The organism is Terriglobales bacterium, from assembly GCA_035937135.1.
Classification (GTDB): domain Bacteria; phylum Acidobacteriota; class Terriglobia; order Terriglobales; family Acidobacteriaceae; genus DASYVL01.
In genome coordinates this window covers 1-55,157 of the sequence record DASYVL010000040.1, presented here as the reverse complement: position 1 = coordinate 55,157, position 55,157 = coordinate 1, and the positions used below count along the sequence as shown (strand labels likewise).

Here is a 55,157-nt window from a genome sequence, read left to right as displayed (position 1 = left end):
CCAGCTGCGCGGGAGTCCCGGCACGGAAAATTTTTCCGTCGTGGATGATGTACGCCCGGTCGGTGACCGTGAGCGTCTCCCGCACGTTGTGGTCGGTCACCAGCACCCCGATGCCGCTGGCCTTCAGGTCGAAGATGATCTTCTGCAGGTCGAGCACGACGATGGGATCGATGCCGGAAAAGGGCTCGTCCAGCAGGATGAAGGTGGGAGTGATGCACAGACAGCGCGCGATCTCCACCTTGCGCCGCTCGCCGCCGGAAAGCGTGTAGCCACGGTTGCGCCGCACCTGCCCCAGTCCCAGCTGGTCGATCAGCGCTTCCACCCTCTCCCGCCGCTCATGCCAGGAGATGGGTTGCGCTTCCAGCACCGCCAGGATGTTCTCCTCCACCGTCAGCTTGCGGAAGATCGAAGGCTCCTGCGGCAGGTAACTGATTCCGAAATTCCGCGCCCGCAGGTACATGGGCACGCGCGTGATGTCTTGTCCGTCCACCACCACGCGCCCGCTGTCCGGGGCCGTGAGGCCCACGATCATGTAGAAGCTGGTGGTCTTGCCCGCCCCGTTGGGGCCCAGCAGACCTACCACTTCCGCCTGGTGGATCTCGAGGCTGACCCCGTTCACCACCTTGCGCCCGCGGTAGGATTTGCTGATCTCTTCGGTCGCCAGCGTCTGCATCTATTTTTGGACTTGCGTCTGGGTGACGGTGCGGGAGGCGGTGCTGCTTCCCACCACCACCCGGTCCCCTTGATTATAGAACGTCACCGAGTCCCCGGTGGCGGTGCCGTGCCTGGCATCGGTCAGGTTGGGAGGATTGGCGGCATCGCCCGTCAGCTCGAACTTCCCCTCGGCTGCGGTGTACACGAGCCGCGTACCCGTCGCCTTCCGGCCCGGCGCCTCGATCGCCACGTGTCCCGTGGCCACCACGCGCTCCACCTGGCTGGCGGCGCCCGAAGCTGGTGCGGCCTTCCCGGCTCCCGCGAGTAGATAGATCTCCATGGTCTCCGCCGTCACCGTCTGCTCGGAGCTCTTCAGCGTCACTCCACCCTCGAAGCGCGCCTTGCGCTCCAGGTCGGAATATGCCAGTCGCGCTCCCGTGACGTTCACCGCCGCCAGCTTCCCCTGCTTGTCCGGCTGCACGAAGACGGTGGAGACCGGCTGCGCCGCGCTTCCCTGGGCCACCACCGCGCGGCGCTCGCGGTCGAAGTCGATGCTGGGCGCCTGCACGATGTTCGACCCCTGCCACAACCGCGCGCCTCCCGAATAGTGGGCGGTGGGCGGGTGCGCGCTCATGCTGGCGGCGGTGACGTGGATGGGATCGCCAGAAGCCAGCAACGCTCCAGTCGCCGACCGTCCGGCCACGCGGTAGGTAGTCTTCACCGCGCCCTGAGCCTCCGCTTCGCCGCTGCGGCGGTACAGCCGCAGCAGCGTGGCCGTGATGGTCAGCGCGCCGTCGGTCGCCTGCGGCGACCCGCTCAGTTCCACCGTCTCCGTAGCCGGAAGGTAGCGCCCGCGCTCTCCCGACGCATGCCGGTCTCCGTCGGTGTAGCGCACGTCGCCTTGCTGCGTCACCCCGGCGATAGCGCCGCTGCCGTCGAACAGCACATCCAGCTCGCGGCTGGTGCTCACCTTATCCGCCTGCCCCGGAGTCGAAGAAACAATCCTCGCCTGCGGCGCCCCGTGCAACGCGCGCGGCCGGTTGCTGCTGTCGAACGTGGCCTGGAATTGCGTGGCGCTGACCGCGGTCGTGGTGGGCGGCGATGCGCCCCGGAGGGGTAGCAGGCGGATCTGGGGCGATCCGGAGATCAGCGCCCGCTCCACCCTGCGGCCTTCGGCAACGGTCAGTTCGACTGTCCCAGCGCTCAGCTCCGCAGGCCGGCTCTGAGAACTCTTGCCCTTCGCTCTCGCCGGCGCCGGCGTTTGCTTCAGCTGCACCTGGTCGAGCGCGCGCACCTTGCTCAGCCGGTTTTCCCGGCCGAACTCCATGGCCACGCGGGCGGCACTGCCGGAAAACGACGAGGGTCCGCTCGCCTCCACCGTCACTCCCCCCAAGAGGTCCCCCGAGTGCAGTTCGTCCTTCTCGTTCATGCGGAACTCGCCCCGCGGAGCGCGAACCATAAAGCTGTGCTCCCCGCCCTCGCTCACCTTCACGCCGCCTTCGGCGGCGATCCTTTCCACGGTGTTGTTCTCGCGCAGGAAGGCGATCACCTTCGCCGCCTCCACCGTCCGTCCCTGCTGCTCGATCTTGACCCCTTCGAACACCGCCTGCCGCGGCTCCCGGCTCACGACGGCCCGCGCCGCGCGGATCTCCGCGCCCTCGTGCCCCGTGGTCTTCACCCACACCTCGGAGCTGAAGGTCAGAAGGTTGGCCTTGGAGTCGTAACGGGCTCCCAGGGCCGTCCCCGACCCTTGAGGGATTCGGAACTCGATGCGCTCCCGCGTCTCCGCGATCCCCGTCTTCTGATTGAAGACCAGGCCGCTGGTCTTCAAGTGGATGGGATTCTTCAGCTCCGTGGGCGGCGCCTGGTCGGGACGCGCCTCACCCCCCGCCGCCTCCAGGTCGATGTGCACCTCGCCGCGCGCCGCCACCTCGCCCGTCGCGGGGTCGTACTCGAACTGCGAGCCGTAGATCTGGTCGTAGCGCTCGGCCTTCCGCCCGTACACCAGGATGCTCACGTCTTCCAGCGTGGCCCGTCTGCCCGCCTTGTATTGCACCGCCTTGCCCGCCCGGATGGTGAACAGCGTCCGCCCGCCCTCGGACTTGGAGAGCAAGAAGCCCTGCGTGGTCTGCTGGATGTCCACGCCCAGCTTCTGGGACACCGCCGCTACCACGCGCCGCTCCAACCGCCGCATGTACAGGTAGCTCCCCAGGACCACCACCACCAGCGCGATGGCCGCCACGACGAACCACTTTCGCAAGCGAGCGACGTTCAGGGGCATCGTTCCAATCTTACGCGAACCACCAGCAGGCTGTGACCGGCAAGGACGGTGTGGCGTGGGCGCCCTCGCCCGCGAAAGCTTGCTCCACGGACCGTGTGGCACAGGCGTCCTCGCCTGTGCAGCCGGGCGAAGCTACGCTGGCAACGCTGTCATCCTGAGCGAGCGTGGAGCACCGCGACGAGCGAGTCGAAGGGAGGGCTCAGCGCGCCTTCTTTACCGCGGGAAGAGTCGACGGACCTGGGGGTTTCCTTTTTCCCTTTTCCTTTTTACTTTTCTTCCGCCCGCACCACATCGCTCAGCGTCAACTGCAGCCCGGGAAACTCCGGATTGGGGTTCTGCTCCACCGTGAAGGCGAGGTCGAGCGAATCCCCGGCCTGGAAGCTCCCGAGCCGCTCCCCCATGCGCCAGCCCAGCGCGTCGAAGGCACGCCCTCCCTGCATCACCCGCAGCTTGAGGTGCTTCTCCTTGAGCAAGAATGGCGGCTGCGCCAGACGCACCCCGCGCGCGGCAAACACCGGCTGGGGATTGCTCATGCCGAAGGGCGCCAGCCGCTGCGTCTCGCGCAGGAAGTCCGGAGTCACCTGGTCGAGCGTGATTTCGCCATCGATGGTCAGCATCGGCTCAAAATCCGCCGGAGTGAGCCGGGCGCGAGCAAAGCCGTCGAGCGCCGCGCGCAGCTCCGGCACCCGCTCTGCCGGAAGGGCGAAGCCCACGGCGAACGCGTGCCCGCCAAAGCGGGTGAACAGCGAGGCGCAGGATTCGAGCGCCTCCAGCAGGTGGAAGGTGCGCAGGGAGCGCCCTGAGCCGTGCGCCTCCCCGCCTTCGATGGAAACCACCAGCGCCGGCCGGTGGTAGCGCTCCACCACGCGCGTGGCCACGATGCCGATCACTCCGCGGTGCCAGCCCTCGCCCTCCACCACGATGCAGTAGGACTCGCGCAGCGCTTGGTCCCCGTCCAGCCGTTTGAAGGCCGCCTCCACGATGCGCGCCTCCTCCTGTTGCCGGTCGGCGTTCAACTGGTTCAGGCGCTGGGCGATCTCGCGGCAGCGCTCCAGGTCGCGCCCGCTGAACATCTCGATGACCTCCTGGGCCACGTCCATGCGCCCGGCGGCGTTGATGCGCGGCGCTATGCGGAAGCCCACGTCGCCGGCCGTGATCGGCCCGCGGTCCAGCCCCGCCACCTCCAGCAGCGCCTTCAGCCCGGGGTTGGCAGGCGTGCGCAGGCCGGCCAGCCCCAGGCTGGCGAAGACGCGGTTCTCCCCCGTCAGCGGCACGGCGTCCGCGATGGTGGCCACGGCAACCATCTTTAGGAATGACGGCAACAGGCTTTCGCGACCGTGTTTTTCCAGCAGCGCCTGCGCCACTTTGAAGGCCACGCCTGCGCCGCACAGCGCCTTGCACGGATACTCGCAGCCCGGCTGGTTAGGATTCAGCACTACCAGCGCCCGCGGCAGCGCCTGGCCCTCCGGCAGGTGATGGTCGGTAACGATCAGGTCCACGCCCGCGCGCTGGGCGGCTTCGGCGGCGGCAAACGCGCGGATGCCGGTATCCACGCTGATGATCAGCCGCACGCCTTCGCCCGCGGCCTGCGCGATGACTTCGTCCTTCATGCCGTAGCCGTCGCGGATGCGGTGCGGCACGTGGTAGTCGGCCGTGCCGCCTAGCAGCTCGATGGCCGTCTTCAGCAGCACGATGGCCACCGTGCCGTCCACGTCATAGTCGCCGTAGATGAGGATCTTCTCTTTGCGCTCGAGCGCCGCCTCCAGCCGCTCCACCGCCGCGCCCATCCCGGACATCAGGTAGGGCGAATGAAGGTGGGAAAGCTGGGGAGAGAGGTAGGCGCGGGCTTCGTCGGCGGTGCGCACTCCACGCGCCACCAGCATCCGCGCAATCAGCGGGGAGAGTCCCGCTTCCGAAATCAGATGGGAAACGGCCGCGTCCTCGGCCTGGCGCAGCTTCCAGCGCACAGCTCAGCGCTCTTCGTCGGGATCGGGGCCGGTGGCCTCGTCGGGCACCGTCCCGTCGAACTCCTCGGTCATTTCCAGCAGGCCCTGGTAGCGGTCGTACCAGGAGGTCGAGATCTCGTAGAGGAACATCACGCCCTGCTGCGGCCAGCCCAGTTGCAGGAAGCCGGTCTTGCCGATGTAGGTGCGCAACCAGCGCGCCTCTTCGATGTCCTCGTCCGAGGGAAAGCGCGAGTTGCGCAGCCGCTCTACCAGAAAATCCACGTCCGACTGCTCCAGCAGCGCGTCGTTCATGGTGAGAAAGCTGGCGCCGCCGGCCTTGGCCAGCTCCACAAAATCCTTCCAGGCGTCGAGATTGCCGCGCGCGTCCCAGGAGACGCTCGCCACCTCCTCCGCCACATATCCCTGGAAGCGCCGCAGGCCGTGGCCCTCGATGAAGGCGGTCATGTCGTCCTTCAGGCTGGTGAGGTCGTGCTGCGTGCTGGAGTGGCGCATCGGCCCCATCTTACTCCGCTTTTCGGCTTGGATGCTCGCCACCCGCCTGCTGTCATCCTGAGCGAGCGCGGAGTGCAGCGACGCGCGAGTCGAAGGACCCTATCCCAACCACCAACTCTCAGGACCTGTCTTGCGTTTGCATTTTGCATTTCGAATTTTGTCTTGTTTAAGGAAACGCCCCCTGGTGTCAGGAAACCCAGTCGTGGGTTGCCCCAAACCTGCCACTACTGAGGACCGAAGGGATGGCGACCCATGGGCACGGGCATGGCTGAGGCAGCGCAGGAACCAGGCATCTAATCTCATAATGCCCCGTAAGTCGGTATGGATTGAAAAACCGGACCTCATGCCCCGTAAGTTGGTATGGATTGAAAAACCGGACCTCGTTGGTTGGGGCTGCTCCGAATGCGCCTGGCTCTTCCAGACCCCCAGCGTTCCAGCTGGCAAGTCCCTGGAGGAGATTCTGCGAAACTTTGAATTGCAGAGGGACAGCGACTTCGCATTCCACGTTTGCGCCAAATACCCGAAAAGCGACCAAGAATCCTGATTCTCAAACCGACCCCCTACCGAACACCCAGGCCCGAAGGACCCGCCCCTATCCTGTGTTAGACTTTTCAATTCGCACAGGCATTTCGTTCGCTTCCGATGATGCTCTCCAGGGAATACGTGGGCTATCTGGCCCGCGAAGTCGCCAAAAAACTGATCGCTGGCGAGTTCATTGAGACCTCCGACCCCGCCAGCGTCACCGCGCGCGTGCACGCGGCTATGGTGGAGGAGCTCGCCCTCGAGGACCGCATCAACGACGAGGTGCGCGCCATCCTGGAGCAGTACTCCGACGAGATGCGCAAGAGTGGCGCCAGCTATCAGGAGATGTTCAAGAAGGTGAAGAACGAACTGGTGCGCAAGTACAAGGCGGTGCTGTGAGGCTCTCCCGCGACAAAGTGAACAAGCTAGCCCACAGCGTCGCCGACGCCCTGGCCGAGGTGGACGCGGTGGACTTTCTCGAAGACCGCAACACCATCCGCGTGGAGGTCCGCCGCCTGCTGGAGGAGCTGCTCAAGGAAGAGGAGAAGATCGACCTCGCCGCCCGCCACAAGATCGAGAACCAGAAGCGCACCATCCTCGAAGGCACCCAGGAGTGGGACATCCTCTACCGCAAGTACTACAACGAGGAAGTCAAGAAGCTCGGCATCTAGCCTTCAGCTCTTAGCACTTAGGAACGTGTGGCACAGCCGTCCTCGGCTGTGCGTTTGTCATCCTGAGCGAAGGCCGCCGTGGCGGCTGAGTCGAAGGACCCTTACGTAACCAGGACCGCGCCCCTCCGCCCCATCCTGCTGAGCTTTTCATGCATGGCCACGGCCGCCTTGCGCGCCGCAGCGATCGCTGTCACCACCAAATCCGCGCCGCGGACCGCGTCCCCGGCAGCGTAGATATCCTCGCGGTCGGTCTCGCCCGTCTCTTCGCTCTTGACGATGATCGTTCCCCACTTGGTGGCTTTCAGGTCGGGCGTGCTCTCCGGGATCTCGGTCTCGGCGTTATAGCCGATGGCCAGCGCCACCGTGTCGCACTCCAGCATGAAGTTCGAACCCTCGATGGGGACAGGCGAGCGGCGGCCCTTGGCGTCCGGCGAGCCCAGTTGCATGCGCACGCACTCCGCCGCCTTCACCTCGCCGTTCCCGTTACCCACCAGGCGGATGGGCAGCGTCAGGTACTCGAAGATGACGCCCTCCTCCCGCGCGTGCACGCGCTCTTCCGTCCGCCCCAGCATCTCGGCCTCCGTCCGCCGATAGAGGCAGTACACCTTGCTCTCGGGATTCAGCCGCCGCGCGGTGCGCACGCAGTCCATTCCTGTATCGCCGCCGCCGATTACGACCGTCACTTTCCCGACATGCGGCTTGGGGTCCGGCAGATTGCGCCACTGCTCCGGCAAAAGCTCCGGCGGAAGGTTGCCGCGCACCAGGTACTCTGTGGCCTGGTAGACGTTGGTCAGTTCCTCGCCCTCGATCTTCATCTCCCCGCCCTTGACCGCCCCATAGCCCAGGAACATGAGGTCGTAGCCCAGCTTCAGCAGGTCTTCCACCGGATGGTTCTTGCCCACGCGGTAGTTGCAGACGAAGGCGACGCCCAGCTGCTCCAGGTAATTCAGCTTCTCCAGCACTACTTCCTTGTTGAGCTTGAAGTTGGGGATGCCGTAGAGCAGCAGGCCTCCGGGCGCGGGCCAGGCCTCAAAAACGGTGACGTTGTGCCCGCGTATCGCCAGCTCCTCGGCCACCGCCAGTCCGGCGGGGCCGGATCCCACCACCGCCACTCGCCGCCCGGTCCGCGGCGCCTGCGACCGTCGCGGATGCCCATAGTTCCTGCGCACGTAGTCGGAGACGAACGACTCCAGCTTTCCGATGGTCACCGGAGGCTTGTGTGCCCCCACCACGCACGAGCCCTCGCACAGCTTTTCCTGGGGACAGATGCGCCCGCACACGTCCGGCATGTTCGAGGTCTCGAGGAATATCTCCGCCGCGCCCAGGAAGTCACCATCGCCCAGCAGGTAGAAGGCGCCGGGGATGTCGTTGTGCACGGGACAGGCCTGCATGCAGGGCGCGTGCTCGCACAGCAGGCAGCGCTGCGCCTCCAGCACCGCCAGCTCCGGCGTGTAGCCCTGATAGACCTCGTTCCAGTTATGGACGCGCTCTTCGGAGTCCTGCTTGGCGACCTTGATCTGGTCGATGTCGTAGCGCTCGCGGCGGCTCAGCATGTCGTTTGGCGCGTCCCCACGACGGCTTAGATGCGCGGGCACAAAGGCCCCGGCTTCATCCCCACTCTTTCAGGGTAGCGCCGGCGTCCCGCCGGCAACTCCACCGTCCCCACAACGGTGCTCACGTGGACATAGGCTATCCTCGGAGCGCCGCGCAGCGCAAGCCCGCCGCATCCGCGCAAGCACGTAGCTCCAGAGGGTAGTGCCAGCGTCCTGCCGGGTGTCGTTAGGGCATCCTGCCCTCGCTTGGCCGCGCCTGCGCCCGCCACAAAGGGGAAGCAATCCGAGTCCCGCCAGGGACGACCAGCCGGACAAAGGGGAAGCGGCTCGAGTCCCGCCAGGGACGACCAGATAGTAGCCCGGCACGTAAGTGCCGGGTTAGCAACCGACCGGGAGCCCGCGCGACCGACCCCGGAGCGCAGCGATGGGCGAGGGAGCGCGAGCGGCTCCTGGTGCTAGCATTGTCTTCTTCACCGCCATGGGTCGCGCTCCATACCGCCGACTGATTCTCGCCCTCCTGGTCTCCGGGTTGGCTCCGTGTTTTGCCGCCGGCCAATGGGTGGAGGTGCGCTCCCCCCACCTCTCCGTGGTCACCGACGCCGGCGACCGCCGCGGCCGCGAGCTGGCGCTCCAGTTCGAGCAGATGCGCGGCGTCTTCGCCACCCTCCTGCTGCGCAACCGCGTGAACCTCCCCGTGCCGCTGCAGATCGTGGCCTTCGAGAACTCCTACGGCTTCCGTCGCGTCGTCCCCTTCTGGCGGGGAAAGCCGGTCGAAGCCTCCAGCCTCTTCCAGCCCGGCGAGGACCGCGACTTCCTCGTCCTCGATCTTTCCTCGAACGAGAGCCTGCCCACCACGCTTCACCAATACGCGCAGCTGCTGCTCGACGCCAACTACCCGCGCACCCAGCCCTGGTTCGACGAAGGCTTCGCCGAGTACTTCTCCACCATCCGCATCTCGGCCAAGGAAGTGGAGGTCGGGCGTTCCCCGGCTTCGGCGTCGCTGCTCCAGGGCGCCGCGCTCCTGCCGGTCACTGAGCTCTTCGCCGTGGGCCGCGACTCGAAGCTCTACCACGACGGCGGACGGCACACCCTCTTCCATGCCGAGTCCTGGCTCCTGGTGCGCTACGTCTTCGAGAATGGGAAGCTGCCGCAGGCCGCCGACTACTTCGACCTGCTCCACAACCAGCGCCTGCCGGCGACCGAGGCCATCCGCCGCGCCTTCAACGTGCAGCCGGCGCAACTCGACCGCATCCTGCGCGATGCCGCCAATCCCGTGCGCTCCTCCACCCGCACCTTCGAGGCTCCGGCCGGCATCGACGACTCGGCCTACAGCACCACCAAGCTGGACGAGCCTGACTTGAAAGCCGTGCTCGCCGATCTCCATCTGCATTCGCCCGGCTACCTGGACCAGGCCATCCGCGAGTTCCAGGAGGCGCTCGCGCTCTCGCCCAACCACGCCGCCGCCCACCGCGGGATGGGTTCCGCCTACCTCAGCAAGCAGCAGTTCGGCCCGGCCGGCGAGCACTTCCGCCAGGCCGCTACCGTGGACTCGAGCGACGCCAGCGTCCACTACTACTTCGCCCTGCTGATGAACCGCGAGGGCCTGGCCGCCGGCGGCCACATCGAAAACCCCTGGACGATGAAGAAGGAGGCGGAGACCGCCATCTCCCTCGCTCCTGACCTTGCCGTCGCCTACAGTCTGCTGGCCGTCGCCGAGAGTTCGATCGGCAACCAGGAAGCCGCCATCGCCGCCATGAAGAAAGCGCTGCGCCTCAGCCCCCGCAATGATCTTTACGCCGCCAGCCTGGCCCAGTATGACCTGCTGGCGCAGAAATGGGACGACGCTGCCGCGCTCTTCGAATATCTGCAGGACAGCGACGACCCGCAGATCGCCGCCTCCGCCGCCGACGACCTCAAGCTGCTGCCTGCGCTGCGCAGGATCCCACCGCCCGTCGTCGCCCGCCGCGAGCAGCCCCAGGATTGGTCCGAGTACGACGACCCGAAGTGGCGCCGCCGCACCCCCGCACCGGCCCAGCCTGTGGCCCGTGAAGAGGGGCCCGCGCCGCCCGACAACCGCCCCATCAAGTTCCTCAAGGGCAAGCTGCTTCAGGTGGAGTGCTCCCAGCCGCCGGCGGCGGTCCTGACCGTCTTCGCCGGCAAGAGAACCTGGAAGCTGCGGGTGGCGGATGCGCGCGCGCTGGTGCTGGTGGGCGCCCCAGCCTTCTCCTGCGGCTGGCGCGACCGAGATGTGGCCGTCAACTACCGCGAAGGCGGCCAGGCGAACCGCGACCTGGTCTCCCTCGAACTCGACTAGCGCAAAGAAATAGCCCCTCTCCGCGAAATCACGGAGAGGGGCCGAAAGCTGTGGGGACAGCTAGCCCCGGACGACGTTTCCCGCCTGGAAGCCCTTGGGACCCTTGAGCAGGTCGAATTCCACGGTCTCGCCCTCGTTCAATGTCCGGAATCCGTTCTCCTGGATCGCCGAAAAATGCACGAACACGTCTTCGCCCGTGGAGCGTTGGATGAAGCCGTATCCTTTGGCCCCGTTGAACCACTTCACTGTTCCCTTTTCTCTCACTGAAGAAACTCCTTTCGCCTCTGCTGGGTTGATGGTTGACCTTACAAAAAACAAAGGCTGCCGGGCCCTCGCCCGCCCATGGCGGACTTCAGCCCTGCAACCTCACTGCTCTTGCCTGCGGATACACTGCCCAAAACATGAAGCCGGGTCCGATTCCTGTGTTTGCTGGACTTTCCTCCCTGAAATTCTCTCCAGGGGGGAAGGGGGATAATATTCATCGACTTCCGCTTTGGCAAGCGGAAATTCAGAAGCTGTCATCCTGAGCGAACTGCGAGCCCTCGCGAGCAATGAGTCGAAGTTGAGCCGGCTTGCCGGCGTCCGAGCCGGCAGGCGAAGTCCTGAGCGAGGCCGGAGCGCATGCGTCGGCCGAGTCGAAGGATCCCTACGCCGACCGCAGCATAGAAAGGCCAATCAGGGCATCTTCCCGTGCCGCAGCCCTGTCATCCTGAGCCCGCTGGGCGGGCGAAGGACCTTGCGTTTGACTTTGCCGCCCTCCCGCCGCCCCAGCCCCGCAATTCCACAGTTCGGAAATGAAAAAGGCGCGCCGTTCGGCGCGCCCATTCTGCAATCAGCAATCTTCAATCTGCCTTTTTCAGATACCCATCCACCCACTCATTGACCGTCTTGTACCAGAGCCGCGAGTTCTGCGGCTTCAGCACCCAGTGGCCCTCGTCGGGAAAGTAGAGCATCTTCGACGGCACGCCCCGCCGCTGCAGCGTGGTGAAAAGTTGCAGGCCCTCGGAGAGGTCCACGCGGAGGTCCTTCTGCCCGTGGACCACCAGCATGGGCGTCTTGAAGTTCCGCGCATAAACGTGCGGCGACCACTTGCGGTACGCCAGCGGATTCGTCCACGGAGTCCCGCGGAACTCCCATTCGGGGAACCACAGCTCCTCGGTCGTGCCCCAGAACGACTCCAGGTTGTAGGTCCCGTCGTGCGACACCAGGCACTGGAAGCGCGTGGTGTGCCCCTCGATCCAATCGATCATGTAGCCGCCGTAACTCGCGCCCAGCGCACACTCCCGCGTCTTGTCCAGGAAGGGATACTTGCGCTCGGCGTAGTCCAGGCCGAGCATCAGGTCTTGATAGACGCGCCCGCCCCAGTCGCCGTTAATGTCGTCAATGAACTTCTGACCGTAGCCGGTCGAGCCCCGCGGATTGATCATGACGACCACATAACCGCTGGCGGCGAACAACTGCGGGTTCCAGCGGAAGCTCCACGAATCTCCCCAGGCCCCCTGCGGCCCGCCGTGAATGATGAACTTCACCGGATACTTCTTCGCCGCATCGAAATCCGGCGGCTTGACCAGAAAGCCCTGGACTTTCTTGTTCTCCGCGCCCGTGAACCAGAAAGATTCAAGCGGCGAGGTGTGCACCTGCGCGAAGACGGCGTCGTTCATGTGCGTGAGCGCGACCGCGCCGCATTTGCCGTGCCCGCACGCGATCACATAGATCTCGTTCGGATACTCCACCGACATTCCGGTGGCCAGGGTCTCGGAATGCTGCGTGATGGCAAGGTCGTCATAGTGGCCGCGAATCACCAGCTCGATCTTCCCATCCTTCAGTCCGACCGAATAAATCGGCTGCTCGCCCTTGTCCTCGGCCACAAATGCCAACCCGGCTGACTCCGGCCCCCAGGCGAACGTCCCCACCCACCCGTCGAAGCTCTCCGTCAGGTTCGTGATCTTGCTGGTCGCGCGCTCGTAGAGCATCAGCCGGAAGCGATCACTCTCGTAGCCCGGCCGCACCTGCGCCAGGTAGGCGATCCACTTCCCGTCGGGCGAATACTGCGGCGAGGAATCGCTGGCTTTGTTGCTGGTGATCTGCTTCGGCGTCCCTCCGCTCACGGGAATAATGAACAGGTCGTTGTTGGTGCTGGTGGCCCCGACCGGCTCGTGATTTGAGCTGAAGCAGATCTCCTGTCCGTCGGGTGAGAAGGCATAGCCATCCGGCCCGCCGAGGGAGAACGGAGGCGCGTCGTAGTCGCCCGGCGTCAAGTCGCGCGGGACGCCGCCCTCGGCCGACGCCACGAACAGATGGCTGCGCTTGCCCTCCGAGTACCCGGTCCAATGCCGGTAGAGCAGCCGCGTGAACATCAGCGCCTTTACCTTGGATTTCGACTTCTCCTCATCGCGCGCCTTGTTGCAGGCATCGTCCGCGCAGTCGGGATAGACCTCTGAGACGAACAGGATGTTCTTCCCATCCGGCGACCACAGCGCGCCATCGGCTCCAGTGGAGAGGCTGGTGATCTGCCGCCCGCCGGGCAGCGCGTTGCCCGTGGCGGCGTCGAAGTCGAGGACGTGCACCTGCTCGTCCATGATGTAGAGGAAGTGCTTGCCGTCCGGCGACCAGCGCGGCCGCTGTTCTCCCTTGCCCTTGGTGATCTGCCGCGCCCCGCCGCCCTGGAGCGCCACCATCCAAAGGTGCGGCGTGCGTGTGTTCTCCTCCAGGTTGACGTCCACGGCGGTGAACGCCACCCACTTGCCATCGGGCGAAGGCACAGGCTCGCCCACGCGTTTCAGCGCCATCATGTCCTCGAAGGTGAACGGACGCTTCGCTTGCGCGTGGAGACCGGCAGCAGCGATAAGAAGAGCAACAACGATGACCGAAGTGCGGCGGAACATAGGCGCCTCCAGAAAGAACGCCAGTCTACCCGATTCGCGCAGCCGCGGCGACAGTCGCCCCCCTGTTGAGACTGTCATCCTGAGCGAGGCCCGAGCGCATGCGATGGGCCGAGTCGAAGGACCCCTACCCCTACAACGGACCATCGGGGACCGTCATCCTGTCTTGCCGAGCGAAGCGAGCCCTGAGCGAAGTCGAAGGGGAGGGAGGGCTCCCGCGCGCTTTCTTCAGCGCGGGAAACCCGAGTCGAAGGACCTTGGGGTTGCATTTTGCATTCTGCTGGCTGCAACCTGTTCTGGCCATTAGCATCTAAAATGGTTGCCATGCCCACAGCCCGAAGTCTCCTGACCCTCGCCGCACTGTTCCTCTGCACCCTGGCCGCCGCCCAGGAAGGCCGGTTGGACCCTTCGCCGCCCAAGGGCATCACCTCCGACGAGATCATCCAGAAGTTTGCCGCCCGGGAAAAGGACTTCAAGATCGCCCGCGACGCCTACACCTACCGCCAGGACTTCACCGTGCAGACTCTGGACGGCGGCAGGGTGGATGGCGAGCTGCGCCAGGTCGTGGACATCCTCTTTGACGACAAGGGGAAGCGCATGGAGAACGTGGTCTTCGCCCCTCAGCCCTCGCTCACCCGCTTGGGCATGACCCGGGAGGATTTCGACGACCTGGAGCATCGCCTGCCCTTCGTCCTCACCTCCGACGAGATCGGCGACTACAACATCCTCTACGTCGGCCAGCAGCAGGAGGACGACCTCCACACCTACGTCTTCGACATCTCGCCCAGGACCATCGAGAAGAATCGGCGCTACTTCGAGGGCCGCATCTGGGTGGATGACCGCGACTTTCAGATCGTCAAGACCGAAGGCAAGAACGTCCCCGACTACCACAAGGGCCAGGAGAACCTCTTTCCCAAGTTCGTCACCTATCGCGAGCAGGTGGACGGCCGCTACTGGTTCCCCACCTACACCCGCACCGACGACACGCTCCACTTCAAGAACGGCGACATCCGCATCCGCATCATCGTGAAGTACTCCGCCTACAAGCGCTTCGGCGCCAAGACCCGCATCACCTACGAAGGCAAGGAGCTCCCCAAGGGCGAGCAGGAAAATAAGGACCAGCAGCCAGAACCGCCCAAGTAGATTGAGTCATTGGGCCATTGAGTCATCGCGTCATTTCTTCGCCTACGCCGGAGCGCACCACTACCGGGTCTTCAATGGCTCAATGACCCAATGACCCGATGACTCAGTAGAAGAGATACTTCCGCCACTTCGCGTCCGAGCGCCCGATCATGCGCATGATGTGGCGGCTGGTATGGAGGGTGAAGGCGCGGGGCTCGCGCAGCAACCGCATCCCCGCCTCGTGCGCCAGCTGGTTGCCCTTCTGCCGGTTGCAGGGATGGCAGCAGGCCACCAGGTTCTCCCAGGTGGAGAGCCCGCCCCGCGACCGCGGCACTACGTGGTCGAGCGTCAACTCGCCCGAAGGCATCACGTTACCGCAGTACTGGCAGGCGTTGCGGTCGCGCAGCAGGATGTTCTTGCGCGAGAGCGCGCGCGTCTGGTGCGGGATGCGCCGGTACTCCAGCAACCGGATCACCGAGGGCAGGCGCATGGTGAAGCGGGCCGCGTGCAGGTGGTGCCCGTTCTCCTCTTCGGTCATGGCTACGCCCTTCAGCACCAGCACCACCGCTCGCCGCGCCGCGCAGATGTTGATGGGCTCGTACGACGCGTTCAGCACCAGCACAGGCGTGTGCATGGGATTGAAGCCGTTGCCCCCGCCGTTCGAATGAACGCCCGGCTTCCCCGCAGGCTTCGGATTGTGTGCCTGGCTCCTCATGCCTCTGCTCTGACCCTGATCGCCGCAGCGGACTCTTCGGACGCTGCTCCTGGCGTCTCGCGCTTCAGTACGCGCGCTGCCGTCGCCACGTAGATCTCGGCCGCGCCCGCCCGGCGCAGCACCCGCGCGCACTCGGAAACGGTCGTGCCGGTGGTGTAAACGTCATCCACCAGAACAATCTCGCGCCCGGCAATCTGCTCCGGCCGGGCTGCGACGAACGCTCCCCGCAGGTTCGCGCGCCGCTGATGCCTCGTCAGCCCAGTCTGCGACCGGGTCTCGCGAGTGCGCCGGAGCGCGCTCGTGTTAAGCTCCATCGCGCGCCCGCCGCGGCGGGTCCAGTGTTTCAGCGCCGCCCGCACAATCTCTTCCGCCTGATTGAATCCGCGCTGCCGCTCCCGCCCCACGGAGAGCGGCACAGGAACCATCAGCGGCGCCTTCTCGGTTGAGGTGAACTTCAGCCCCGCCATCGCCTCCGCCAGCATTCGTCCCAGGACGCCGCCGGCAGGCCGCACGCGCTCGTACTTCAGCAGATGGATCAGCCCGCGCAGCGCCCCGTCATAGCTTCCATAGGAGACGGCCTTGACGAACGGCATGCGCGCGCGCTGGCACAGTCCACAGCGCAACTCATCGCCGGCCGCTGGCGCAGCCGCCACCAGCTCACCACACACCGCGCACGTCGGGGCTTCGATCCGTTGGATGCTTCGAACACACGCGGAGCACACCGGCAGCCGCGAGACTTCGGTCAGCGCAGCGCCGCACAATCGGCAGTCGGAGGGGAAGAGGGTGGCGAACAGGCTTTGCGCTGCCACCTCGAAGAGCGAAACCAGTGGACTACGTCGTCGAACGTCGTGAATCCCGGCCCGAGTTACGCTGCTACTGCTGAAGACGGTCCTCCCGCCTGCCCCGGATCCTGCGTCCCCGGCGGGAACGCAAGCGGGACATTGCTTTTTGAGTATACCGGGCTGCCAGCAGACGGTGCAATCCGCCGGCTATCCAGGCCTGCGTGGCGGCGGGCGCCCTCGCCCGCGTCAACCCAGCCCCGCAGGGGCGACTGAAAGTAGCCCGGTACGTCAGTGCCGGGAACGCCAGCGCGATTAAGGAATTGTCATCCCGAGCGGAGCGCGACGGAGGCCGTCCCGCGGGACGGCCGGACGAAGCGCGCAGTCGAGGGATCTCGGGTTCGCATTTTGCCTTTTGCATTTTGCATTTCCGCGTGCTACTTTCGCCGCTGAGTACCCTTCCCCAGGAGGCCTCGTGGCCGAAAGCGAAGAGTCCGCGGAAACCTCGTTCCAGCCCTACGTTCCCGCCGGGGACACCCGCGCGGAGTTCACCTTCCGCGCCGTCTTCCTGGGCGCCCTCTTCGGACTGCTCTTCGGCGCGGTCACCGTGTACGTCGGCCTGCGCGCCGGCCTCACCGTCGCCGCCTCCATCCCCATCGCTGTGCTTTCCATCAGCATCCTGCGCGCCTTCGGCAAGTCCACCATCCTGGAGAACAACATCGTCCAGACCACCGGCTCGGCCGGGGAATCCATCGCCGGCGGCGTCATCTTCACCCTGCCCGCGCTCATCTTCCTGGGATTCCCGCTGGAGTACTCGCGCATCTTCCTGCTCACGCTCATCGGGGGATGGCTGGGCGTCTTCTTCATGATCCCGCTGCGCCGCCAGCTCATCGTCAAGGAGCACGCCAACCTCCTCTACCCTGAGGGCACCGCCTGCGCCGACGTGCTCATCGCCGGCGACCGTGGCGGCAGCTTCGCCAGCCGCGTCTTCTGGGGACTCGGCCTGGGCTCTCTCTACACCTTCTTTCAGAACGAGAACATGTTTGCCGCCTGGCCCTCCACCCCCACCTACAACTTCGGCTTCCTCGCCGACGCCAAGACGGGCAAGGCCGTCACCCAGGGCTGGTTCTCGGGCGCCTCCATCCGCGCCAACACCACCGCCGAGTATCTGGGTGTGGGCTACATCATCGGACCGCGCATCGCCGGCGTGATCTTCGCCGGCGGGGTCTTCGCCTGGCTGGTGGTCATGCCCGCCATCAAGTTCTTCGGGGGCAATCTCACCGCGCCCCTCTACCCCGGCCCCAAGCTCATCGCGGACATGGCGCCCGACGAGCTCTGGCGCTACTACATCCGCCCCATGGGCGCCGGCGCTGTCGCCGCCGCAGGCCTGATCACGCTGCTCAAAACGATCCCTACCATCGTCGCGGCCCTGCGGGCCGGCGCCAGTGACCTCATCAAGGGCGCCGCTGCCGCCGCTGCGCGTCGCCGCACCGATGACGACCTCCCCATGAAGTGGGCCATCCTCGGTGCGGTCGCCGTCCTCATCATGATGTGGATCATGCTCACCGCCATGCCCGTGCCCGGCGCCCATACCTCCTGGTATGCCAACCTCGCCGCTGCCGTCTTTGTGGTCATTTTCGGATTCCTCTTTGTCACCGTCTCTTCGCGCATCACCGGCCTGATCGGCACTTCGTCGAACCCTATCTCCGGCATGGCCATCGCCACGTTGATGGCGACCTGCGCGGTTTTCCTGGTTCTGCACTGGACGGCCGCCGCCTTCGGCGCGCTCGCCATCACCATCGGCGGCGTGGTTTGCATCGCATCGGCCAACGCCGGCAATACTTCCCAGGACTTGAAGACCGGATTCCTCGTCGGCGCCACCCCGCGCAAGCAGCAACTGGCGCTGCTCATCGGCGTGATGGTCTCGGTGTTTGCCATCGGGCTCACGCTCATGGGCATGAACAAGGGCCTGGAGACTTACCGCCCCTTCAGCCCGCAGAAGTTCGACCTCGCCAACCTGCCCCAAGGCGTCGAGATCCAGAAGGTGGAGCTGCCCGCCAGCATCCGCGTCACCGACGAAAAGGGAACCCTCGTCACGACCGTTGCCGGCTCCCAGTACCAGGTGCTGAACGCCATCGGCTCGCGCGAACTGGCCGACGGCAAGTACCTCTACAACCCGCAGACCGGGCAGATCGAAGTCCAGTGGATCCAGGGCATCGGCTCGGAGCGCGCCGCCGCTCCCCAGGCCCGCCTCATGGCCACCGTCATCAGCGGCATCCTCAACCAACGCCTGCCCTGGGGACTGGTGTTGCTCGGCGTCTTCCTGGTCATCGGGGTGGAACTGCTCGGCATTCGTTCGCTCTCCTTCGCCGTCGGCTTCTACATCCCCATCGCCACCACCCTGGCCATCTTCACCGGCGGCCTGGTGCGCTGGCTGGCCGAGCGCGGCGTCAAGAAGGTGGAAGAGAGCGACGTCTCGCCCGGCTCGCTCTTCGCCAGCGGCCTCATCGCCGCCGGCGGCATCGTCGGACTGCTGGGCATCGGTGTAAAACTGATGGAAACCCAAGGGTGGATCCGCGAAGGCGCGGTCGCCTGGGGCGTGAAGATTCCCTTCCTGGCTACCAACAGCTGGCTCGCTGTGGCCACCTTCGTCCTGCTGGCGACTTCGCTGCTACACTTCGCCCGCAAGCCCCTGGAGACCGAATCCAAGAAGTAGCTGTCATCCTGAGCTCGCCCGCCGGGCAGGCGAGCGAAGGACCTTGCGTTTGATTTTGACTTTGACTTTGACTTTGCCTCTTTCCCTTTTCCCTTTGCCCTTTGCCGTTTTTCCTTTTCCTCTCCGTGTCTCCCTGTCTCCGTGGTGAAATAGCACTGTGGCCACCATCGCCGAGAACCTCGCCGCCCTCCGCGCCCGCATTGAAGCTGCCGCCCACCGCGCCGGGCGCTCGTCTTCGGAGGTCGAGCTGATGGGCGTCACCAAGCAGGTCGAGCCTCGCCGCATCCGCGAGGCCTACGACACCGGCCTGCGCCGGTTCGGCGAGAACCGCGTTCAGGAGTTCGCCGAAAAAGTGAACCTGCTGCGCGACCTGGCGGAGGCGAAGTTCCACCTCATCGGCCACCTCCAGACCAACAAGGCCGCCCGCGCCGCCGAACTCTTCGCCGGCGTGGATTCGCTCGACTCGCTGCGCCTGGCGGAGAAACTGAATTCCGCCGCCGCTACACTCGGGAAGAAGTTCCCGGTGCTGATCGAGGTCAACCTCGCCGCCGAGACCGCCAAGAGCGGCGTGACGGCGAATTCGCCCGAGTTCGAGGAACTCCTCGCCGCCGCGCCTCGCCTCGCCGCGCTCGAGTTCCGCGGCCTGATGGCAATTCCGCCCCACACCGACGACCCCGAGGGTGCCCGCCCCTACTTCCGCCGTCTGCGCGAGCTCCGCCACCGCATCGCCGCGCGTGATCTCCCCGGCATCGCTATGCAAACACTCTCCATCGGCATGTCCCACGACTTCGAAGTCGCCATCGAGGAGGGCTCCACCTGCGTCCGCCTCGGCACCGCCATCTTTGGAGACCGCCACAAGAAGCCCGCTGCATGATTCCGAGCTCCCGATCCTCTCCGTGTCTCCGTGACTCCGTGGTGAGCCAATGATTCCGGTAAACGACACCACCGCCGGTGCCACCTTCGCCGTCCGCGTCCACCCGCGCGCCCGCAAGAACGCCATCACCGGTGTGCTGGGCGATGCCTTCAAGCTCTCCCTCACCGCCCCGCCCACCGAGGGCCGCGCCAACGACGCTTGCATCGAGTTCCTAGCCGAGGTTTTGCGCCTCCCGCGTTCCTCCGTTACCATAGCCGCCGGCCATACCAGCCGGAACAAAGTGGTGCGCGTTTCGGGATTCTCCGCCTCTGCGATTGCGGAGCGGATTGCCGCCGCGCTGCCGTGAATTGTCGTTCCGAGGAGCCCGCCGCGGCGGGCGACGAGGAACCTGCTTTTCGCCGACTCGCAACTTGATCCTCGCAACTCGGTACTCAGGAGAACCGCTTGAGCTTCTCGGAACGTCTCAACGACATCCGCACCGGCTTTGAGCGTCCCTTCTGGGTCGCCAATCTCACCGAGATCTTCGAGCGCCTCTCTTACTACGGCGCCTTTGCTTCGCTCGCCCTCTATTTACAGGAGAAGCTGAATTTCTCCACCGAGCAGACCGGGACACTCACCGGCCTATTCGGCGGCATGGTCTGGTTCCTGGCCATCTTCGGGGGCGCGATCGCCGACCGCCTAGGCTTCCGCCGCGCCCTCTCCATGGCCTACCTCATTTTGGCCGCCGCCTACTTCCTCATCGGCTCCATCGGCGCGCCCTGGCTGGCGCCCGTGCGCAACGCCGTGCCGCTGGGCCTGTTCGTGGGATTCATCCTCATCCTGCCCGCGCTGGGCGTCTCCATGGTGAAACCCTGCGTGGTCGGCACCACGGCGCGCGCTTCCAAGGAGAACGTGCGCTCCATCGGATTTTCCATCTACTACACCATGGTGAACATCGGCGGCGCCGCCGGCCCCTACGTCGCCTCCTGGGCCCATCGCCATCTGGGCGTGGAGAACGTCTATCGTGTCGCCGCGCTCAGCGTCTTCCTCATGTTCTTCGTGGTGCTGTTCTTCTTTCGCGAGCCGCGCAAAGTCGGCGACGCGCCTCCACCCTCCATCGCCGAGGTGGCGCGCAACTTCTGCGTCGTCGTGGGCAAGGCCCGCCTGGTCCTGCCCGTGCTGGGGATCGCCCTCCTGCTCCGCGTGATCTCGTTCTTTCCCGGCTTGGAGTGGTTCATCGTTCCCTGGTGGATCTGGCTGGGACTAGGCGTGCTGGTGCTCGCCGGCATCAGCCGCTTCATGTGGTTTCTGCTCATCTTTACCGGGTACTGGATCGTCTTCTGGCAGCAGTACATCAGCTTGCCGGGCTACATCCACGCCTACATCAACCCCAAGGCCGACGTCGAGCTTATCCTCATCACCGACGGCCTGGCCGTCATCTGCCTTACCCTCGCGATGAGTTTTCTGACCCGCAAGATTCCGGCGTTCCAGGCCATCATCCTGGGCACCGTGATCACCTCTCTCGCCTGGCTCATCCTCACGCTGCGCCCGACGATCTGGGGCGCAGTCCTCTCGCTCTTCGTGCTCGCGCTCGGCGAGATCATCCAGGCGCCCCGCTACTACGACTACATCTCCCGCCTCGCCCCCGAAGGCCAGCAGGGCACCTACATGGGCTTCGCCTTCCTGCCCATCGGCATCGGCTCGCTGCTTGGCGGATGGATGGGCGGAAAGGTCTTCCAGCACTTTGGCGAAGTCGGACACGAACCGGCGCATGCCTGGTGGGTCATCACCGGCGTAGGACTAGTGACCGCGCTGTTGCTCTGGATCTACGACCGCGTTGTGCTGCCCGGCCGCCCCTTGCCCGCCACCACTCCCGGCGTGCCCTGATAGACCGCGGCGAGGCCGGCGCCCTGTGCGCCTCCGCGTCCTCTGTGGTTAAATGAATGTTTACCCTATGGACCTCTCCGCCATCCAAGCCGCGCTCCGCCAGCAGAAGTTCGACGCCTGGCTCTTCTACGACCACCATCACCGCGACCTCATCGCCTACCACGTGCTGGGGCTGCCGGAGACGCAGATGGTCACCCGCCGCTGGTTCTATCTGATCCCGGCCCAGGGCGAGCCCTCGAAGCTGATGCATCGCATCGAGCCCCATCATCTGGATTCGCTCCCCGGCTCTCAGCACCTGTACTCGGCCTGGCAGGAGCTTTGGGACGGGCTCAAGCAGATGCTCGCCCCCTACACCCGCATCGCCATGCAGTACTCGCCCAACAATCTGGTCCCCTACCTCGGCCTGGTGGACGCCGGCACGGTCGAGCTCATCCGCAGCTTCGGCAAGGAGATCGTGAGTTCAGGCGACCTGGTCTCGCAGTTCGAAGCCGCGTGGACGGAGGCGCAGATCAAGACTCACTTCGCCGCCGGCGAGATCGTGGACCGCATCACCGAAGCGGCCTTCCAGGAGATCGGACGCCGCGTGCGCAAGGGCGGCACCCATGAGTTCGAGATCCAGCAGTGGATCATGGAAGCCTTCGCCCGCGAGAAGCTGGTCACCGAAGACGCTCCCATCGTGGGCGTGAACGCCAACAGCGGCGACCCGCACTACGAGCCCACCGCGGCGCGCACCGCTCCCATCCGCGAAGGCGACTTCGTGCTGCTCGACATCTGGGCCAAGCAGGCGGTGCCCGACGCCGTTTTCTACGACATTACCTGGGTCGGCAGCGTGGGCGCGCCCAGCGCGCGCCACCAGGAGATCTTCAAGATCGTGCGCGACGCCCGCGATGCCGGCATCCACGCCGTCCAATCCGCCATTTCCGCCGGCCAGAAGCTCGCCGGCTGGCAGGTGGACAAGGCCACCCGCGATACCATCGTCGCCGCCGGCTACGGCCAGTACTTCACGCATCGCACCGGCCACTCTATCGGCGTCACCGTGCACGGCAACGGCGCCAACATGGACGGTCTCGAGACCAAGGACGAGCGCCAGATCATTCCCAACACCTGCTTCTCCATCGAACCCGGCATCTACCTGCCGGAGTTCGGCGTGCGCAGCGAGATCAACATGCTGGTGCGCTCCGGCGCCGCCGAAGTCACGGGCCGCGTCCAGCGCGACCTTGTTGTCATCTGAGGATCGTGTGGCGCAGCCGCGAAGCGGCGGGAGAATGTACAGCCCACGGCGTAAGCCGTGGGTAGAATCAAGGTTATGATGTTTCAGCCCGCTTTAGCGGGCGACAGAAGAGATGGCTGAAACTGCTGGGCACGCCAATACCGCGAACCCCGAAGAGAAGCACTATCCGCTGACTCTGATGGCAGTGGTGACGCCGCTCGTCGGCTGGCTGGTCCCCGGCGGCGGACACTTCCTGCAAAAGCGCTGGGGACGCGGCATTCTGCTCGCGGCCTCCGTCACTTGCATGTTTGTGATGGGCCTGCTGATGCAGGGCAAGGTGTACTCGGCCAACTTCGGCGACATCCTGGACGTGCTGGGCTTCGTCGGCGACCTGGGCGCTGGTGGCCTTTACCTGTTGACCCGCGCCTTCGACTGGGGCCACGGCTCCATCAACCTGGCCACCGCCGACTACGGCACCAAGTTCATCATCGTCGCCGGGCTGCTCAACGTCATCTCCGCGGTGGACGCCTACGACATCGCCATCGGGAAGAAATCATGACCCTCGAACTCTCCCACTTCTCCGCCGCCCTGGTCTTCTCCCTCTTCGCTTCCGTCGTCTTCGGCATCACCCAGAAGGACACCCGGCCGGAGATGATCCGCTACGGCGTCCGCTGCTTCTTCACCTTTGTCGTGGGAGTCCTGGCCGCCGGCTGGTTCATGTACCTGCTGCGCCGCTGACGCCGACTCTGCCGCTGACTCCGGCGGACCTCCACCCAAGGTAGCCCTGTCATCCTGAGCCCGCGTTAGCGAGCGAAGGACCTTGCGTTTGACTTTGACTGTCATCCTGAGCGAGGCCGGAGTCCGCCGAGGCGGACGACGGCCGAGTCGAAGGCCCCCTACATCGCCCGCACCGTAGAAACGCCCGTCAGGTCATCTCCCTGCGCAGCGGCCCTGTCATCCTGAGCCCGCTGTAGCGGGCGAAGGACCTTGCGTTTGACTTTGACTGTCATCCTGAGCGAGGCCGGAGCGCACGCGACGGCCGAGTCGAAGTTGAGCCGCCTTGCCGGCGTCTGAGCCGGCAGGCGAAATCCTGAGCGTAGCGAAGGAGCTAGGTTTTCCCTTTTCCCCTTCCCATCACCCTTCCCACACGAACGCGTCGAACACCTTCGCCTGCTCGAACTTCAGCCGCCGGTAGAGCTCGACGGCGCGCTTGTTTGCTTCCGTGACGGTAAGCGAGAGCGTCTGGAAGCCGCGGCTCTCCAGGTTCGCCGCCGAGGCGGCGACCAGCGCCTCCCCCGTCCCCACGCCGCGGTGCTCGGGGACGACGCACACCTGGGTCACGTGCCCCACGCCCTCCTTCACCCGCGAGCACAGGATCAGCCCCACCGCGCTCTTCGACGGCTTGTGCACGGCCACCCGCGACGACCCAGGATCGAACACGCCGCATCCGGGGAAGCGCACGATGTTGTTCAGGAAGCGCAGCGAGCCGCTCATGGTGCGGTACTGGTCGTTGATGTCCGCATCCACGTGGTCGCGATAGGCGGCAATGATCACCGCGGCCGCGCCGTGAAAGTCCGCATCCGCCCACGGCCGGATCTCGATCTCCGCCGCCTTGGGCCGCCCCGGGCTGGCCCAGTCCCTCGCCTTGCTCAGCGCCAGATTCATGAACAGCCGCGGATGGCGCAGGAATCCTCCCTGCGTGAAGGGACGCGCCAGCGATCCGGCGGGATGCGGCAGCAGTTGCGCCTCGATGCGATGGATGCCAGGGGAGTTCTGTAGGGTTTCGATCACGTGGCCCAGCAGCCGCTCGCCTAGGGACTCTCCGCCACCGTTCTCCTCCGCTCGGGGGCGCACGAACAGGTCGCCGATGATCCCCTTGCTGCCCTCGTAAACGAAGAAGGTGTAGCCCGCGAGGCTTCCCTGCTCCACCGCCGCGTAGCCTGGCAGGATGCGCGCATCCAGGTAGCGCAGGATCATCTCCGCCGAGGGCCCGTAGTCCCAGTCGAGTTCCTTCGACCACACCGCGCTCTCCTCCTCCATGAGCGGACGGAGGTCGGCGGACCGGAAGTGTCTTAGGTCGAGGATCTCCACTGCCGGAGGCTCCCTGAGGGCCGGCTCAGCCCGGCCCATCCTGCGAGATGAAGGTGACGTGGCGGCCTTAGGTCGCAAACGCCGAGTCTAGACGAGCCCTGCCGCAACGCGCAAAGCCCCGCCGCCAGTCAGCACCACGAACGTCAACCCTCCCACCGCCTGTGTGGCACGGGCGTCCTCGCCCGTGCGGCCCCCCATGGATGCCGGAGCGATTGTCATCCTGAGCCAGGCCGCCGAGCGAAGGATCTTGCGTTTGCCTTTCGCCTGTCATCCTGAGCGAGCCACGGTTTCCGCGGAGCGGAGACCGCGGCGAGTCGAAGGACCCCTACCCCCGCCCATCCTCTACGAGCGCTCTAGGGAATTCTCACTTTGCATTTTGTATTGGAGCTCAATGCCCCATCTGCGATACCCAAAAATACTCCAGCCTCCGCGCCGGGAACCCGCCCACGCGCGACACCCTTCTCCCCGGCACCATCCGCTCCAACTTAGCGCGCGCGCCCTCGGGAGCAATCACCATGTGATCGGCGGCGGGAATCTCCCCGCGCTCATACCGCCGGATGACCTGGTTACGATAGAAAGCCAGGCCGTACTCCACATCTCGCGGGGCCTCGAACACCGCCAGCTCTCCCGGCTTCGACTCCAGCGCGACAATCTCCGCCGCCAGCGGCCGGGCAGAGTACTTCATATCCATGGCCGGCGCCGCCACTCGCAGGATGAACGCCACCAGGACGATCACCGGCGCCAGGGTGACGAAGCGCGCCATCGCCAGTCCTTTGCGCCGCAGCGTGGCCAGCATGGCAAAGAACGTGAGCAGCGCGACGCTAGCCGCGATCAGCCACGCTTGTGCCGTGATGCTCTCCACCCCGCCCAACACGTGGGCCGGAAGCAGCAACCCCGCCAGCACGATCACCGCCACCCAGGCACAATGCAGGACCACCAGCGCCAGCGACCCGCGCTCCTCGCGCCGCCGGTGTAGATAGTCGGCGGTCAGCAGCGTCCACGCCGGCATGGAGGGCAGGATGTACCCTGGCAGCTTCGCGCCCGAGAGGGAGAAGAACACGATGGGCACCACGGCCCACACCGTCAGGAAGACCAGGAAGCTGTTCTCCGCCTCCTGCGGATTGCTCAACCGCTCGCGCCAGCGACGCACCGCGTCCACGAAGGCGGCGCCCGCCAGCACCGTCCACGGCGCCAAGCCCAGCAGCAATACCGGCAGGTAGTACCAGAAGGGCTGGGGATGGCGGAACATGTTGCTGGTGTAGCGCTCCAGGTTGTGCTCCACGAAGAAGACACGGAAGAAGTCTGGATTGTCGAGATAGACGCTGATGTACCAAGGCAGCACGACGATGGCGTAGAGCAGGATGCCGGGGATCCACAGCGTCCGCAGCACCAGGCGCCAGTCGCGACGCGCCGCGGCAAGGACCACGATAATCATCCCTGCCAGTGCCGGCGCCACCGGGCCTTTGGCCAGCGTGCCGATGGCCATGAAAAAGTAGAAGTCCACCAGCCAGAACTTTCTCCCGGTCTCGTGCCAGGCAATCCATCCCAGCATGCCGACGGCGAACGGCGCGGCCAACTGGATGTCGGTCGAGGCCCCGCGGGCAAATCCGATCACCGCCGCCGCCGAGGCTGTGATCAGCGCCGCGTTCAGTTGCGCCCCGGCGCGGAAGCGCCGCATGTGGAAGTAGAGGATGGCCACCATGGCGGTGGCGAAGGTCGCCGAAGGCAGCCGCGCCACCCAGTCCTTCACTCCGAACAACTCGAAGGCCAGCATGGCCCGCCAGTAGTAGAGGACGGGCTTCTCCAGCCAGGGCTGGCCGTAGAGGATGGGGGTGGTGAACTCGTGGCGGGCGAGCATCTCGCGCGCCACCTGCGCGTAGCGCGGCTCGTCCGGGCCCACTAGGCCGAAGCTTCCCAGCCCGAAGAAGAAAAGGAAAGCGCAGAAGCCGGCGACCGTCAGCATCTCCACCCGCGCCGCTCTTCGGTCATCCATAAGCGCCTGAGTTTAGCAGGAAGCCGGCAGGCATCGCGGGACACCCAGGACTGTGTGGTGACTTTGCCTGTCATCCTGAGCGAGGCCGGAGCGCACGCGACGGCCGAGTCGAAGGACCCCTACATCGACCGCACCGTAGACACGCCAGCCAGGGAGTTCTCCCTATGCAGCAGCCCTGTCATCCTGAGTTCGCCGCGGCGAACGAAGGACCTTGCGTTTGACTTTGCCCTGGTCATCTCGAGCGAGCGCGATCGAGCCCGGAGCCCGCCGCGGCGGGCGATGGGCGAAGGAGCGCGAGTCGCGACGCCCCTACTTCTTCTTCTCCGCCCGCTTCTTCCTCTTCTCCACCCGCTTTAGCAGTTCCTCCACCCGCGCCTGGTACCCGCCCGAGCGGTCCAGCCGGAAGACCAGCTCCGGCGAACGCCGCAGCCGCAGCCGCTCCCCGATCTGGTAGCGGATGAACCCGGTCGCCGCGTTCAGCCCTTCCATGGTCTGGCGCGCTTCCTCCTCATCGCCCTCCACCGCGATCAGGACATCCACCGACTTCCCGTTGGGCGCCAGCAGCACGTCGTTCACGCTGGCCAGGCCGATGCGCGGGTCCCGCAGCTCGCCCTCCAGCAGCGCCCAGATCTCCTCCCGCAGCGCCTCGCGCAGGCGCTCCCGGTGATACTCGCGGCCACGATGCTCCGGCACGTTTTCCTTTCCCTCTTACCCATTACTTCTCTTCCTTCTTCTCTTCGCTTGTCATCCTGAGCAAGCCGCGAGCGAACGCGACGCGGCGCGTCGAAGGACCCCTACCCTCCTCCAGCACTCCCACCCGAAGCCGTCATCCTGAGCGAGGGAGGGCTCCCGCGCGACTTCTTCACCGCGCGGAAAACCCGAGTCGAAGGACCTTGGGTTTGCATTGTGCCTCTTGCATTCAGATGTAATCCACAAAGCTGTCCGTCACATCCGCCCCGCAGTTGTTGGCGATCTTCACGGCGGCGCGCTCCACGCCCTGCATCAGGCCCTCCAGATAATCGCGCGAGCCGGAAACGCCCACCACCGCCACCGTCGCCCGCTGCCACAGCGGGCCTTCGTCGATCTCCGCCACCGAGACGTTGAAGTGCTTGCGCAACCCGTCCTTAAGGCTGCGCAGCAATTGCCGCTTGTCTTTGAGGGAGTGCGCCGCTTCCAGCCGCAGCTCGAGTGTGAGATGGGCGATCACCACGGTTCCAAGGTCCCGCAGCCCGAAACTTTAAACTCTAAAGTTGAAACTGAATCCTTACGCGATTGCTTCCGCCGCGATCTTTTCCGTCACAAACACTTCCAGCACGTCGCCGACTTTGATGTCTCCGTAGTTGGCGATCCCGATTCCGCACTCCAGGCTGTTGCGCACCTCGGTGACGTCTTCCTTGAAGCGCCGCAGCGATCCGATCTTGCCCTTGAACATCACCACGTTGTCGCGCAGCAGGCGCACCTCGGAGTCCCGCTTGATGGTGCCCTCCTGCACCAGGCAGCCGGCGATGGTGCCCACTTTGGGGATGCGGAAGGTATCGCGCACCTCGGCCCGGCCCAGGAACGTCTCCTTGATGGTGGGCTCGAGCAGGCCGGACATGGCTTTCTTGATCTCGTCGTGCAGCTCGTAAATGATGGAGTGCAGCCGGATGTCCACTTTTTCCTGCGCGGCCAGCTCCTGCGCCTTGCGCTCCGGCCGCACGTTGAAGCCGACGATGATGGCGTTCGACGCCGAGGCCAGCAGCACGTCGGTCTCGGTGATGGCGCCCACTGCCGCGTGCAGGATCTTGATCTTCACCTTCTCGCCCGAAAGTTTGGAGAGCGAATCGTTCAGCACCTCCACCGATCCTTGCACGTCGCCCTTCAGGATGAGCGGCAGCTCTTTCATCCCCGCGTTCTTGATCCGCTCCGCCAGGCTCTCCAGCGACACCCGCGAGCTCTTGGCCAGCTGCAGCTCGCGCGCCTTCTGTTCGCGGTATCCCGCGATCAGCTTGGCCTTGGCGCGGTCGGCGATCACCGTGAACTGGTCGCCCGCCTGCGGCAATCCTTCCAGGCCCAGGATCTCCACCGGCGTCGAGGGCGGCGCTTCTTCGATGGCGTTGCCCCGGTCGTCGAACATGGCGCGAACTTTTCCGAAGACGTTGCCCACGATGAACGTATCGCCGCTGCGCAGCGTCCCGTTCTGTACCAGGACGGTGGCCACCGCGCCGCGCCCGCGGTCCAGCTTCGCCTCCAGCACCGCCCCGGTCGCCGGACGCTCCGGCGACGCCTTCAGCTCCTGCAGGTCCGCCACCAGGCAGACCATCTCCATCAGCAGGTTCAGGTTGGTCTTCTTCTTGGCGGAGACCTCGACGAACACCGTGGTCCCGCCCCAATCCTCTGGCACCAGTCCGCGATCGGCGAGCTGCTTCTTGACGCGCTCCGCCATCGCTTCCGGCTTGTCGACTTTGTTGACCGCCACCACCAGCGGCACCTTGGCCGCCTGCGCGTGATCGATGGCTTCGAGCGTCTGTGGCATCACGCCGTCATCCGCCGCCACCACCAGCACCACCACGTCCGTAACCTTGGCGCCGCGGGCCCGCATGCGGGTAAAGGCCTCGTGGCCCGGGGTATCCAGGAAGACGATCTCGCGCCCGAAGGCGGGAGACTTCTCGTCCGTCACCCGTACCTTGTAGGCGCCGATGTGCTGGGTGATTCCTCCGGCTTCGCCTTCGGCCACGCTGGTCAGCCGGATAGCGTCCAGCAGCGACGTCTTTCCATGGTCCACGTGCCCCATCACCGTGACCACCGGCGGCCGCGGGACCTCTCCTCCGGACTTCTCTTCGCCCGCGATCGGGCTTTCGCCCAGCGCCTGCGCTTCCTGCTCCTCGAAGGTGATCACGTTGGCGTCCGCGCCGAACTGCCGCGCCATCTCTTTGGCCAGCTCCGCGTCCAGCGTCTGGTTGATGGTGGCAAACACGCCCCGCGCCATAAGCCGCGCAATCACGTCCTTGGCGCGCACTTCGACCTTCTCCGCCAGATCTTTGACGCTGATGCCCTCAGTGATGGTGATGGTGCGGCTGATGGGCAGCGCTTCGGTGAGCGAGGCCAGCCGCGGCGGCGGGACAAAGCCCTTCATCGGGCCTTCCTTGATCCCGCGAGGAACGTAGCGTTGGCCAGGGCGTCGCGCTGGTCCGCCCGGGCGTCCCATGGGACGTCCCGCAGGCGGCGCCATTCCCCCTGGACCCACACCCATCGGCCGGCCGGTGGGGCGCGTTCCCGCGGGCGATGTCCGCGTGGGATGCATCGGACGCCGCTCGCCCGGGCGCAGCGGCAGCCGCGACGTGGGTGCCTGCGGCCGCGGGCGCTGGAAGATCGGCTGACCTGGCACCGGACGTCCCGGCACGGGCCGTCCCGGCGCCATCCGCGGAATCGGAGGAGCCCCGGCTGCTCTTGCGGGCGCCATGGGCGCCTGATAGACGGGGCGCGGCCCGGTCTGCGGCGTGATCATCCGCCTCGCTGGCGCAACCGGCATCGCCGGCGCAGCCGGAGCCGCCACATGCGCCGTCGCCGCCGGTGGAGGCGCAGGCGGACGCACCGCCGACGCAACTGCTGCCGCCGGAGCCGCGGCTGCGGGCTTGGCAACCGCGGGAGCCGCCGGCGCTACCGGCTTCACAGTTGGGGTGGCTGGCGCGACAGGTTTCGCGGCCACGGGTGCCACCGCGCGCGGCGCAACCTCCGGCGTGGTTTGCTTGGTGATGGCCTTCAGTACGTCGCCCGGCTTCGAGATCTTGGAAAGGTCGATCTTGGTCTTGATCTCGCCCGGCTCGGGGCGGGCGGCGCGGCTCTCTTTGGCGGAAGACGCAGCCTCCACCTGGGCGTGGAAGTGGCGGCGCACCTTCTCCGCTTCGCCCGGCTCGATGGAGCTGGAGTGCGTCTTCTTCTCAGTGACGCCCACCTGCTTCAGGAGGTCGAGAATCGACTTGCTCTTGACCTCCAGCTCCCGGGCCAGATCGTTGATGCGAACCTTTTCCATGCGCCCTTTGCTTCCCTCCGGAACGCCTCGGTTGGGCGTCCCTCGCAATCCCTTAGCTCATAGCAACCCCCCGTTTCTGTACGGGTCACTGCCCCGACCGATCGGGGCGATTCTGTTCTTACGACTCTTCCGAAACCTTGCCCGGCTCCTCGGAGCCCGCGGAATCTGACGAAGCCGGCGCTTCCGGCTCTGCCGCCGGCGCTGCTTCCGCCACCGCAGCATCCTGAACCGCCTCCACTTGTTCCTCAGCCGCCACCGCAGCAGCCGGAGCCGCCTTCACTTGTTCCTCAGCCGCCACCGCAGCTTCGGGAGTCGCTTCCGCTTGCTCCTTCGCCGGCGCAGCCTCTGCTGCCACAGCCTCCGGCGCTGTTTCCGTTGATTCCTGGGCCGGCGCCGCCGCTGCTTCTGCCTGGGCCGATGCCTCCGCCGTCGCTGCTTCCGCCGCCGCTTCCGCCGCAGCCGCTTCCGCTGCTGCTGCTTCCGCTACTGCAGCCTCTGCCGCAGCCACTTCTGCCTGCGCCGCCGCCTCAGCAGCCTGCGCCGCCTCGAGTTTGGCGAAGAAGTCTGTCACAGCCACGGTGATTTTTTCCACCGTCTTGGGCCCGATCCCCGGGATGGCCTCCAACTGCTCCGGCGTCATGTCGGCCAGCGCCTCCACCGTGGTCACGCCCGCGGCGGTCAGCTTCTCCATCAGCCCCCCGCTCAGGTCCTCCACTTTCTCCAGCGGCGTGGTGGGTGGTGAGACCAGCGCCGACATCTGCAGCTCCACCTCCTGCCGCTTCTCTTCCTCGCTCTTGATGTCGATCTTCCATCCCAGCAGTTTCGCCGCCAGGCGCACGTTCTGCCCCTTCTTGCCGATGGCGAGGGACAACTGCGTGTCGTCCACAATCACTTCCAGGTGCTTCTCCGCCGCATCCACGATGGAGACGCGGCTCACCTTGGCCGGCTGCAGCGCCTTCTGGGCGAAGGTCACCGGCTCCTCGTTGAACTCGATGATGTCGATCTTTTCCCCGCGCAGTTCGCGGATGATGGACTGCACCCGCATGCCCTTCATGCCCACGCACGCGCCCACACAATCCACGTCCTTGTCCTTGGACATCACCGCGATCTTGGTGCGCTCGCCCGCCTCGCGCGCGATGGCGCGGATCACCACCGTGCCGTCATAGATCTCCGGCACTTCCGTCTGGAACAGGTTCTGCACCAGCTCCGGCGCCGCCCGCGAGACGATCACTCCCGGGCCCTTGCTCGCCTTCTCCACCCGCACGATCACCGCGCGCACCCGCTCGCCCACCGCGAACGACTCCAGCCGCGACTGCTCCTTGCGCGGCATGCGCGCCTCCGTCGTTCCCAGCTCGAAGATCACGTCCGGGCCTTCCACGCGCTTCACTGCGACGTTCACGATCTCGCCCACGCGCCCGATGTACTCGTTGTAAACCGTGTCCCGCTCCGCCTCGCGCACCTTCTGGAAGATCACCTGCTTGGCCAGCTGCGCCGAGATCCGTCCCAGCCCGGACGGGCGCGACATCTCGTGCGTGGTGCGCAGGAAGCGCACCTCGCCGCCGGCTTCCACCGCGGCGTCCGTCTTGCGCGCTTCGTCCAGCGGGATCTGCAGGTTGGGGTCTTCCACCAGCTCCGGCGTCTCCACCACCGACTTCACCGCGTACACGTAGATGGCGCCGGACTCCTTGTCCAGCTCCGCCCGCAGGTTCTCCACCGACTTCAAAGACTTCCGCGTCGCCACCACCATGGCGTCTTCCACCGCGCTGACCACGATCTGGGGATCGATCCCCTTCTCGCGGCTCAGCCCCTCGATCGTCTGGTATAGCAAGCTCGCCATGGCAGTTCCCGGTTCCCAGTTCTCGGTCGTCAGTTCTCGGTTCTCAGTACTCGGTACTCAGTACTTCCCAGCTCTCGGCCTGTGTGGCGCGGGCGCCCTCGCCCGCGGCCTTTGCCTTTGACTCTTTTCCCTTTTCCCTTTGCCCTTTGCCCTTTTCCCTTCTTAGATCTCCGGCACCAAGTGCGCCCGCTCCACGTTGCTCAACTCAATCTCCACTCGTAGCGCCGGCGTCTCGCCAGCTGTCGCGCGGGCGTCCCGCCCGCGCTTCTTCTTCCCTTTTCCCTTTTCCTTTTTCTCTTCCAGGCTCAGCACCAGCCTGCCCTCGCCGAACCGCTCCAACCGACCCTCGAAGTGCCGGTTCTCATTCACCGGCTCCCGCGTCATCAGCTTCACCAGGCTGCCGACGAAGCGCTCAAAATCCGCCGGCTTCGCCAGCTTCCGGTCCAGGCCAGGCGACGACACTTCCAGCAGGTACGTCCCGCCGGGCACCGCGTCCTCGACGTCGAGGATCGTCCCCAGCTCCCGGCTGACGTTGACGCAATCCTCGTGCGTCACGCCCCCGACCGCCGGGGTCCCGTCCGCCTGCCCCGACCCGCTGCTTGAGGCCACTCCCCCACTGGGCCGGTCAATGTAGACCCGCAGCATCCGGGACCTGCCGCCGGTGCCGCGCAGCTCCACCTCCCAAATCTCCAAGCTGTAGGAGGCGGCCACCCGCGCCGCAATCCCCCGGATAGCCTCCAAATCCAACGCCATCAGTGCTCTACGTCCAATGGACCGGGGCCTGCCACCCGGCGGCCCGCAGCCTCAAATAAAAAGTGGGCTCTCGCCCACTGGTGTGTTTCGCCACATCAGTAACAACAGAAAATATACGCCCCTCAGGGGCAAAAGACAAATGGGGCCGCCGGGCCCAGCGGTAACCTCCCGACGGCGTTCGGTCGTCCGGCGGATGCTAAAATAGCCAATGGCCTACTTCCCGCTCCCGAGAAACAATCCATGATCCACTTCCCTGTCCCTGAAGCCCTGACCTTTGACGACGTGTTGCTGCTGCCCGCCCGCTCGGACGTGGTGCCGGCCACCGCCAACACCTCGACGCGCCTCTCCCGCAACATCACCCTGAACATCCCGCTGGTTTCAGCGGCCATGGACACGGTGACTGAATCCCGCCTGGCCATCGCCCTGGCCCAGCAGGGCGGCATCGGCATCATCCACCGCAACTTCTCCATCGAGCAGCAGGCCGGCGAGGTGGACAAGGTGAAGCGCTCGGAGAGCGGCATGATCGTGGACCCGGTCACCATGTCGCCCGACGACAAGATCTCCGACGCCCTCGAGGTCATGCGCAAGTACAAGATCTCCGGCGTCCCCATCACCAAGAACAAAAAGCTGGTCGGCATCCTCACCAACCGCGACCTGCGCTTCGAGACCCGCACCGACATTCCCATCAGCAAGGTCATGACCCGCGAGAACCTGATCACCGTCCCCGTGGGCACCACGCTGGAAGAGGCGGAGAAGATCCTCCACCACCACCGCGTGGAGAAGCTCCTGGTGGTGGACAAGAACTATGTCCTCAAGGGCCTGATCACGGTCAAGGACATCCAAAAGAAGCTCAAGTACCCCAACGCGGCTAAGGACGACCACGGCCGCCTGCGCGTGGCCGCCGCCATCGGGGCCACCGGCGACTTCCTGGAGCGCGCCCAGGAGATGGCCAAGTCCAAGGTGGACGTGCTGGCCATCGACAGCGCCCACGGCCACTCCTCGCGCGTCCTCGAAGCCATCAAGACCATCAAGTCCAAGCTGCCGGAGATTGACTTGATCGCCGGCAACGTGGGCACCTTCGACGGCGCCTGCGAACTCACCAAGGCGGGCGTGGACGCGCTCAAGGTCGGCATCGGCCCCGGCTCCATCTGCACCACCCGCATCGTCACCGGCGCTGGCGTGCCCCAGGTCACCGCCATCGCCGAGGCCTACCGCGCCGCCAAGGACGCGGCCGTTCCCGTCATTGCCGACGGTGGCATCAAGTTCTCCGGCGACATCACCAAGGCCCTGGCCGCCGGCGCCAGCTCCGTCATGATCGGCTCGCTGTTCGCCGGCACCGACGAGAGCCCCGGTGAGACAATCCTCTACCAGGGACGCTCCTTCAAATCCTACCGCGGCATGGGTTCGATGGCCGCCATGGGCGCGGGCTCGGCCGAGCGCTACGCCCAGACCAATGATGGCGATTCCTCCGCCGCCATCACCGAGGAGATGGAAGACGGCGACTCGAACCGCCTGCTGAAGTTCGTTCCCGAAGGCATCGAGGGTCGCGTCCCCTACAAGGGACAGCTCGCCGCCATGGTGCAGCAACTGGTGGGCGGCCTGCGCTCCGGCATGGGTTATTGCGGCTGCGCCACCATCCCTGAGCTGCAGCAGAAGGCGCGCTTCGTGCGCATCTCGGGCGCCGGCCTCCGCGAGAGCCACGTCCACGACGTCATCATCACCCGCGAGGCCCCGAATTACCGATTGGAGTAGCCGTGAAAGTCAACGGCTTCGGTTCTGAAGAATCAATTCTTTGACCGAGAACTGACTACTGAGAACTGAGAACTTTTTTCGCTACTGGCTCCCCGCCTTCGCTTGGGCGGCGCTGGTCTTTCTCTTCTCCACCGGGACGTTTTCCGCGGAGCGAACAGGACACATCCTGCGTCCCTTCCTGGAGTGGATCTTTGGGAAGATCCCGGATGCGCGCTTCGTCCTCATCCACTTCCTGGTGCGCAAGAGCGCGCACCTGACCGTCTATTTCACGCTCAGTGCGCTCTGGTTCCGCGCCCAACGCGGCCCGCGCGCGGGATGGAACCCCTCGTGGGCGCTGCTCGCCCTGCTGGTGAGCATGCTGCTCGCGATCGGCGACGAGTTCCACCAGAGCTTCGTCCTTTCACGCACGGCATCCCCTTGGGACGTGCTGCTGGACAGCGTCGGCGCGCTCCTGGCGCAGGCTGCCATCGCACGGTTCGCGCGGCGAAAGACTCAGTCGCCCGTGTGAGGAACGGCTGCCGCTGGTTTCGCTTCGCCCTTCCCTCCCGGCGTGCGGGCGAATAGCAGCATCACCGCCGCTGCCGCTGCCAGTCCCGCGGAGAGTAGAAACGGCACGCGCGCTCCGTAATGCTTCCACAATTCGCCCGTCAGCAGGCTGGCGAAGAGCATGGTCACGCTGGAGACGAAGTAGAAGATGCCGAAGGCGCGTCCGCGCGCTTCCGGCGCGACCGTGGCCGCGATCATCGCCCGCAACACCGGATTGGTGAGCGCGTAGAACAGCCCGTAGAAGCCCATCATCGCCCAGATGGCCGGGCGCGCGGGCGCCAGCGCGAACACCACGTACACCGCGGCGAACACCAGGAATCCTGCCGCCGCCATGGCCGGGCGCGAGACGCGGTCGCTCAGCTTTCCCGCCGGCCACGAGGCCAGCGTGTACACCGCGTTGAACACCAGCCCCAGCAGCGGCGCGTATACCACGGCGATGCCCGCATCCTGAGCGCGCAGCACCAGAAACATGTCGCTGGAGTTGCCCAGCGAGAACAGCGCCACCGCGCTCATCGTCCAATAGAAGCTTGCGGAGAGCGGCGGGCGCAGGGCCGCGGACGCATCCGCGGCCTGCGAACTGCCGTGGCGCGCCTCCGCGGGCGTCTCCCGCGCCAGCAGCGCCATCACCACGACGCTCGCCAGTCCCGGAACCGCCGCCGCCCAGAAGACCTCGCGGAATCCGAAGTATTTCAGGATGGCCAGCGCCAGGAGCGGTCCGGCGATGGCGCCCGCCGTGTCCATGGCCTGCATCAAGCCGAAGGCCGCGCCCACGCGCTCCTTCGGAACGGACTCAGCCAGCATCACGTCGCGCGGCGCGCCCCGCATCCCTTTCGCCGCCCGGTCGGCAAAGCGGATGAACAGCACCTGCCACCACGCCGTGGCCACCGCCAAGAGCGGCTTCACCAGATTGGCCAGTGCGTAGCCGCCCACGACAATGGGCTTGCGCCGCGGCAGGCGGTCGGCGAGGTATCCGGAGAGAAGCTTGGTGAACGACGCCGAGCTCTCGGCGATGCCCTCGATCAGCCCTAGCGCCGCCGGCCCTGCGCCCAGGCTGGCCAGGAACGCCGGCAGGATCCAGTAGGCCATCTCGCTGGCCGTGTCGTTGAGGAACGAGGTCGCGCCGAAGACGTAGAGATTGCGGGAGCGGCCTTCTTCACTCTGCGGCATTGCTGGGTTTTACCACAGAGGGCACGGATGGCGCAGAGAGCAGCGCCTCAGCGGATTAGGATTCCCGTGCCTCCGCACTTCGCTGGCGGGACTATTCTCCCGCCGGCTTGGCGTTCGGACTCATCCGCATGGGCAGCTTGCCATCCGCCTCTTTGGTGAGCGCGAGGAATGCCGGATCCTGCATCAGCGATGCGAACACCGCATCCACGCGCGCCTCCATCATTTCTTTGCTGCGGACGGCCTGATAGCGCTCGTACTGGAAGAAGTGCCGCTGGAGCAGCGCCAGGGCCTTCTCCTTCTCGCCGGCCTGCGCATAGATGGCAGCCAGGTTGTAGCTGGCCGGCAGCAGCGCCTCGTTCTCGCGCGCGATCTTCAGCGCCTGGTCGCGATGACCGTTCCCGGCCAGGAAGGCCGCGGCAAACACCAGGTTGTAGGGATCCCTGGGATCGAGCTTCAGCGCCGCCTGGGTGTAGAAATCCGCCTTGGCGCGGTCGCCCTCGCTGTTCCAGTACACGGCCAGGTTGCGGTAGGCCAGCGCCAGCGGATACTCGCGCACCGACTGTTCCATCAGCGCCAGACCTTTCTGGAAATCGCCTTCATGGATGGTCATCTTCCCCAGCCCGTGCAGGGCCACGGCGCGCGAGAGCGGGTCGGCGCGCATGGCAAGAATGGCGTCAAAAGTCTGGTGCGCCCTCTCCCAATCGCCGGTGTGGTGGCGATAGAGTTCGCCCAGATAGCGCAGTGGCGTGGGATCGGCCGGATCCATCCGGTGCGCGCTCCGGTAGAGACGCTCCGCTTGCGTGTAGTTGGCGTTGTTCTCCGCCTCCAGGCCCTGGCGCATGGCCTCGGCCACGCGGCGCATCACCCCAGGATCGAAGTTCACGCCCGCGGGAACCTCGGCCACGTCGGTCGCGCCCAGCTTCTTCAACTCCTTGGCGGCATCCCTGGCGCGCTTGGGAAATAGGCACTTCTGCTCCAGCACCACGCGATACTCCGCGACCGCGCTCTGGTTGTCGCCGGCCTGGGCTTTGGCCTTGGCCCCGTCCATCCTCTCTTTGAGCGCGCTATCGCGCTTCTTTACCTCGGAGTCCAGCAGCTTCTCCACCTGATCGACGTACAGGAACCCGGCCTTGTTCTCCGCCTTGCCCAGGAGGGTGCCGTCGGCCTGGGCCAGTACCGCCACAGGAAGCTTGTCGTTGGCGGCGAGCTTCTGCCCCAGCGCCGTGCGCTGATCCACGATGCCCATGGTGACGCACTGCGTGGCATAGTTCGACAGGAGCTGCGAGAAGTGCAGGCTGGACTTGTCCAACTCCGCCTGCGACGAGGGCAGCCAATACACCGCCAGCCCTTCCTTCAGCGGCGGGTCAGTCGGCTGAATGAGCCTCCACGGAACGGGATAGGTGGATTGGTTCGCGCCCGCGTCTGGGCCGCCGGAGGTGCCGCGGGACATGCCGCCCATGCCGCCGCCACCGCCACCCCCACAGGTAGCCCAGCCTTGCGACGCCAGGAGGGTGATCATCAAGACGACGGAGAAAATGCGCTGCATCAACGAGCTTTTCATAGACAGATTATACCCTCGCACACAGAGCTTCTGGGACCGTCTCCATGGAAGATGCTGGGGATGCAGGCAGGGTTGTAACTGGAACGGTGGGCGAGGGCCGGGGCTACTTCTCTTCCGAGCCTTCACCCTCGGCGGCGGACTTCTGCTGCTCGGCTTCGGCCTCTTCCATGGCCTTGCGGGTCTCTTCGGCCTTCTTGGCGCGGCGCTCGGTCTGCCTCTCGCGCTTGGCGCTGATGACCTTCTCGCTGCCCAGCAGCTCGATAAAGGCCTTCTCGCCGCCATCGCCCTGCCGCCATCCGCTGTGGATGATGCGCAGGTAACCGCCCTCGCGGTCGCCGAAGCGCGGGGAGACGACATCGAACAGCCTCTTCACCGCCTCGCCGGTCATCAGGTAGGCAGCCGCCTGGCGGCGCGCCGCCAGGTCGCCGCGCTTGCCCAGGGTGATCATGCGCTCCACGTGCGGGCGCATGGCCTTGGCCTTGGGCACCGTGGTCTCGATGCGCTCTTCCAGGATGAGCGAGGTCACCAGGTTGCGCAGCAGCGCGCGCCGGTGGCTGGTGTTCCTTCCGAGTTTCCAACCTGCGACTCGATGACGCATGAACGCCTCTAGCTTCTAGCTACCCGCGGTAGCTGTTTCTAGTACTGCTCGCCTCCGCCCGCTGGGACGCCGGGAGCGGCGCTGGGCGCGGCGGCGACCGCGTTGCCCTGCTCGTCGATACGCATCCCCAGGCTCAACCCCATGTTGGCCAGGATCTCCTTGATCTCGTTCAGCGACTTGCGGCCGAAGTTCTTGGTCTTCAGCATCTCGGCCTCGCTGCGCTGCACCAGTTCGCCGATGGTCTGGATGTTGGCGTTCTTCAGGCAGTTGTAGCTGCGCACGGAGAGCTCCAGCTCTTCCACCGAGCGGTTGAGGTTCTCGTTGCGGATCTCGGGCTTGCGGTCGTCGCCGCCGGCTTCGGCCTCCAGCTCTTCCTCGAAGTTGATGAAGATGTTCATGTGGTCTTTGAGGAGCTTGGCGCCCAGTCCGATGGCGTCTCCCGGGGTGATGGCGCCGTTGGTCCACACCTCGAGCGTGAGTTTGTCGTAGTCGGTGATCTGGCCCAGGCGAGCGGCGTCCACCACGTAGTTGCACTTGCGCACCGGCGAGTGTACGGAGTCGATGGGGATGAACCCCAGCCCCAGGTCCTCGTCGAAGTTCTTGTCGGCGGAGACGTAGCCGCGGCCGCGCTTGAGGCGCATCTCCATGTCCACCTTCCCGCCCTCGCTGATGGTGGCCAGATAGACGCCCTTGTCCAGGATCTCGACGTCGGCGTCGGCCTCGATCATGCCCGAGGTGATCACGCCCGGCTTTTCGGCGCGCAGGTAGATGGCCTTCGGCCCTTCGCCGTTCAGCTTGAAGGGCACCTGCTTCAGGTTGAGGATGATGTCCGTGGCGTCCTCGACCACACCCGAGATGGACTGGAACTCGTGCAGCACCCCCTCGATCTTCACCGCGGTGATGGCCGCGCCTTCGATGGAGGAGAGCAGCACGCGCCGCAGGGCGTTGCCGATGGTGGTGCCGAATCCGCGTTCGAAGGGCTGGGCGGAGAAGCGCCCGAACTTCTCGGTGAGCGTCTCCATGTCCGCCGCGAGGCGCTTGGGTTTCTGAAAGCCTTTCCAAAGCATCTGGTTCGCTCCTATGTTTAAACTTCCAATGTTGAAACTTCCAAACCGCACAGCCGAGGGCGGCTGTGCCACACGATCCTCATTTGCTGTAAAGCTCGACGATGAGTTGCTCGTTCACCGGGAGGTTGATGTTCTCCCGCTTGGGCAGCGCTGCGACGCGTCCCTTGAAGTTCGCGCGGTCCACTTCCAGCCAGGCAACGGCCGGCTGGTGGCTGGTGAACTCCTGCGCGACTTCGATGACCACCAGCTTGCGACTGTTCTCCCGCACTGTGATCTCTTCGTTCACGCTCACCTGGTAGGACGGGATGTTTACCTTCCTCCCGTTGACGGCGATGTGTCCATGGCGGACCAGTTGCCGGGCCTGCGGCCGGGAAATGCCGAATCCCAGCCGGTACACCACGTTGTCCAGACGGCGCTCCAGCTGCTGCAACAACTGCTCGCCGGTGACTCCCTTCGCCTTCGCCGCCTTCTCGAAGTAGTTGCGGAACTGCTTCTCCAGCGTGAAATAGATGCGCTTAGCCTTCTGCTTCTCGCGCAACTGCAGGCCGTAGCCCGCGATCTTTGGCCTGCGGTCCTTGCCGTGCTGCCCGGGGGGGAAGTTGCGTTTCTCGATGGGACACTTCTCGGTGAAGCACTTCGGTCCCTTGAGGAACAGCTTCATGCCCTCGCGCCGGCAGAGCCGGCAGACTGCGTCTTTATAGCGTGCCATTCTTCTCCTTCTTCCTGACTTCGGGGTCGATCAGTTTACGGAGCGGCGCTCCTTCTTCCTGATCCCAAACAGGTTTCTGGTTTCTCGTGTTTCGTTTCTCGAGAAACCAAAAACGAGAAACGAGCAACCTCTTCTAAACTCTCCGCCGTTTCGGCGGCCGGCAACCGTTGTGCGGCAGCGGGGTGACGTCGCGGATGGTGCGCACCTCGATGCCCGCGGCCGAGAGCGCCCGGATGGCCGACTCGCGCCCCGACCCGGGGCCGCTCACCCGCACGTCCACCGAGCGCAGGCCGTGGTCGCGCGCCAGGTTGGCGGCGCCCGCGGCCGCCTGTTGCGCCGCGAACGGCGTCCCCTTGCGTGACCCGCGGAATCCCAGCGAGCCCGAACTCTTCCAAGCGATCACCCGGCCCTCGTGATCGGTGATGGTCACGATGGTGTTGTTGAACGAGGCCTGGATGTGCACCAGCCCGTAAGGAACGTTCTTGCGTTCCTTCTTCTTGAACTGCTTCTTCTTGCCCTTCTTCTCCGGCGCAGCCGTCGGGGCGGCGGTGGCTGCGGCTTCTTTCTTGGCCATTCTTTCGCTTCCCTCTCGTCCTTCTTAGGTCTTGGCCGCCGTCTTCTTCTTGTTGGCCACGGTTCCCTTGCGCGGGCCCTTGCGGGTGCGCGCGTTGGTATGGGTGCGCTGGCCGCGGACCGGCAGGTTGCGGCGGTGGCGATAGCCGCGGTACGAACCCACCTCGATCAGCCGCTTGATGTGCATGGAGACGTCCTTGCGCAGGTCGCCCTCCACCCCGCCCTCGCCCTCGATGACCTGGCGGATGCGGTTGACCTCGTCTTCGTTGAGGTCCTGGACCTTCTTCATGCCGTCGACCTTGGCGGTGGCCACGATGCGCCGCGCCCGTGGGTGCCCGATGCCGTAGATGTAGGTGAGCGCGATGTCCACGTGCTTGTTGCGCGGAAGATCGACGCCGGCAATGCGTGCCATAACTTGTCCTCTCCTTCTGAACTACCTTCTCCCGAGAGCTCCCTCGCTACGCTCGGAATTTCGCCTGCGGGCTCACGCCCGCAAAGCGGCTCAACTTACCCCTGCCGCTGCTTGTGCTTGGGGTTCTCGCAGATCACCCGCACCACCCCGCGGCGGCGGATGACCATGCACTTGTCGCAAATCTTTTTGACCGATGCTCGGACTTTCATGATCAGTTCCCTTTTCTCAGCTCTCAGCGAAAACCTACTTGTACCGGTACACGATGCGTCCGCGGGTGAGGTCGTAGGGAGAAAGCTCCACTGCAACCTTGTCGCCCGGCAGGATGCGGATGAAGTTCTTCCTCATCTTGCCGGAAACGTGGACCAGCGCGATGCCCTTGTTTTCCAGCTCCACGCGGAACATGGCGTTGGGCAAAGGCTCCAACACCGTGGCCATCACCTCAATCGCGTCTTCTTTGCTCATCTACTCCTTGTACCGAGTTCTCAGTGCTCAGTTCTCGGTTCCAAAAACAATCACTGCGTCAAAATCAGCGGGCCGTCCTTGGTCACCGCCACCGAGTGCTCGAAGTGAGCGCTGGGGCTGCCGTCCTCAGTGACCGCGGTCCAGTGGTCGTCGAGCACGCGGGTGCCCGGCGCCCCGGCGTTGACCATAGGTTCGATGGCCAGCACCATGCCCTCTCGCAGCCGCGGGCCTCGTCCGTGCAGGCCGAAGTTGGGCACCTGCGGGTCCTCGTGCATGCGGGTGCCGATGCCGTGTCCCACAAACTCGCGCACTACGCTGAAGCCGTTGGCTTCCACCAGCTCCTGGACGGCCGCACCCACATCGCCCACGGTGTTGCCGATGAGCATCTTCTCGATGGCGCGCTGCAGGGCGGCTTCGGTGACTTCCATCAGCTTCTTCAGCTCCGGCTTCACCTCGCCCACCGGGACCGTGATGGCGGCGTCGCCATAGTAGCCATCCACCACCGCGCCAAAGTCGAGCGAGATGATATCGCCCTCCTTCAGCATCCGCTTCTCCGAGGGAATGCCGTGGATGATCTCCTCATTCAGCGACGTGCAAAGAACGCAGGGATAGCCGTTGTATCCCTTGAAGGCCGGCTGGGCCTCCAATTCCTGCATCTTTTTCTCGGCCACGTGCTCCAGGTCCATGGTGGTGACGCCGGGAGCCACCGCGGCCTTCACCGCGTCCAGCACCTCCCGCACCACGTGCCCGGCGCGCCGCATCTTTTCCAGCTCGGCGGGCGATTTGCAGACGATTGCCATACTCAATTCGCCGCTCCATCCACGGCCGCGAAGGCATCCGTCGTGACCTGGTCGGCCGCTTGATCCCCTTGGACCACTTTCAGGCACTTCTTGCTGCCGTAGTACTCGGTCAGGGGGAGGGTGTCCCGCTCGTAATTCTTCAAGCGCTCGGAAACCACCTTCTCGGTATCGTCCTTGCGCGTCAATAGCTTGCCCCCGTCCACATTGCAGATGTTGGGGACGGTGGGAGGCTGGAAAAGGATGTTGTAGATCCGCCCGCAGGTAGGACAGGAACGCCGCCCAGTAAGCCGCTGCAGTAATTGATTATAACTCACGGAAATATCGATCACAAGCGGCGCCCAGCCGGTCTTGGCGAACAAGGTATCCAGCCACTGGGCCTGAGGTACGGTGCGGGGAAATCCGTCCAGGATGAAGCCGCGGGCGCAGTCCGGGCGGCTGAGGCGCTCCTCCACCACGCCGAACAGCAACTGGTCGGGCACCAGCCCGCCCGACTCCATGATGGCTTTGGCCTTCTTGCCCAGTTCGGTGCCGCGGGCTACGTGGTCGCGCAGGATGTCGCCGGTGGAGATCTGCGGGATGCCGTAGCGCTCCACCATCTGCTTGGCCTGCGTGCCCTTGCCCGCTCCTGGCGCTCCCAGAAGGATGATCGGGCCGATGTTGCTCGTCTTGGGATCGGCTGCCATGTTGCCCTCTTTCGTTGTCCTCTCCGCTACCAGATGCGGCGGCCGCGAATGCGTCCGCTGCGCGGGGTGAAGCCGTCATAATGCCGCATGATGAGTTGCGATTCGACCTGGTTCACCGTATCCATGGCCACGCCCACCACGATCAGCAGCGAAGTTCCGCCAAAGTAAAAGTTCACGTTCAAGCCGTTGGTCACCCAGGTGGGGAGGAACTGGAAAAAGTCCCCCAGCCCCCAGGGAAGATGGTTGAGATGAATGCCCTGGATCATGAACTCGGGAATCATGGAGACGATGATGAGGTAGAACGCTCCCACCAGGGTGATGCGCGTAAGGACGTCGTTGATGTAATCGGCGGTGCGCCGGCCGGGCCGGATGCCGGGGATGAACCCCCCGTACTTGCGCATGTCGTCGGCCACCTTGTTGGGCTCCATCACGATGGAGACGTAAACGTAGGCGAACAGGATGATGCCCACGGCAAACAGCACGTAATGGAAGGGCTCGCCGTAGCTGAGCTGCGCAATGATGGGGCCGATGACCGGTTTGTCCTTGAGCAAGCTGCCGAAGGTCAGGGGGATGGAGAGGATGGAGGAAGCGAAGATGACTGGCATCACGCCGCCGGTGTTCACCCGCAGCGGCAGATGGGTGGATTGTCCGCCCATCACCTTGCGTCCGACCACGCGCTTGGCGTACTGCACCGGGATGCGGCGCTCGCTGCGCTCCACATAGACGATGAAGGCCACCGTTGCCAGCATCAGCACCAGCAGGATGATCACGGCCGGCGCGGTGAACGTTCCCCAGGCCTCGCTGCGCACCTTCTCCCAGAGATCGAGGATGGCGCGCGGCAAACCCACCACGATCCCGGCGAAGATGAGCAGCGACATGCCGTTGCCGATGCCGCGCTCGGTGATCTGCTCGCCCAGCCACATGATGAAGACGCTGCCTGTCGTCAGGGTGAGCACGGTCATGGCCAGGAAGGCGGGGCCGGGGTTGTTCACCAGTCCGGCGCCGCTCCTTTCCAATGTGAAGGCGATGCCCAGTGACTGCGCGGCGGCCAGGATCCCCGTCAGGTAGCGCGTGTACATCGTGATCTTGCGCCGCCCCAGCTCGCCTTCCTTCTGCAGCTTGGCCAGCGGCTCATACACCACCGCCATCAACTGGAGGATGATGGACGCGGTGATGTAGGGCATGATGCCCAGCGCGAAGATGGTGAAGCGGCGCAGGTTGCCGCCGGAGAACAGGTCGAGGTACCCAAAGGCAGTCCCGCGCTGCGCATCGAAGAAGGCCTGCAGGGCCTGGGTGTTGATGCCGGGGGTGGGAATGAACGCGCCCAGGCGGTACACGGCCAGCAGCGCCAGCGTGAACAACACACGCCTGCGCAGGTCCGGGATGCGGAAGATGTTGGCCAGCTTCTCAAACATGGAAAACCAGTTCTCGGTTGTCAGTTTTCAGTAACTACTTCTTCTTCGCGCCAGCAGCAGGCTTCTGTAGTTTCGGCTTGTCGATGTTGATGATCTCGATCTTCCCGCCCGCCTTGGTGATCTTCTCCTGCGCCGATTTCGAAAACTTGTGGGCGTGGACGGTGACGGCAGACTTCAGTTCGCCGTCGCCCAGGATCTTGATGCGATCGCTCGCGTGGTGCACCACCCCGGCCTTGTGCAGCACTTCCGGCGTGACCGTCTTCTCCCCCAGCGCCGCGATGCGCTCCAGGTTCACGATGGCGTACTCCACCCGGAAGATGTTGGTGAAGCCGCGCTTGGGGACGCGGCGGTGCAGCGGCATCTGGCCGCCCTCGAAGCCGCGCATCATGCGCGAGCCCGAGCGTGAACGCTGTCCCTTGTGGCCGCGGGTCGAGGTCTTGCCCATGCCCGAGCCCATGCCACGGCCCACGCGCTTCGGCTTCTCCGTCGCCTTCCTGGGCGCCCGAATGGTTGAAAGATTCATAAGTCAGTTCTCGGTTCTCAGAACAATTTACTTTGCTCCGTCCACAATCTCTACAAGGTGCGGCACCTTGTTCACCATGCCGCGGATGGAGGGCGTGTCTTCGCGCTCCACAATCTGGTTCAGCCGGGTGAAGCCCAACCCGCGCACCACGCGCTTGTGCTTCTTCGGCGCCTGGATGGCGGAGCGGAACCAGCGCAGACGCAGCATACCCACCGATTTCTTTCCCGCCTTCTTGTGCGTTTTCTCCGTCATGCTCACAGCTCCTGGACCGACTTGCCGCGTCGCGCCGCCACATCGTTGCGGTCGCGCAGCTGGCTGAGCGCGTCGAAGGTCGCCTTGATGACGTTGTGCGGGTTAGCGGTGCCGAGAGATTTGGTCAGCACGTTCTGGATGCCCGCCGAGGTCATCACCGCGCGCACCGCGCCTCCGGCGATCACTCCCGTGCCTTCCGGCGCCGGCTTCAGCAGCACCAGGCCCGCACCGAAGCGGCCCAGCACCGTGTGCGGGATGGTGGTCTGGTTCATGTTGACCTTGAGCAGGTTCTTCTTGGCCGCCTCGATGCCTTTGCGGATGGCCTGCGGGACCTCTTTGGCCTTGCCCGAGCCGTAGCCCACCACGGCGGCGCCCGGATCGCCCACCACCACCAGCGCGGCGAAGGACAGGTTCTTGCCGCCCTTGACCACCTTGGTCACGCGGTTCACCGCTACCACCTGGTCCTTCAGCTGATATTTCCCCGCATCGAGTCGTTTTCTGATTACTGCCATTGAGCTCCCGTGCCCTCTCCTAGAACTGCAAACCTGCTTCGCGGGCGGCGTCGGCCAGCGCTTTGACGCGCCCGTGGTAGATGTAGCCGCCGCGGTCGAACACCACCTTGGTGATGCTCTTCTGGCGGGCACGCTCGGCTAGCGCCTTGCCCACTGCCTTGGCGGAGGCCACGTTGCCTCCGGTCTTGGAGGTCGCACCCTTCTCCCGCGAGCTGGCCGAGACCAGGGTCTTGCCCTCGGCGTCGTCGATCAGCTGCGCGTAGATCTGGTTGAGCGAGCGATATACGTTCAGCCGCGGCCGCTCCGCCGTGCCCCGCAGCTTTTCCCGGATGCGCTTGTGCACCCGCTGCCGCGTCTGGTTCTTCGATACTTGAGGAATCATGTCAGTTCTCGGTTCTCAGTTACTTCGCCCCGGTTTTTCCGACCTTCTTCTTCAACCGCTCGCCCGCGTAGCGGATCCCCTTATTCTTGTAGGGATCCGGAGGCCGCAGGCTGCGCATGTCGGCGGCCACCTGGCCCACCTTCTGGCGATCCACGCCGCTCAACGTAAGCTTCACCTGCTTGGCGTCCACCACCACCTCGATGCCCGAGGGCAGCGGGAACTCGATGGGATGCGAGTAGCCGAGCGAGAACACCACCGTCCTCTTGCTGCCCTTGAGCTCGGCGCGATAGCCGATGCCCACGATCTCCAGATCGCGCGACCAGCCCTGGCTCACGCCCTGCACCGCGTTGTAGACCAGGGCACGCACCAGCCCGTGCACCGCGGCTTTGGAGTCGTCCTCACGCACCGCCACCACCTGTCCGTCCTTCTGCTCGAGCTTCACCCCGGCCGGCAGATGCGTCTCCACCTTGCCCTTGGGCCCCTGCACGGCCACAACGTTCCCTTCCACCTGGACTTTCACGCCCGCAGGCAGGGGGATCGGCTTTTTCCCTATTCTCGACATAACAGTTCTCAGTTCCCGGTTCTCAGTAGAGACGCGGCATGCCGCGTCTCTACGAAATCGCTACCAAACCTCGCACAGGATCTCGCCGCCCACGCCTTCCTTGCGGGCCTGGCGGCCGGTCATCACCCCGCGGGGCGTGGTCAGGATGTTGATGCCCATCCCGCCCAGCACCCGGGGGATCTCATTGCGCCCCACATACACCCGGCATCCCGGGCGCGACACTCGCGCCAGATTCGAGATCACGGGGTCGTTGTCGGGCCCGTACTTCAGGTACACCCGCAGCACCTTGAACCCTTCTTCCTCCAGCCCCTTGAAGTTGGCGATGAAGCCCTCCTCCTTGAGGATGCGGGCGATCTCCAGCTTCAGCTTGGAGGAAGGCACGTCCATCTTCTGGTGCCGGGCCTGGAGCGCATTGCGGATGCGCGTCAGCAAATCTGCTACCGGATCGGTTACTCCCATCGACTGCTTCTCCTTAGGTCACCCGTTCGCTCCCAAATTGCGGGAGAACCCGCGGCAACGGAACTCAATCTTCGTTTCTCCCTACCAGGACGACTTCATCACCCCGGGGATCTCGCCCCGGAGCGCCAGTCCGCGGAAGCACAGCCGGCAGAGGCTGAACTTGCGCATGTATCCGCGCGGCCGTCCGCACAGTTTGCAGCGGTTGTGCTGCCGGACCGGGAACTTGGGCTTCTTGTTTGCCTTGGCGATATGTGAGGTTCTGGCCATGTCTTAGCTCGCCGCCTTTTCCTTCTCGGGTTTCTCTTCCTTCTTCTCTACCTTCTCTACCTTCTTTTCTTCCTTCTTCTCTTCCTTCTTCTCCACCTTCTTCTCTACCTTCTTTTCTTCTTCGTCCTTGGCCTGCCGGAACGGCATCCCCATGAGCTTCAGCAGGGCCCGGCCCTCGTCATCCGACTGCGCCGTGGTCACGATGGTGACGTTCATGCCCCGGGGCTTGTCCACCTTGGCGTAATCGATCTCTGGAAAGATCAGCTGCTCGCGCAGTCCCAGGGTGAAGTTGCCCAGCCCGTCGAACGACTTGGGAGAGAGGCCTTTGAAGTCGCGCACCCGGGGCAGAGCCAGGTTCACCAGCCGGTCGAAGAACTCGTACATGCGGTCGCCGCGCAGGGTGACCATGGCGCCGATGGGCATCCCTTCACGCACCTTGAACGCCGCGATGGACTTCTTCGCCCGCGTCACCACCGGACGCTGTCCGGTGAGCTGTCCCAGCTCCTGCACCGCCGGATCCAGCGCCTTGGCGTTCTGCGTGGCCTCGCCTACTCCCATGTTGATCACGATCTTGTGCAGGCGTGGCACGGCGTTGGGATTCCCCAGCGCGAACTCCTTCATCAGAGCCGGCTTGACTTCTTTCTCGAATTTTTCTTTCAGTCGGGCTTTAGTTTTCTCTGCCATGGTCGTTCTCGAAAAACCTTATTTGTCCTTGTCCAGCGTGGTGCCGCACTTCTTGCAGACGCGCACCTTGCGGTTCCCGCGCTCCGCGTGTCCAACCCGCACCGGGCCGCAGGTGAGGCACACCAGCTGCACGTTGGAGATGGCGATGCGGCTCTCCTGCTCCGCCACGCCTCCCTTGATGTTCCGCCCCGGGTTGGGCCGCACGTTCTTCTTCACGATCATCACGTGCTCCACCAGCACCTTGGCGTCGTTGGGGAAGACGCGCAGCACGCGTCCTTCCTTGCCCTTGTCGCGCCCGGTGATCACCTTCACCCTGTCGTTCCGCCGGATGTCCACTCGCGCATGCATAGGTCCTGTTACAGCACCTCCGGGGCCAGGGAAACGATCTTCAGAAACTTTCTTTCGCGCAGTTCGCGGGCCACCGGCCCGAAGACGCGTGTGCCCACCGGCTCGCCCCCCTCGCTGATCAGCACTACGGCGTTCTGGTCGAAGCGGATGTAGGTGCCGTCGCGCCGCCGATGTTCCTTGCGCGTCCGCACCACCACCGCCTTCACCACCGTGCCTTTCTTGATGGGGCTGTCGGGCGCGGCTTCCTTGACCGAGGCGGTGATGATGTCGCCCAGGCCGGCAGAGGCCCCGGTCGATCCGCCCAGCGGCAGAATCATCCGCAGCCGGCGGGCGCCGGAGTTATCGGCCACCTCGAGCATCGATCGCATTCGCACTGACATGATCGCTCTCTCCGTCTCCCTAGGCCTTGGCTTCCACGTCGTCCGCCAGCTGCGGCACCACCGCCGCCCGGCGCACCACTTCCTTCAGCCGCCAGCGCTTGAGCTTGGAGAGCGGCCGCGTCTCTTCGATGCGCACCACGTCTCCCACCCGCGCCGTCTCCTGCTCGTCGTGGGCGTAGAACTTCTTCGACTTCTTGACCACGCGAACGTAGAGTGGGTGCTGCTTCTGCCGGGTCACCTTGATCACGATGGTCTTGGACATCATGGTGGAAACCACTTCTCCCACCTTCGTGTTTCGCTGTCCTTCGTGCCTTGCCCCGCTCTTCTCCGCCATCATTTCTTCTCCGTCTCCATAGGCTCGGTGCCCAGCACACGCCCCCGGGCGATGGTCTTCACCCGGGCCAGGTCGCGGCGCAAGCCGCGGATCTTCTTCAGGCTCTCGGTCTGCCCCATCCGCAACTGGAACTTCAGCCGGAACAGCTGGTCCTGCAACTCGCGCCACTTGTTCTCCAGCTCCGGCGATGACAGGTTGCGCAGCTTCTCCGCCGACTTGTTTTCGCGCACCGAGAAGGCGTGCGACCGCGGCACTTGCGGTTTGGAAGCCGCTTTCGCCGGTTTGGAACCCTTCTTGGCCATGGTTCGCTTTCTCATGCCCTTAGTGCGCTCCCACGCGGGCCACGAAGCGGGTGCGCAGCCCGAGCTTGTGCGAGGCCAGGCGCATCGCTTCCTGGGCGTCCTGCCTCGTCACCCCTTCCATCTCGAACAGGACCTTCCCCGGCCGCACCACCGCGATCCAGTGGTCGGGCGCGCCCTTGCCTTTACCCATGCGGGTCTCGGCCGGCTTCTTGGTGACCGGCTTGTCCGGGAACAATCGCACCCACACCTTGCCGCCGCGCTGCACGAAGCGGGCGATGGCCACGCGGCTGGCCTCGATCTGCCGGTCCGTGATCCACCCCGGCTCCAGCACCTTCAGGCCATAGTCGCCGAAGGAAAGCTCGCAGCCGCGCTGCGCCTTGCCGCGCATGCGTCCCCGCTGCTGCTTGCGATACTTCACTTTTTTCGGCATCAACATAAAGAGTTCTCAGTTCCCGGTTCTCGGTTAAAACAGCGAAGCCGGCGCAGCCTCCTGACGCTTCTTCTGCGCCAGGATCTCGCCCTTGTAGATCCAGCACTTCACCCCGATCACGCCGTAGCTGGTCTTGGACTCGGAGAATCCGTAATCAATGTCGGCCCGCAGGGTATGCAGCGGCAGACGCCCCTGCAGGTACCACTCGGAGCGCGCGATCTCGTTGCCGTTCAGCCGCCCGCTCACCCGCACCTTGATGCCTTTGCATCCGAAGCGCAGCGCCGAGTCCACTGCCTTGCGCATGGCGCGCCGGAAACCCACGCGCTTCTCCAACTGCAGCGCGATCGATTCCGATACCAGTTGCGCGTCCAGTTCCGGCTTGTGCACCTCCTGGATGTCGATGAACACCTCGCGGGAGGTCTGCTTCTGCATCTCTCCCTTGAGCTTGTCGATCTCCGCGCCCTTGCGCCCGATGATGATCCCCGGACGCGCGGTGCGGATGATGAAGCGCAGCTTGTTGCCCGGCCGCTCGATCTCGATCGAGCTCACGCCCGCCGACTTCAGCTTTTCCTTGAGCTCCGCCTTGAGCTTCACGTCCTCGACCAGCAGCTTGGCGTAGTCGCGCACCACGAACCAGCGCGACATCCAGGGCTTGGTGTAGCCCAGCCGGAACCCGTACGGATGAACCTTCTGTCCCATTGCCTCTCCCTATTTCTTTCCAGCCGGCTTCTTGCCTGCCGGTTTGGCTTTCGCCTTGCTGCCTGATTTCGCTTCGTGCCCGGCCTCGGCGTGCGCCGCCTCGGTCCTCCGCCCGCCCTTTTCCTCGAGCACGATCTCGATGTGTGACATGCGTCGCTGGTAGTGGAAGGCGCGGCCCATGGGCGCCGGCCGGATGCGCTTCAGCCGCGGCCCCTCGTTGGCCACCGCCCGCTTCACGAACAGCCGGTCCACGTCCACGTCCAGGCTCTTTTCCTGGCTGAGGTAGTTCGCGTTCTCTAGCGCCGAGCGCAGCAGTTTGTGCAAGGCCGGGGCGCAGCCCTTATTGGTGAAGGCGAGTGTGTTCATCGCCTCTTCCACCCGGCGCCCTTTGATCAGGTCGAGCACCAGGCGCACCTTCTGCGGCGACACCCGCATGTATTTTGCTTCTGCCCTGAATTCCATTTCCTTCCCTCGTTATCCCTTGCCCGGCTTGCCGGCCGGAGCTGCCGGCGCCGCCGCCGGGGTCGCGCCCGCTGCCGGAGCCGATGACACGATGGCCCCCGGCCCTCCGGGGATGCCTGCCGGCCTGACCGCCACTTCTGCCGCCCGCATGGAGTGCGCCTTGAAGATGCGCGTGGGGCTGAACTCGCCCAGTTTGTGCCCCACCATGTTCTCGGTGAGATATACCGGTACGAACTTCTTGCCATTGTGCACCGCGATGGTGTGGCCCACCATCTCCGGGATCACGGTCGAACGCCGCGACCAGGTGCGCAGCACCTTCTTGTCGTTGCGCCGATTCATGTCCTCGATTTTGGCCGCCAGCGGCGCATCCACGAACGGACCTTTTTTGGTTGAGCGTCCCATATCAGTTCTCGGCTCTCATTTCTCTGTTGTTAGCAAGCCTCATCGCTTGGTCCTGCGCGAAACAATGAACTTGTCGGTGCGCTTGTTGTTGCGCGTCTTGAAGCCGCGCGTGGGCTGGCCCCAGGGCGTCACCGGATGGCCGCCGCCCGAGGTCTTGCCCTCGCCGCCACCGTGCGGGTGGTCCACCGGGTTCATCACCACCCCGCGGTTCACCGGCTTCTTTCCCAGCCAGCGCTTGCGTCCCGCCTTGCCGATGGAGATGTTCTCGTGGTCCAAGTTCCCCACCTGCCCGATGGTTGCCATGCAATCCATCAGCAGCTTGCGGGTCTCTCCCGAAGGCAGCTTGACCAGGGCGTAGTCGCCTTCCTTGGCCACCAGCTGCGCTGCCCCGCCGGCGGAGCGCACCATCTGCGCGCCCTTGCCCGGCTTGAGCTCCAGATTGTGGACCATGGTGCCCGCCGGGATGTTGCGCAGCGGCAGCGCGTTCCCCACCAGGATGTCGGCCTCCGGCCCGCTCACCAGCTTCTGCCCCACCTTCAGGCCCACGGGCTGCAGGATGTAGCGCTTCTCGCCGTCGGCGTAAGCCAACAGCGCGATGCGCGCCGAGCGGTTGGGATCGTACTCGATGGAAACCACCGTCGCCGGCACGCCCTTCTTATCGCGCTTGAAGTCGATGAGCCGCACCTTGCGCTTGTGTCCACCGCCGCGGTGCCAGCTGGTGATGTCGCCGTGGTTGCGCCGTCCGCCGGTGCGCGGCTTGGGTTCGGTCAGCGGCTTGTGCGGACGGTTGGTGGTGAGCTCGTCGTTGACCACAGTGGTCTGGAAGCGCCGCGTCGAGGTCGTCGGTCTGTAGGTCTTGATCGCCATAAGAATCAGCCTTTACAAATTCTGTACGTACTCCGGCATCTTCTGCCCGGCCTTGAGCTTCACGTACGCCTTCTTCCAATCCGGCCGGAAGCCCGCGAAGCGGCCGCGGCGGCGTTCCTTGCCGACAAACGTCGCGGTGCGCACCGAGGCCACCTTCACCTTGAAAATCTGCTGCACCGCTTCCTTTACCTCGGTCTTGGTGGCGCGCATGGCCACCTCGAAGACCAGCGTAGACTCCGTTTCTTTCACTGCCAGGCCCTTTTCCGTGATTACCGGGCGGCGGATGATCTGGTATGCGGACTTCACTCGGCCACCTCCTGCGCCTTGCGCTTGGGCGCCGAGGCCTTGAGCGTCTCCTGCAGCTTCTCCATCGCCGGGCGGGCAAAGATGGCGCGGTCGTAGCGCAGCAGGTGATAGGGATGCACTTCGCGTCCACGCATCATCTCCACGCCTGCAAGGTTGCGCGCGCTCAGCTCCAGGCTGCGGTTCTCCTTCTCCGAATCCACCAGCAGCGCGGTCTTGGTCACCTGGAGCGCGTCCAGCACCTTGCGGAATTCCTTGGTCTTGGCGGCCTTCAGGCCGAAGCTTTCCACGATGACCAGCTTGCCGTCGGCCAACTTGGCCGCCAGGGCGGAGCGCAGCGCGCCCAGCAGCTTCTTGCGCGGGAACTGATAGTCGTAGGAGCGCGGCTGCGGACCGTGCACCGTGCCGCCGTGCCGCCACAGCGGCGAGCGGATGGATCCCACACGCGCCCGCCCCGTGCCCTTCTGCTTCCACGGCTTGCGTCCCGAGCCCGCCACCAGCTTTTTGTTCTTGGTGGCGTGGGTGCCGGCGCGCAGCGCGGCGCGGTAGTGCGTCACCGCCTCCCACAGCAGGTCGCGGTTGATGGCACCAAACACCTCGGGCTCGAGCTCCAGCGAGCCCACCTTCTTGCCGTTCAAATCGAGTACGTCGATCTTGGCCATGGCTATCTCTTCTTGGCTCCGGCGGCGCGCTTGGCGGCCTTCAGCGGGTCGATGGTCTGGGAGCCGGCGAATCCGCGGCGCTCGCGTGGCGCCCTTCCCGCGCGGGTGATGATGACATATCCGTTGCGCGGGCCGGGCACCGCGCCCTCCACCATCAGCAGGTTCTCGTCCGCGTCGATCCCCAGCACGCGCAGGTTGCGGACCGTGATCCTGACATTCCCCATGTGTCCCGCCATGCGCTGTCCCTTGAAGACGCGCGAGGGGAAGGAGGAGGCGCCGATCGAACCCTGCACCTGGAACATGTGTCCGTGGGCCGCGGGGCCGCCGCTAAACTTATGGCGCTTCACCACGCCGGCGAAGCCGCGTCCCTTGCTGGTGCCCACCACGTCCACGAACTTCTCGTTGGCGAAGATCTCCACCAGCACCTTGTCGCCCACCTTGACGCCGTTCCCTTCCGTTTTGCCTTCCTCGGCGTCGATGTCCACTTCGCGCAGAAATTTCACCGGAGGCAGGTTGTGCTTGGCCAGGTGTCCCTTCATGGGCTGGGTCAGCCGCTTCTCCTTGACGAACTCCACCAGGCCGATCTGCGCGGCGTTGTAGCCGTCGCGGGCCGCCGTCTTGCGTTGCGTCACCACGCAAGGCCCGGCCTGCAGCACGGTGATGGGATGGACCTCTCCCTTGTCATCGAAGATCTGCGTCATGCCGACTTTTTTGCCCAGGATTCCGGTGACCATAAGTCCTTCTTATTTGTGTTCCTTGCCAAACGCCTTGATCTCCACATCCACGCCCGCCGGCAGATCGAGCTTCATCAGCGCGTCCACGGTCTGCTGCGTCGGCTCCAGGATGTCGAGCAAACGCTTATGGGTGCGGATCTCGAACTGCTCCCGCGATTTCTTGTCCACGTGGGGCGAGCGCAGCACGCAGTACCGGTTGCGCACCGTGGGCAAAGGAATGGGCCCGGCGATTTGCGCGCCCGTGCGCCGCGCCGTTTCCACGATCTCGCTAGTGGACTGGTCGAGCACGCGGTAGTCGTACGCTTTCAAGCGGATCCGGATTCTCTCTTTTCCAATCACGTTTTCTCTCTCAAAGATCTTGCGGCAGGTTGCTTGCCGCGGTTTAAAGGTTTTACTTCCCTATGTCCAGCACTTCCGAGATGGTGCCGGCGCCCACCGTGTGTCCGCCTTCGCGGATGGCGAAGCGCAAGCCCTTCTCCATGGCCACCGGCGTGATCAGCTCGACCGTCAGCGGCACGTTGTCTCCCGGCATCACCATCTCCGT

61 protein-coding genes and 2 pseudogenes (1 of these 63 running past the window's edge) are annotated in these 55,157 nt (G+C 65.1%); 13 read left to right on the top strand and 50 right to left on the bottom strand.

What is annotated here, in order from left to right:
* The 4 genes from lptB to VGQ94_02350 form a co-directional block, all read right to left on the bottom strand.
* Positions 1-673 carry the 5' portion of an LPS export ABC transporter ATP-binding protein gene (gene lptB / locus VGQ94_02365; protein HEV2021347.1) on the bottom strand. Its footprint begins 56 nt before the window's first position, so only the first 673 of its 729 coding nucleotides appear in the window; the start codon lies at positions 671-673; its stop codon lies beyond the left edge, outside the window.
* Positions 674-2,935 carry an LptA/OstA family protein gene (locus VGQ94_02360; protein HEV2021346.1) on the bottom strand — a complete coding sequence of 754 codons (2,262 nt, stop codon included), beginning with the start codon at positions 2,933-2,935 and terminating at the stop codon, positions 674-676.
* 266 nt (positions 2,936-3,201) lie between these two features.
* Positions 3,202-4,902, bottom strand: coding sequence for a single-stranded-DNA-specific exonuclease RecJ (gene recJ, locus VGQ94_02355; GenBank protein HEV2021345.1), 1,701 nt, complete (start codon positions 4,900-4,902; stop codon positions 3,202-3,204).
* Between the two features lie 3 nt (positions 4,903-4,905).
* Complete coding sequence (locus VGQ94_02350; GenBank protein HEV2021344.1) at positions 4,906-5,436, bottom strand: hypothetical protein; 531 nt, start codon at positions 5,434-5,436, stop codon at positions 4,906-4,908.
* A gap of 603 nt (positions 5,437-6,039) precedes the next feature.
* Between VGQ94_02350 and VGQ94_02345 the strand changes: the two genes are divergently transcribed.
* Positions 6,040-6,315, top strand: coding sequence for a DUF507 family protein (locus tag VGQ94_02345; GenBank protein HEV2021343.1), 276 nt, complete (start codon positions 6,040-6,042; stop codon positions 6,313-6,315).
* A complete protein-coding gene (locus tag VGQ94_02340) occupies positions 6,312-6,587 on the top strand; it encodes a DUF507 family protein (protein HEV2021342.1) in 276 nt (91 codons plus the stop codon). Before VGQ94_02345 ends, VGQ94_02340 begins: the two co-directional genes overlap by 4 nt.
* Positions 6,588-6,688: 101 nt before the next feature.
* On the opposite strand, the gene VGQ94_02335 is transcribed toward VGQ94_02340, so the two are convergent.
* Entirely contained in the window at positions 6,689-8,140 is a 1,452-nt protein-coding gene (locus VGQ94_02335) for an NAD(P)-dependent oxidoreductase (GenBank protein HEV2021341.1), read from the bottom strand.
* Positions 8,141-8,618: 478 nt separating this feature from the next.
* On the opposite strand from VGQ94_02335, the gene VGQ94_02330 reads away from it, so the two are divergent.
* Entirely contained in the window at positions 8,619-10,454 is a 1,836-nt protein-coding gene (locus tag VGQ94_02330; protein HEV2021340.1) for a tetratricopeptide repeat protein, read from the top strand.
* 60 nt (positions 10,455-10,514) lie between these two features.
* Here VGQ94_02330 and VGQ94_02325 read toward each other — a convergent pair whose 3' ends face one another.
* Entirely contained in the window at positions 10,515-10,718 is a 204-nt protein-coding gene (locus VGQ94_02325) for a cold-shock protein (GenBank protein ID HEV2021339.1), read from the bottom strand.
* 578 nt (positions 10,719-11,296) lie between these two features.
* Positions 11,297-13,339 (bottom strand): S9 family peptidase, encoded by a 2,043-nt coding sequence (locus tag VGQ94_02320; GenBank protein ID HEV2021338.1) that lies wholly within the window; start codon positions 13,337-13,339, stop codon positions 11,297-11,299.
* Positions 13,340-13,660: 321 nt separating this feature from the next.
* On the opposite strand from VGQ94_02320, the gene VGQ94_02315 reads away from it, so the two are divergent.
* A complete protein-coding gene (locus VGQ94_02315; GenBank protein ID HEV2021337.1) occupies positions 13,661-14,479 on the top strand; it encodes a hypothetical protein in 819 nt (272 codons plus the stop codon).
* Between the two features lie 103 nt (positions 14,480-14,582).
* Here VGQ94_02315 and VGQ94_02310 read toward each other — a convergent pair whose 3' ends face one another.
* Together VGQ94_02310 and VGQ94_02305 are read right to left on the bottom strand one after the other, a co-directional pair.
* Entirely contained in the window at positions 14,583-15,173 is a 591-nt protein-coding gene (locus tag VGQ94_02310) for an HNH endonuclease (protein ID HEV2021336.1), read from the bottom strand.
* On the bottom strand, positions 15,170-15,982 hold the full coding sequence (locus VGQ94_02305) for a ComF family protein (protein ID HEV2021335.1): 813 nt from the start codon (positions 15,980-15,982) through the stop codon (positions 15,170-15,172). Before VGQ94_02305 ends, VGQ94_02310 begins: the two co-directional genes overlap by 4 nt.
* A 445-nt stretch (positions 15,983-16,427) precedes the next feature.
* On the opposite strand from VGQ94_02305, the gene VGQ94_02300 reads away from it, so the two are divergent.
* From VGQ94_02300 to VGQ94_02270, 7 genes are all read left to right on the top strand, one after another.
* A complete protein-coding gene (locus tag VGQ94_02300) occupies positions 16,428-18,668 on the top strand; it encodes an oligopeptide transporter, OPT family (GenBank protein HEV2021334.1) in 2,241 nt (746 codons plus the stop codon).
* Between the two features lie 157 nt (positions 18,669-18,825).
* Positions 18,826-19,542: a YggS family pyridoxal phosphate-dependent enzyme gene (locus tag VGQ94_02295; GenBank protein HEV2021333.1), complete on the top strand. Its 717-nt coding sequence runs from the start codon at positions 18,826-18,828 to the stop codon at positions 19,540-19,542.
* 49 nt (positions 19,543-19,591) lie between these two features.
* Entirely contained in the window at positions 19,592-19,888 is a 297-nt protein-coding gene (locus tag VGQ94_02290) for a DUF167 domain-containing protein (protein ID HEV2021332.1), read from the top strand.
* Between the two features lie 98 nt (positions 19,889-19,986).
* Positions 19,987-21,408: an MFS transporter gene (locus VGQ94_02285; GenBank protein HEV2021331.1), complete on the top strand. Its 1,422-nt coding sequence runs from the start codon at positions 19,987-19,989 to the stop codon at positions 21,406-21,408.
* 67 nt (positions 21,409-21,475) lie between these two features.
* A complete protein-coding gene (locus VGQ94_02280) occupies positions 21,476-22,639 on the top strand; it encodes a Xaa-Pro peptidase family protein (protein HEV2021330.1) in 1,164 nt (387 codons plus the stop codon).
* 112 nt (positions 22,640-22,751) lie between these two features.
* Complete coding sequence (locus VGQ94_02275; protein ID HEV2021329.1) at positions 22,752-23,177, top strand: DUF6677 family protein; 426 nt, start codon at positions 22,752-22,754, stop codon at positions 23,175-23,177.
* Positions 23,174-23,356 (top strand): hypothetical protein, encoded by a 183-nt coding sequence (locus tag VGQ94_02270; protein HEV2021328.1) that lies wholly within the window; start codon positions 23,174-23,176, stop codon positions 23,354-23,356. Before VGQ94_02275 ends, VGQ94_02270 begins: the two co-directional genes overlap by 4 nt.
* A gap of 396 nt (positions 23,357-23,752) precedes the next feature.
* Here VGQ94_02270 and VGQ94_02265 read toward each other — a convergent pair whose 3' ends face one another.
* From VGQ94_02265 to rimP, 7 genes are all read right to left on the bottom strand, one after another.
* Complete coding sequence (locus VGQ94_02265) at positions 23,753-24,709, bottom strand: GNAT family N-acetyltransferase (GenBank protein HEV2021327.1); 957 nt, start codon at positions 24,707-24,709, stop codon at positions 23,753-23,755.
* 388 nt (positions 24,710-25,097) lie between these two features.
* Positions 25,098-26,702, bottom strand: a complete 1,605-nt coding sequence (locus VGQ94_02260) for a glycosyltransferase family 39 protein (protein HEV2021326.1) — start codon at positions 26,700-26,702, stop codon at positions 25,098-25,100.
* A gap of 309 nt (positions 26,703-27,011) precedes the next feature.
* On the bottom strand, positions 27,012-27,395 hold the full coding sequence (rbfA, locus tag VGQ94_02255; GenBank protein HEV2021325.1) for a 30S ribosome-binding factor RbfA: 384 nt from the start codon (positions 27,393-27,395) through the stop codon (positions 27,012-27,014).
* 226 nt (positions 27,396-27,621) lie between these two features.
* A complete protein-coding gene (locus VGQ94_02250; GenBank protein HEV2021324.1) occupies positions 27,622-27,909 on the bottom strand; it encodes a DUF503 domain-containing protein in 288 nt (95 codons plus the stop codon).
* 57 nt (positions 27,910-27,966) lie between these two features.
* Entirely contained in the window at positions 27,967-30,714 is a 2,748-nt protein-coding gene (gene infB / locus VGQ94_02245) for a translation initiation factor IF-2 (GenBank protein HEV2021323.1), read from the bottom strand.
* Between the two features lie 118 nt (positions 30,715-30,832).
* Positions 30,833-32,551 (bottom strand): transcription termination factor NusA, encoded by a 1,719-nt coding sequence (gene nusA, locus VGQ94_02240; GenBank protein ID HEV2021322.1) that lies wholly within the window; start codon positions 32,549-32,551, stop codon positions 30,833-30,835.
* A 162-nt stretch (positions 32,552-32,713) separates the two neighbouring features.
* Positions 32,714-33,304 (bottom strand): ribosome maturation factor RimP, encoded by a 591-nt coding sequence (rimP, locus tag VGQ94_02235; GenBank protein HEV2021321.1) that lies wholly within the window; start codon positions 33,302-33,304, stop codon positions 32,714-32,716.
* A 240-nt stretch (positions 33,305-33,544) separates the two neighbouring features.
* Between rimP and guaB the strand changes: the two genes are divergently transcribed.
* Positions 33,545-35,056, top strand: coding sequence for an IMP dehydrogenase (guaB, locus tag VGQ94_02230; protein HEV2021320.1), 1,512 nt, complete (start codon positions 33,545-33,547; stop codon positions 35,054-35,056).
* A gap of 58 nt (positions 35,057-35,114) precedes the next feature.
* Positions 35,115-35,564 (top strand): VanZ family protein, encoded by a 450-nt coding sequence (locus VGQ94_02225; GenBank protein ID HEV2021319.1) that lies wholly within the window; start codon positions 35,115-35,117, stop codon positions 35,562-35,564.
* Here VGQ94_02225 and VGQ94_02220 read toward each other — a convergent pair.
* From VGQ94_02220 to tuf, 34 genes and pseudogenes are all read right to left on the bottom strand, one after another.
* Positions 35,549-36,769: an MFS transporter gene (locus tag VGQ94_02220; GenBank protein HEV2021318.1), complete on the bottom strand. Its 1,221-nt coding sequence runs from the start codon at positions 36,767-36,769 to the stop codon at positions 35,549-35,551. The genes VGQ94_02225 and VGQ94_02220 overlap by 16 nt on opposite strands.
* Before the next feature lie 91 nt (positions 36,770-36,860).
* Complete coding sequence (locus VGQ94_02215; protein ID HEV2021317.1) at positions 36,861-38,330, bottom strand: tetratricopeptide repeat protein; 1,470 nt, start codon at positions 38,328-38,330, stop codon at positions 36,861-36,863.
* A 103-nt stretch (positions 38,331-38,433) separates the two neighbouring features.
* Positions 38,434-38,928: a 50S ribosomal protein L17 gene (gene rplQ / locus VGQ94_02210; protein HEV2021316.1), complete on the bottom strand. Its 495-nt coding sequence runs from the start codon at positions 38,926-38,928 to the stop codon at positions 38,434-38,436.
* 38 nt (positions 38,929-38,966) lie between these two features.
* Positions 38,967-39,995: a DNA-directed RNA polymerase subunit alpha gene (locus tag VGQ94_02205; protein HEV2021315.1), complete on the bottom strand. Its 1,029-nt coding sequence runs from the start codon at positions 39,993-39,995 to the stop codon at positions 38,967-38,969.
* A gap of 79 nt (positions 39,996-40,074) precedes the next feature.
* Entirely contained in the window at positions 40,075-40,704 is a 630-nt protein-coding gene (gene rpsD, locus VGQ94_02200) for a 30S ribosomal protein S4 (GenBank protein ID HEV2021314.1), read from the bottom strand.
* 133 nt (positions 40,705-40,837) lie between these two features.
* Entirely contained in the window at positions 40,838-41,278 is a 441-nt protein-coding gene (rpsK, locus tag VGQ94_02195; GenBank protein HEV2021313.1) for a 30S ribosomal protein S11, read from the bottom strand.
* Positions 41,279-41,302: 24 nt separating this feature from the next.
* Positions 41,303-41,689, bottom strand: coding sequence for a 30S ribosomal protein S13 (gene rpsM, locus VGQ94_02190; protein ID HEV2021312.1), 387 nt, complete (start codon positions 41,687-41,689; stop codon positions 41,303-41,305).
* Between the two features lie 95 nt (positions 41,690-41,784).
* Positions 41,785-41,898, bottom strand: a complete 114-nt coding sequence (rpmJ, locus tag VGQ94_02185) for a 50S ribosomal protein L36 (GenBank protein HEV2021311.1) — start codon at positions 41,896-41,898, stop codon at positions 41,785-41,787.
* A 34-nt stretch (positions 41,899-41,932) separates the two neighbouring features.
* Complete coding sequence (infA, locus tag VGQ94_02180) at positions 41,933-42,151, bottom strand: translation initiation factor IF-1 (protein ID HEV2021310.1); 219 nt, start codon at positions 42,149-42,151, stop codon at positions 41,933-41,935.
* 50 nt (positions 42,152-42,201) lie between these two features.
* A complete protein-coding gene (gene map / locus VGQ94_02175; GenBank protein ID HEV2021309.1) occupies positions 42,202-42,951 on the bottom strand; it encodes a type I methionyl aminopeptidase in 750 nt (249 codons plus the stop codon).
* 2 nt (positions 42,952-42,953) lie between these two features.
* The gene (locus VGQ94_02170) at positions 42,954-43,634 is read right to left on the bottom strand and encodes an adenylate kinase (GenBank protein HEV2021308.1); all 681 of its coding nucleotides are present in this window, start codon (positions 43,632-43,634) and stop codon (positions 42,954-42,956) included.
* A gap of 26 nt (positions 43,635-43,660) precedes the next feature.
* Positions 43,661-45,049, bottom strand: coding sequence for a preprotein translocase subunit SecY (gene secY, locus VGQ94_02165; protein ID HEV2021307.1), 1,389 nt, complete (start codon positions 45,047-45,049; stop codon positions 43,661-43,663).
* Positions 45,050-45,083: 34 nt separating this feature from the next.
* On the bottom strand, positions 45,084-45,572 hold the full coding sequence (gene rplO / locus VGQ94_02160; GenBank protein HEV2021306.1) for a 50S ribosomal protein L15: 489 nt from the start codon (positions 45,570-45,572) through the stop codon (positions 45,084-45,086).
* Between the two features lie 27 nt (positions 45,573-45,599).
* On the bottom strand, positions 45,600-45,824 hold the full coding sequence (gene rpmD / locus VGQ94_02155) for a 50S ribosomal protein L30 (protein ID HEV2021305.1): 225 nt from the start codon (positions 45,822-45,824) through the stop codon (positions 45,600-45,602).
* Positions 45,825-45,826: 2 nt separating this feature from the next.
* Positions 45,827-46,336 carry a 30S ribosomal protein S5 gene (gene rpsE / locus VGQ94_02150; protein ID HEV2021304.1) on the bottom strand — a complete coding sequence of 170 codons (510 nt, stop codon included), beginning with the start codon at positions 46,334-46,336 and terminating at the stop codon, positions 45,827-45,829.
* A 19-nt stretch (positions 46,337-46,355) separates the two neighbouring features.
* Positions 46,356-46,718, bottom strand: coding sequence for a 50S ribosomal protein L18 (gene rplR, locus VGQ94_02145; GenBank protein HEV2021303.1), 363 nt, complete (start codon positions 46,716-46,718; stop codon positions 46,356-46,358).
* Between the two features lie 19 nt (positions 46,719-46,737).
* Positions 46,738-47,280 (bottom strand): 50S ribosomal protein L6, encoded by a 543-nt coding sequence (rplF, locus tag VGQ94_02140; GenBank protein ID HEV2021302.1) that lies wholly within the window; start codon positions 47,278-47,280, stop codon positions 46,738-46,740.
* A 60-nt stretch (positions 47,281-47,340) separates the two neighbouring features.
* Complete coding sequence (rpsH, locus tag VGQ94_02135; protein HEV2021301.1) at positions 47,341-47,739, bottom strand: 30S ribosomal protein S8; 399 nt, start codon at positions 47,737-47,739, stop codon at positions 47,341-47,343.
* Positions 47,740-47,820: 81 nt separating this feature from the next.
* Complete coding sequence (locus tag VGQ94_02130; protein HEV2021300.1) at positions 47,821-48,006, bottom strand: type Z 30S ribosomal protein S14; 186 nt, start codon at positions 48,004-48,006, stop codon at positions 47,821-47,823.
* 132 nt (positions 48,007-48,138) lie between these two features.
* Positions 48,139-48,690 (bottom strand): annotated as a pseudogene (rplE, locus tag VGQ94_02125) (50S ribosomal protein L5).
* A gap of 18 nt (positions 48,691-48,708) precedes the next feature.
* A complete protein-coding gene (gene rplX / locus VGQ94_02120; GenBank protein ID HEV2021299.1) occupies positions 48,709-49,038 on the bottom strand; it encodes a 50S ribosomal protein L24 in 330 nt (109 codons plus the stop codon).
* 8 nt (positions 49,039-49,046) lie between these two features.
* On the bottom strand, positions 49,047-49,418 hold the full coding sequence (gene rplN, locus VGQ94_02115; GenBank protein ID HEV2021298.1) for a 50S ribosomal protein L14: 372 nt from the start codon (positions 49,416-49,418) through the stop codon (positions 49,047-49,049).
* Positions 49,419-49,437: 19 nt separating this feature from the next.
* Positions 49,438-49,752, bottom strand: coding sequence for a 30S ribosomal protein S17 (gene rpsQ, locus VGQ94_02110; protein HEV2021297.1), 315 nt, complete (start codon positions 49,750-49,752; stop codon positions 49,438-49,440).
* Positions 49,752-50,069 (bottom strand): 50S ribosomal protein L29, encoded by a 318-nt coding sequence (gene rpmC / locus VGQ94_02105; protein HEV2021296.1) that lies wholly within the window; start codon positions 50,067-50,069, stop codon positions 49,752-49,754. Before rpmC ends, rpsQ begins: the two co-directional genes overlap by 1 nt.
* A 4-nt stretch (positions 50,070-50,073) precedes the next feature.
* A complete protein-coding gene (rplP, locus tag VGQ94_02100; GenBank protein ID HEV2021295.1) occupies positions 50,074-50,490 on the bottom strand; it encodes a 50S ribosomal protein L16 in 417 nt (138 codons plus the stop codon).
* A 27-nt stretch (positions 50,491-50,517) separates the two neighbouring features.
* Positions 50,518-51,183, bottom strand: coding sequence for a 30S ribosomal protein S3 (gene rpsC / locus VGQ94_02095; GenBank protein ID HEV2021294.1), 666 nt, complete (start codon positions 51,181-51,183; stop codon positions 50,518-50,520).
* A 9-nt stretch (positions 51,184-51,192) separates the two neighbouring features.
* On the bottom strand, positions 51,193-51,645 hold the full coding sequence (rplV, locus tag VGQ94_02090; GenBank protein ID HEV2021293.1) for a 50S ribosomal protein L22: 453 nt from the start codon (positions 51,643-51,645) through the stop codon (positions 51,193-51,195).
* Positions 51,646-51,795: 150 nt separating this feature from the next.
* Positions 51,796-52,047: pseudogene (gene rpsS, locus VGQ94_02085) on the bottom strand (30S ribosomal protein S19).
* A 39-nt stretch (positions 52,048-52,086) separates the two neighbouring features.
* Entirely contained in the window at positions 52,087-52,914 is an 828-nt protein-coding gene (rplB, locus tag VGQ94_02080; GenBank protein ID HEV2021292.1) for a 50S ribosomal protein L2, read from the bottom strand.
* Positions 52,915-52,926: 12 nt separating this feature from the next.
* Entirely contained in the window at positions 52,927-53,220 is a 294-nt protein-coding gene (locus tag VGQ94_02075; protein HEV2021291.1) for a 50S ribosomal protein L23, read from the bottom strand.
* Complete coding sequence (gene rplD / locus VGQ94_02070) at positions 53,217-53,879, bottom strand: 50S ribosomal protein L4 (protein ID HEV2021290.1); 663 nt, start codon at positions 53,877-53,879, stop codon at positions 53,217-53,219. The genes VGQ94_02075 and rplD overlap by 4 nt, the downstream gene beginning before the upstream one ends.
* A 2-nt stretch (positions 53,880-53,881) precedes the next feature.
* Positions 53,882-54,613, bottom strand: coding sequence for a 50S ribosomal protein L3 (gene rplC, locus VGQ94_02065; protein ID HEV2021289.1), 732 nt, complete (start codon positions 54,611-54,613; stop codon positions 53,882-53,884).
* 9 nt (positions 54,614-54,622) lie between these two features.
* The gene (rpsJ, locus tag VGQ94_02060; protein ID HEV2021288.1) at positions 54,623-54,949 is read right to left on the bottom strand and encodes a 30S ribosomal protein S10; all 327 of its coding nucleotides are present in this window, start codon (positions 54,947-54,949) and stop codon (positions 54,623-54,625) included.
* A gap of 55 nt (positions 54,950-55,004) precedes the next feature.
* Positions 55,005-55,157, bottom strand: a 153-nt coding sequence (gene tuf / locus VGQ94_02055) for an elongation factor Tu (GenBank protein ID HEV2021287.1), incomplete at its 5' end; no start/stop codon positions are given.

What these genes read in the sequence shown, in the direction of transcription:
- VGQ94_02360 (HEV2021346.1), bottom strand. Translation starts at nt 2,935, where the DNA reads ATGCCCCTGAACGTCGCTCGCTTGCGAAAGTGGTTCGTCGTGGCGGCC.
- VGQ94_02345 (HEV2021343.1), top strand. Translation starts at nt 6,040, where the DNA reads ATGCTCTCCAGGGAATACGTGGGCTATCTGGCCCGCGAAGTCGCCAAA.
- VGQ94_02335 (HEV2021341.1), bottom strand. Translation starts at nt 8,140, where the DNA reads ATGCTGAGCCGCCGCGAGCGCTACGACATCGACCAGATCAAGGTCGCC.
- VGQ94_02330 (HEV2021340.1), top strand. Translation starts at nt 8,619, where the DNA reads ATGGGTCGCGCTCCATACCGCCGACTGATTCTCGCCCTCCTGGTCTCC.
- VGQ94_02320 (HEV2021338.1), bottom strand. Translation starts at nt 13,339, where the DNA reads ATGTTCCGCCGCACTTCGGTCATCGTTGTTGCTCTTCTTATCGCTGCT.
- VGQ94_02315 (HEV2021337.1), top strand. Translation starts at nt 13,661, where the DNA reads ATGCCCACAGCCCGAAGTCTCCTGACCCTCGCCGCACTGTTCCTCTGC.
- VGQ94_02310 (HEV2021336.1), bottom strand. Translation starts at nt 15,173, where the DNA reads ATGAGGAGCCAGGCACACAATCCGAAGCCTGCGGGGAAGCCGGGCGTT.
- VGQ94_02290 (HEV2021332.1), top strand. Translation starts at nt 19,592, where the DNA reads ATGATTCCGGTAAACGACACCACCGCCGGTGCCACCTTCGCCGTCCGC.
- VGQ94_02280 (HEV2021330.1), top strand. Translation starts at nt 21,476, where the DNA reads ATGGACCTCTCCGCCATCCAAGCCGCGCTCCGCCAGCAGAAGTTCGAC.
- VGQ94_02275 (HEV2021329.1), top strand. Translation starts at nt 22,752, where the DNA reads ATGGCTGAAACTGCTGGGCACGCCAATACCGCGAACCCCGAAGAGAAG.
- VGQ94_02270 (HEV2021328.1), top strand. Translation starts at nt 23,174, where the DNA reads ATGACCCTCGAACTCTCCCACTTCTCCGCCGCCCTGGTCTTCTCCCTC.
- VGQ94_02260 (HEV2021326.1), bottom strand. Translation starts at nt 26,702, where the DNA reads ATGGATGACCGAAGAGCGGCGCGGGTGGAGATGCTGACGGTCGCCGGC.
- infB (HEV2021323.1), bottom strand. Translation starts at nt 30,714, where the DNA reads ATGGAAAAGGTTCGCATCAACGATCTGGCCCGGGAGCTGGAGGTCAAG.
- nusA (HEV2021322.1), bottom strand. Translation starts at nt 32,551, where the DNA reads ATGGCGAGCTTGCTATACCAGACGATCGAGGGGCTGAGCCGCGAGAAG.
- rimP (HEV2021321.1), bottom strand. Translation starts at nt 33,304, where the DNA reads ATGGCGTTGGATTTGGAGGCTATCCGGGGGATTGCGGCGCGGGTGGCC.
- guaB (HEV2021320.1), top strand. Translation starts at nt 33,545, where the DNA reads ATGATCCACTTCCCTGTCCCTGAAGCCCTGACCTTTGACGACGTGTTG.
- VGQ94_02220 (HEV2021318.1), bottom strand. Translation starts at nt 36,769, where the DNA reads ATGCCGCAGAGTGAAGAAGGCCGCTCCCGCAATCTCTACGTCTTCGGC.
- VGQ94_02215 (HEV2021317.1), bottom strand. Translation starts at nt 38,330, where the DNA reads ATGAAAAGCTCGTTGATGCAGCGCATTTTCTCCGTCGTCTTGATGATC.
- rplQ (HEV2021316.1), bottom strand. Translation starts at nt 38,928, where the DNA reads ATGCGTCATCGAGTCGCAGGTTGGAAACTCGGAAGGAACACCAGCCAC.
- VGQ94_02205 (HEV2021315.1), bottom strand. Translation starts at nt 39,995, where the DNA reads ATGCTTTGGAAAGGCTTTCAGAAACCCAAGCGCCTCGCGGCGGACATG.
- rpsD (HEV2021314.1), bottom strand. Translation starts at nt 40,704, where the DNA reads ATGGCACGCTATAAAGACGCAGTCTGCCGGCTCTGCCGGCGCGAGGGC.
- rpsK (HEV2021313.1), bottom strand. Translation starts at nt 41,278, where the DNA reads ATGGCCAAGAAAGAAGCCGCAGCCACCGCCGCCCCGACGGCTGCGCCG.
- rpsM (HEV2021312.1), bottom strand. Translation starts at nt 41,689, where the DNA reads ATGGCACGCATTGCCGGCGTCGATCTTCCGCGCAACAAGCACGTGGAC.
- rpmJ (HEV2021311.1), bottom strand. Translation starts at nt 41,898, where the DNA reads ATGAAAGTCCGAGCATCGGTCAAAAAGATTTGCGACAAGTGCATGGTC.
- infA (HEV2021310.1), bottom strand. Translation starts at nt 42,151, where the DNA reads ATGAGCAAAGAAGACGCGATTGAGGTGATGGCCACGGTGTTGGAGCCT.
- map (HEV2021309.1), bottom strand. Translation starts at nt 42,951, where the DNA reads ATGGCAATCGTCTGCAAATCGCCCGCCGAGCTGGAAAAGATGCGGCGC.
- VGQ94_02170 (HEV2021308.1), bottom strand. Translation starts at nt 43,634, where the DNA reads ATGGCAGCCGATCCCAAGACGAGCAACATCGGCCCGATCATCCTTCTG.
- secY (HEV2021307.1), bottom strand. Translation starts at nt 45,049, where the DNA reads ATGTTTGAGAAGCTGGCCAACATCTTCCGCATCCCGGACCTGCGCAGG.
- rplO (HEV2021306.1), bottom strand. Translation starts at nt 45,572, where the DNA reads ATGAATCTTTCAACCATTCGGGCGCCCAGGAAGGCGACGGAGAAGCCG.
- rpmD (HEV2021305.1), bottom strand. Translation starts at nt 45,824, where the DNA reads ATGACGGAGAAAACGCACAAGAAGGCGGGAAAGAAATCGGTGGGTATG.
- rpsE (HEV2021304.1), bottom strand. Translation starts at nt 46,336, where the DNA reads ATGGCAGTAATCAGAAAACGACTCGATGCGGGGAAATATCAGCTGAAG.
- rplR (HEV2021303.1), bottom strand. Translation starts at nt 46,718, where the DNA reads ATGATTCCTCAAGTATCGAAGAACCAGACGCGGCAGCGGGTGCACAAG.
- rplF (HEV2021302.1), bottom strand. Translation starts at nt 47,280, where the DNA reads ATGTCGAGAATAGGGAAAAAGCCGATCCCCCTGCCTGCGGGCGTGAAA.
- rpsH (HEV2021301.1), bottom strand. Translation starts at nt 47,739, where the DNA reads ATGGGAGTAACCGATCCGGTAGCAGATTTGCTGACGCGCATCCGCAAT.
- VGQ94_02130 (HEV2021300.1), bottom strand. Translation starts at nt 48,006, where the DNA reads ATGGCCAGAACCTCACATATCGCCAAGGCAAACAAGAAGCCCAAGTTC.
- rplX (HEV2021299.1), bottom strand. Translation starts at nt 49,038, where the DNA reads ATGCATGCGCGAGTGGACATCCGGCGGAACGACAGGGTGAAGGTGATC.
- rplN (HEV2021298.1), bottom strand. Translation starts at nt 49,418, where the DNA reads ATGTCAGTGCGAATGCGATCGATGCTCGAGGTGGCCGATAACTCCGGC.
- rpsQ (HEV2021297.1), bottom strand. Translation starts at nt 49,752, where the DNA reads ATGGCGGAGAAGAGCGGGGCAAGGCACGAAGGACAGCGAAACACGAAG.
- rpmC (HEV2021296.1), bottom strand. Translation starts at nt 50,069, where the DNA reads ATGAGAAAGCGAACCATGGCCAAGAAGGGTTCCAAACCGGCGAAAGCG.
- rplP (HEV2021295.1), bottom strand. Translation starts at nt 50,490, where the DNA reads ATGTTGATGCCGAAAAAAGTGAAGTATCGCAAGCAGCAGCGGGGACGC.
- rpsC (HEV2021294.1), bottom strand. Translation starts at nt 51,183, where the DNA reads ATGGGACAGAAGGTTCATCCGTACGGGTTCCGGCTGGGCTACACCAAG.
- rplV (HEV2021293.1), bottom strand. Translation starts at nt 51,645, where the DNA reads ATGGAATTCAGGGCAGAAGCAAAATACATGCGGGTGTCGCCGCAGAAG.
- rplB (HEV2021292.1), bottom strand. Translation starts at nt 52,914, where the DNA reads ATGGCGATCAAGACCTACAGACCGACGACCTCGACGCGGCGCTTCCAG.
- rplD (HEV2021290.1), bottom strand. Translation starts at nt 53,879, where the DNA reads ATGGCCAAGATCGACGTACTCGATTTGAACGGCAAGAAGGTGGGCTCG.
- rplC (HEV2021289.1), bottom strand. Translation starts at nt 54,613, where the DNA reads ATGGTCACCGGAATCCTGGGCAAAAAAGTCGGCATGACGCAGATCTTC.